This is a genomic window from Vibrio pectenicida (assembly GCA_024347015.1).
Lineage (GTDB): Bacteria > Pseudomonadota > Gammaproteobacteria > Enterobacterales > Vibrionaceae > Vibrio > Vibrio pectenicida.
Genome location: AP024889.1, coordinates 230,686 through 288,356, shown reverse-complemented (window position 1 = coordinate 288,356; position 57,671 = coordinate 230,686). Strand labels below are relative to the sequence as shown.

The 57,671-nt window shown below is 42.6% G+C and carries 55 protein-coding genes (2 of these 55 only partly in view); 21 read left to right on the top strand and 34 right to left on the bottom strand.

The genetic code is table 11. The features are described from left to right. Both OCV27_RS01350 and efp read right to left on the bottom strand, forming a co-directional pair. Window positions 1–351, bottom strand: the beginning of a protein-coding gene (locus tag OCV27_RS01350; protein WP_125319370.1) for a 1,4-dihydroxy-2-naphthoate polyprenyltransferase. Its footprint begins 567 nt before the window's first position; only the first 351 of its 918 coding nucleotides appear in the window; its start codon is at window positions 349–351; its stop codon lies beyond the left edge, outside the window. Window positions 352–471: 120 nt separating this feature from the next. Further along, a complete protein-coding gene (gene efp, locus OCV27_RS01345; protein ID WP_125319369.1) occupies window positions 472–1,038 on the bottom strand; it encodes an elongation factor P in 567 nt (188 codons plus the stop codon). 33 nt (window positions 1,039–1,071) lie between these two features. Between efp and epmB the strand changes: the two genes are divergently transcribed. Both epmB and OCV27_RS01335 read left to right on the top strand, forming a co-directional pair. After that, window positions 1,072–2,094 carry an EF-P beta-lysylation protein EpmB gene (epmB, locus tag OCV27_RS01340; protein WP_125319368.1) on the top strand — a complete coding sequence of 341 codons (1,023 nt, stop codon included), beginning with the start codon at window positions 1,072–1,074 and terminating at the stop codon, window positions 2,092–2,094. A 157-nt stretch (window positions 2,095–2,251) separates the two neighbouring features. Next, window positions 2,252–3,574, top strand: a complete 1,323-nt coding sequence (locus tag OCV27_RS01335; RefSeq protein ID WP_125319367.1) for an anaerobic C4-dicarboxylate transporter — start codon at window positions 2,252–2,254, stop codon at window positions 3,572–3,574. Window positions 3,575–3,630: 56 nt separating this feature from the next. Here the strand turns inward: OCV27_RS01335 and pfkA are convergent, their stop codons facing one another. From pfkA to OCV27_RS01320, 3 genes are all read right to left on the bottom strand, one after another. Continuing rightward, window positions 3,631–4,593, bottom strand: a complete 963-nt coding sequence (pfkA, locus tag OCV27_RS01330) for a 6-phosphofructokinase (protein ID WP_125319366.1) — start codon at window positions 4,591–4,593, stop codon at window positions 3,631–3,633. A gap of 259 nt (window positions 4,594–4,852) precedes the next feature. Next, window positions 4,853–5,761, bottom strand: coding sequence for a CDF family cation-efflux transporter FieF (gene fieF / locus OCV27_RS01325; protein ID WP_125319365.1), 909 nt, complete (start codon window positions 5,759–5,761; stop codon window positions 4,853–4,855). Between the two features lie 110 nt (window positions 5,762–5,871). Next, window positions 5,872–6,369, bottom strand: coding sequence for a CpxP family protein (locus OCV27_RS01320; RefSeq protein WP_125319364.1), 498 nt, complete (start codon window positions 6,367–6,369; stop codon window positions 5,872–5,874). Window positions 6,370–6,553: 184 nt separating this feature from the next. Between OCV27_RS01320 and OCV27_RS01315 the strand changes: the two genes are divergently transcribed. The 4 genes from OCV27_RS01315 (at window position 6,554) to trmL (ending at window position 9,895) form a co-directional block, all read left to right on the top strand. Then, window positions 6,554–7,240: a response regulator gene (locus OCV27_RS01315; protein ID WP_125319363.1), complete on the top strand. Its 687-nt coding sequence runs from the start codon at window positions 6,554–6,556 to the stop codon at window positions 7,238–7,240. Continuing rightward, the gene (gene cpxA / locus OCV27_RS01310) at window positions 7,240–8,619 is read left to right on the top strand and encodes an envelope stress sensor histidine kinase CpxA (protein WP_125319362.1); all 1,380 of its coding nucleotides are present in this window, start codon (window positions 7,240–7,242) and stop codon (window positions 8,617–8,619) included. The genes OCV27_RS01315 and cpxA overlap by 1 nt, the downstream gene beginning before the upstream one ends. 79 nt (window positions 8,620–8,698) lie before the next feature. Then, the gene (locus OCV27_RS01305; RefSeq protein WP_125319361.1) at window positions 8,699–9,316 is read left to right on the top strand and encodes a superoxide dismutase; all 618 of its coding nucleotides are present in this window, start codon (window positions 8,699–8,701) and stop codon (window positions 9,314–9,316) included. Between the two features lie 102 nt (window positions 9,317–9,418). After that, window positions 9,419–9,895, top strand: coding sequence for a tRNA (uridine(34)/cytosine(34)/5-carboxymethylaminomethyluridine(34)-2'-O)-methyltransferase TrmL (gene trmL, locus OCV27_RS01300; protein ID WP_125319360.1), 477 nt, complete (start codon window positions 9,419–9,421; stop codon window positions 9,893–9,895). A gap of 71 nt (window positions 9,896–9,966) precedes the next feature. On the opposite strand, the gene trpS is transcribed toward trmL, so the two are convergent. The 12 genes from trpS to pilM form a co-directional block, all read right to left on the bottom strand. Continuing rightward, window positions 9,967–10,983: a tryptophan--tRNA ligase gene (gene trpS / locus OCV27_RS01295; RefSeq protein ID WP_125319359.1), complete on the bottom strand. Its 1,017-nt coding sequence runs from the start codon at window positions 10,981–10,983 to the stop codon at window positions 9,967–9,969. 110 nt (window positions 10,984–11,093) lie between these two features. Further along, on the bottom strand, window positions 11,094–11,780 hold the full coding sequence (locus OCV27_RS01290; protein ID WP_125319358.1) for a phosphoglycolate phosphatase: 687 nt from the start codon (window positions 11,778–11,780) through the stop codon (window positions 11,094–11,096). Window positions 11,781–11,784: 4 nt separating this feature from the next. After that, window positions 11,785–12,456 carry a ribulose-phosphate 3-epimerase gene (gene rpe, locus OCV27_RS01285; protein ID WP_125319357.1) on the bottom strand — a complete coding sequence of 224 codons (672 nt, stop codon included), beginning with the start codon at window positions 12,454–12,456 and terminating at the stop codon, window positions 11,785–11,787. A 99-nt stretch (window positions 12,457–12,555) separates the two neighbouring features. Further along, the gene (locus OCV27_RS01280) at window positions 12,556–13,383 is read right to left on the bottom strand and encodes a Dam family site-specific DNA-(adenine-N6)-methyltransferase (RefSeq protein WP_125319356.1); all 828 of its coding nucleotides are present in this window, start codon (window positions 13,381–13,383) and stop codon (window positions 12,556–12,558) included. A 70-nt stretch (window positions 13,384–13,453) separates the two neighbouring features. Continuing rightward, window positions 13,454–14,941 carry an SPOR domain-containing protein gene (locus OCV27_RS01275; RefSeq protein WP_125319355.1) on the bottom strand — a complete coding sequence of 496 codons (1,488 nt, stop codon included), beginning with the start codon at window positions 14,939–14,941 and terminating at the stop codon, window positions 13,454–13,456. 42 nt (window positions 14,942–14,983) lie between these two features. Further along, on the bottom strand, window positions 14,984–16,072 hold the full coding sequence (gene aroB / locus OCV27_RS01270; protein WP_125319354.1) for a 3-dehydroquinate synthase: 1,089 nt from the start codon (window positions 16,070–16,072) through the stop codon (window positions 14,984–14,986). Window positions 16,073–16,103: 31 nt separating this feature from the next. After that, the gene (gene aroK, locus OCV27_RS01265; RefSeq protein ID WP_125319353.1) at window positions 16,104–16,622 is read right to left on the bottom strand and encodes a shikimate kinase AroK; all 519 of its coding nucleotides are present in this window, start codon (window positions 16,620–16,622) and stop codon (window positions 16,104–16,106) included. A gap of 233 nt (window positions 16,623–16,855) precedes the next feature. Next, a complete protein-coding gene (locus tag OCV27_RS01260; RefSeq protein WP_245986609.1) occupies window positions 16,856–18,208 on the bottom strand; it encodes a type IV pilus secretin PilQ in 1,353 nt (450 codons plus the stop codon). Between the two features lie 21 nt (window positions 18,209–18,229). Further along, window positions 18,230–18,703, bottom strand: a complete 474-nt coding sequence (locus OCV27_RS01255) for a pilus assembly protein PilP (protein WP_125319351.1) — start codon at window positions 18,701–18,703, stop codon at window positions 18,230–18,232. Then, a complete protein-coding gene (gene pilO, locus OCV27_RS01250; RefSeq protein ID WP_185759718.1) occupies window positions 18,693–19,280 on the bottom strand; it encodes a type 4a pilus biogenesis protein PilO in 588 nt (195 codons plus the stop codon). Before pilO ends, OCV27_RS01255 begins: the two co-directional genes overlap by 11 nt. Then, entirely contained in the window at window positions 19,273–19,830 is a 558-nt protein-coding gene (locus tag OCV27_RS01245) for a PilN domain-containing protein (protein WP_125319349.1), read from the bottom strand. The genes pilO and OCV27_RS01245 overlap by 8 nt, the downstream gene beginning before the upstream one ends. Beyond that, window positions 19,820–20,743 carry a pilus assembly protein PilM gene (gene pilM, locus OCV27_RS01240; protein WP_185759717.1) on the bottom strand — a complete coding sequence of 308 codons (924 nt, stop codon included), beginning with the start codon at window positions 20,741–20,743 and terminating at the stop codon, window positions 19,820–19,822. The genes OCV27_RS01245 and pilM overlap by 11 nt, the downstream gene beginning before the upstream one ends. A gap of 141 nt (window positions 20,744–20,884) precedes the next feature. Here pilM and OCV27_RS01235 point away from each other — a divergent pair, with 141 nt between their 5' ends. After that, window positions 20,885–23,410, top strand: coding sequence for a penicillin-binding protein 1A (locus tag OCV27_RS01235; protein ID WP_125319347.1), 2,526 nt, complete (start codon window positions 20,885–20,887; stop codon window positions 23,408–23,410). Window positions 23,411–23,499: 89 nt separating this feature from the next. Here OCV27_RS01235 and oxyR read toward each other — a convergent pair whose 3' ends face one another. Then, on the bottom strand, window positions 23,500–24,390 hold the full coding sequence (oxyR, locus tag OCV27_RS01230; RefSeq protein WP_125319346.1) for a DNA-binding transcriptional regulator OxyR: 891 nt from the start codon (window positions 24,388–24,390) through the stop codon (window positions 23,500–23,502). A gap of 153 nt (window positions 24,391–24,543) precedes the next feature. Here oxyR and OCV27_RS01225 point away from each other — a divergent pair, with 153 nt between their 5' ends. From OCV27_RS01225 to OCV27_RS01215, 3 genes are all read left to right on the top strand, one after another. Then, the gene (locus tag OCV27_RS01225) at window positions 24,544–25,272 is read left to right on the top strand and encodes a glutathione peroxidase (RefSeq protein ID WP_125319345.1); all 729 of its coding nucleotides are present in this window, start codon (window positions 24,544–24,546) and stop codon (window positions 25,270–25,272) included. Between the two features lie 71 nt (window positions 25,273–25,343). Beyond that, window positions 25,344–26,816, top strand: coding sequence for a dihydrolipoyl dehydrogenase (locus OCV27_RS01220; RefSeq protein WP_125319344.1), 1,473 nt, complete (start codon window positions 25,344–25,346; stop codon window positions 26,814–26,816). Between the two features lie 152 nt (window positions 26,817–26,968). Beyond that, complete coding sequence (locus tag OCV27_RS01215) at window positions 26,969–27,220, top strand: DUF3624 domain-containing protein (RefSeq protein WP_125319343.1); 252 nt, start codon at window positions 26,969–26,971, stop codon at window positions 27,218–27,220. A 180-nt stretch (window positions 27,221–27,400) separates the two neighbouring features. On the opposite strand, the gene argH is transcribed toward OCV27_RS01215, so the two are convergent. From argH to argC, 4 genes are all read right to left on the bottom strand, one after another. After that, window positions 27,401–29,275, bottom strand: a complete 1,875-nt coding sequence (argH, locus tag OCV27_RS01210) for an argininosuccinate lyase (RefSeq protein ID WP_125319342.1) — start codon at window positions 29,273–29,275, stop codon at window positions 27,401–27,403. Between the two features lie 235 nt (window positions 29,276–29,510). Then, a complete protein-coding gene (locus tag OCV27_RS01205) occupies window positions 29,511–30,725 on the bottom strand; it encodes an argininosuccinate synthase (RefSeq protein ID WP_125319341.1) in 1,215 nt (404 codons plus the stop codon). 59 nt (window positions 30,726–30,784) lie between these two features. Further along, entirely contained in the window at window positions 30,785–31,579 is a 795-nt protein-coding gene (gene argB / locus OCV27_RS01200; protein WP_125319340.1) for an acetylglutamate kinase, read from the bottom strand. Window positions 31,580–31,603: 24 nt separating this feature from the next. Continuing rightward, a complete protein-coding gene (gene argC / locus OCV27_RS01195; RefSeq protein ID WP_125319339.1) occupies window positions 31,604–32,608 on the bottom strand; it encodes an N-acetyl-gamma-glutamyl-phosphate reductase in 1,005 nt (334 codons plus the stop codon). 153 nt (window positions 32,609–32,761) lie between these two features. On the opposite strand from argC, the gene argE reads away from it, so the two are divergent. The 3 genes from argE (at window position 32,762) to OCV27_RS01180 (ending at window position 37,678) form a co-directional block, all read left to right on the top strand. After that, complete coding sequence (argE, locus tag OCV27_RS01190) at window positions 32,762–33,898, top strand: acetylornithine deacetylase (RefSeq protein WP_125319376.1); 1,137 nt, start codon at window positions 32,762–32,764, stop codon at window positions 33,896–33,898. A 208-nt stretch (window positions 33,899–34,106) separates the two neighbouring features. Further along, window positions 34,107–36,740 (top strand): phosphoenolpyruvate carboxylase, encoded by a 2,634-nt coding sequence (gene ppc / locus OCV27_RS01185; protein WP_125319338.1) that lies wholly within the window; start codon window positions 34,107–34,109, stop codon window positions 36,738–36,740. Window positions 36,741–37,138: 398 nt separating this feature from the next. Beyond that, window positions 37,139–37,678 carry a PadR family transcriptional regulator gene (locus OCV27_RS01180; RefSeq protein WP_125319337.1) on the top strand — a complete coding sequence of 180 codons (540 nt, stop codon included), beginning with the start codon at window positions 37,139–37,141 and terminating at the stop codon, window positions 37,676–37,678. A gap of 55 nt (window positions 37,679–37,733) precedes the next feature. Here the strand turns inward: OCV27_RS01180 and cysE are convergent, their stop codons facing one another. From cysE to epmA, 5 genes are all read right to left on the bottom strand, one after another. Next, window positions 37,734–38,555 carry a serine O-acetyltransferase gene (cysE, locus tag OCV27_RS01175; RefSeq protein ID WP_125319336.1) on the bottom strand — a complete coding sequence of 274 codons (822 nt, stop codon included), beginning with the start codon at window positions 38,553–38,555 and terminating at the stop codon, window positions 37,734–37,736. A 57-nt stretch (window positions 38,556–38,612) separates the two neighbouring features. Next, entirely contained in the window at window positions 38,613–39,647 is a 1,035-nt protein-coding gene (gpsA, locus tag OCV27_RS01170) for an NAD(P)H-dependent glycerol-3-phosphate dehydrogenase (RefSeq protein ID WP_125319335.1), read from the bottom strand. Window positions 39,648–39,866: 219 nt separating this feature from the next. Further along, window positions 39,867–40,334 (bottom strand): protein-export chaperone SecB, encoded by a 468-nt coding sequence (gene secB, locus OCV27_RS01165; RefSeq protein ID WP_125319334.1) that lies wholly within the window; start codon window positions 40,332–40,334, stop codon window positions 39,867–39,869. Window positions 40,335–40,469: 135 nt separating this feature from the next. Next, window positions 40,470–40,904, bottom strand: coding sequence for a rhodanese-like domain-containing protein (locus tag OCV27_RS01160; protein WP_125319333.1), 435 nt, complete (start codon window positions 40,902–40,904; stop codon window positions 40,470–40,472). 111 nt (window positions 40,905–41,015) lie between these two features. Beyond that, window positions 41,016–41,987, bottom strand: coding sequence for an elongation factor P--(R)-beta-lysine ligase (epmA, locus tag OCV27_RS01155; RefSeq protein WP_125319332.1), 972 nt, complete (start codon window positions 41,985–41,987; stop codon window positions 41,016–41,018). Between the two features lie 411 nt (window positions 41,988–42,398). On the opposite strand from epmA, the gene frdA reads away from it, so the two are divergent. From frdA to frdD, 4 genes are read left to right on the top strand one after another with little or no spacing between them, the layout of a single operon-like run. Further along, window positions 42,399–44,204 (top strand): fumarate reductase (quinol) flavoprotein subunit, encoded by a 1,806-nt coding sequence (gene frdA, locus OCV27_RS01150; RefSeq protein WP_125319331.1) that lies wholly within the window; start codon window positions 42,399–42,401, stop codon window positions 44,202–44,204. Further along, the gene (locus OCV27_RS01145; protein ID WP_125319330.1) at window positions 44,204–44,962 is read left to right on the top strand and encodes a succinate dehydrogenase/fumarate reductase iron-sulfur subunit; all 759 of its coding nucleotides are present in this window, start codon (window positions 44,204–44,206) and stop codon (window positions 44,960–44,962) included. Before frdA ends, OCV27_RS01145 begins: the two co-directional genes overlap by 1 nt. Window positions 44,963–44,964: 2 nt before the next feature. Further along, entirely contained in the window at window positions 44,965–45,348 is a 384-nt protein-coding gene (frdC, locus tag OCV27_RS01140) for a fumarate reductase subunit FrdC (protein ID WP_125319329.1), read from the top strand. A 12-nt stretch (window positions 45,349–45,360) separates the two neighbouring features. Further along, complete coding sequence (frdD, locus tag OCV27_RS01135) at window positions 45,361–45,738, top strand: fumarate reductase subunit FrdD (protein ID WP_125319328.1); 378 nt, start codon at window positions 45,361–45,363, stop codon at window positions 45,736–45,738. A 95-nt stretch (window positions 45,739–45,833) separates the two neighbouring features. Here frdD and OCV27_RS01130 read toward each other — a convergent pair whose 3' ends face one another. From OCV27_RS01130 to priA, 6 genes are all read right to left on the bottom strand, one after another. Then, window positions 45,834–46,517: a nitroreductase family protein gene (locus OCV27_RS01130; RefSeq protein ID WP_125319327.1), complete on the bottom strand. Its 684-nt coding sequence runs from the start codon at window positions 46,515–46,517 to the stop codon at window positions 45,834–45,836. 170 nt (window positions 46,518–46,687) lie between these two features. Beyond that, a complete protein-coding gene (hslU, locus tag OCV27_RS01125) occupies window positions 46,688–48,019 on the bottom strand; it encodes an HslU--HslV peptidase ATPase subunit (protein WP_125319326.1) in 1,332 nt (443 codons plus the stop codon). A gap of 38 nt (window positions 48,020–48,057) precedes the next feature. After that, window positions 48,058–48,600 carry an ATP-dependent protease subunit HslV gene (gene hslV / locus OCV27_RS01120; RefSeq protein ID WP_125319325.1) on the bottom strand — a complete coding sequence of 181 codons (543 nt, stop codon included), beginning with the start codon at window positions 48,598–48,600 and terminating at the stop codon, window positions 48,058–48,060. 154 nt (window positions 48,601–48,754) lie between these two features. After that, complete coding sequence (locus OCV27_RS01115) at window positions 48,755–49,297, bottom strand: SPOR domain-containing protein (RefSeq protein WP_125319324.1); 543 nt, start codon at window positions 49,295–49,297, stop codon at window positions 48,755–48,757. Between the two features lie 131 nt (window positions 49,298–49,428). After that, on the bottom strand, window positions 49,429–50,436 hold the full coding sequence (gene cytR, locus OCV27_RS01110) for a DNA-binding transcriptional regulator CytR (protein WP_125319323.1): 1,008 nt from the start codon (window positions 50,434–50,436) through the stop codon (window positions 49,429–49,431). Between the two features lie 248 nt (window positions 50,437–50,684). Continuing rightward, window positions 50,685–52,883 (bottom strand): primosomal protein N', encoded by a 2,199-nt coding sequence (gene priA, locus OCV27_RS01105; protein ID WP_125319322.1) that lies wholly within the window; start codon window positions 52,881–52,883, stop codon window positions 50,685–50,687. Between the two features lie 281 nt (window positions 52,884–53,164). On the opposite strand from priA, the gene rpmE reads away from it, so the two are divergent. Together rpmE and OCV27_RS01095 are read left to right on the top strand one after the other, a co-directional pair. Continuing rightward, window positions 53,165–53,380, top strand: a complete 216-nt coding sequence (rpmE, locus tag OCV27_RS01100; RefSeq protein ID WP_125319321.1) for a 50S ribosomal protein L31 — start codon at window positions 53,165–53,167, stop codon at window positions 53,378–53,380. Window positions 53,381–53,623: 243 nt separating this feature from the next. Continuing rightward, window positions 53,624–54,901, top strand: coding sequence for a malic enzyme-like NAD(P)-binding protein (locus OCV27_RS01095; protein ID WP_125319320.1), 1,278 nt, complete (start codon window positions 53,624–53,626; stop codon window positions 54,899–54,901). A gap of 170 nt (window positions 54,902–55,071) precedes the next feature. Here the strand turns inward: OCV27_RS01095 and metJ are convergent, their stop codons facing one another. Beyond that, window positions 55,072–55,392 carry a met regulon transcriptional regulator MetJ gene (gene metJ, locus OCV27_RS01090; RefSeq protein ID WP_125319319.1) on the bottom strand — a complete coding sequence of 107 codons (321 nt, stop codon included), beginning with the start codon at window positions 55,390–55,392 and terminating at the stop codon, window positions 55,072–55,074. A 219-nt stretch (window positions 55,393–55,611) separates the two neighbouring features. Here metJ and OCV27_RS01085 point away from each other — a divergent pair, with 219 nt between their 5' ends. Both OCV27_RS01085 and OCV27_RS01080 read left to right on the top strand, forming a co-directional pair. Further along, the gene (locus tag OCV27_RS01085) at window positions 55,612–56,781 is read left to right on the top strand and encodes an O-succinylhomoserine (thiol)-lyase (protein WP_125319318.1); all 1,170 of its coding nucleotides are present in this window, start codon (window positions 55,612–55,614) and stop codon (window positions 56,779–56,781) included. Beyond that, on the top strand, window positions 56,778–57,671 hold the 5' end (the start) of the coding sequence (locus OCV27_RS01080) for a bifunctional aspartate kinase/homoserine dehydrogenase II (RefSeq protein WP_125319317.1). It continues 1,518 nt past the right edge of the window; 894 of the gene's 2,412 nt are visible here — the first part of the coding sequence; the start codon lies at window positions 56,778–56,780; its stop codon lies beyond the right edge, outside the window. The genes OCV27_RS01085 and OCV27_RS01080 overlap by 4 nt, the downstream gene beginning before the upstream one ends.

Sequence of the window (57,671 nt, the reverse complement as noted above, 5' to 3'; positions counted from 1 at the left end):
TAAACTATCAAGAGCATAGAAAATTAAAGCTAATCCAGCGAATATAGTCAGCAAGATATTAATCATTATCGCCTGCTTCATACCAGCCCGTGTCATCGCTCCAGATTGAAGAGCACGCACAGGGCCAAGGCGCTTGTGATTATCAGTACCTTTAACCATATCACCATAATCATTAGCCAGATTCGATAACGTTTGTAATAATGTCGCAGTAAAAAAAGCGAGCAGTGCTATCACTAAAGAAGCTTGATGAGAGGAATAAGCAAGCACACTTCCTGTTAATATTGAGACGAAAGCGAGTGGTAGTGTTTTAGGACGAACGGCATCTAGCCATATACGTAACGATTTTTTCATGCTCAACAGTGTATCGTCATTGTGAATAACAACAATTGCGATACATCAAAAAAACAGAGCAAATACAACAAAAGCTACTATAAAGTAGCCTTTGCTGTTAAATGGATAAACCAAATGGTGTTATTTAACGCGACCTACGTATTCACCTGAACGAGTATCCACCTTAATCACTTCACCAATTGAAATAAATAGGGGTACACGAACCACGGCACCGGTCGACAAAGTTGCAGGCTTACCACCTGTACCTTGTGTATCACCTTTTAATCCAGGATCGGTTTCAGTCACTTCCAGCTCAACAAAGTTAGGTGGCGTAACAACTATAGGGTTACTGTTCCAAAGCGTTAGCATACAAGTATCATTTTCAACTAACCACTTCGCATTATCACCCAGAGCTTTTTTATCTGCTGCTAATTGCTCGAATGTTTCATTGTTCATGAAGTGGTAGAATTCACCATCGTTGTACAAGTAATCTAGGTCAATATCCATGACATCCGCAACTTCAACAGTGTCACCAGATTTGAATGTCTTCTCTAGTACTTTACCTGAAAGCAGCTTACGGATCTTAACGCGGTTAAATGCTTGGCCTTTGCCTGGTTTGACATACTCATTTTCGAGAATGACACAAGGCTCATTATCAAGCATAATTTTGAGACCGCCTTTGAATTCATTTGTGCTAACCGTAGCCATTTTTTCCTCTTACCATTCTTCGAGTTAAATTTAATGCAGCATATCATAACCCGAAAAGTTGATTCTGTTGAGCAAAACTGGGTCAAACAGCTAGCGAATGGGATCTCGGATCCTGAAAAACTTCTACAAATTCTTGAGATTGACCCCTCTCCATGGCAACGCGGATTTGCAGCCAGAAAGCTATTCTCTCAGCGTGTGCCACAGAGTTTTATTAATAGAATGGAAAAAGGAAACCCATTTGATCCTTTATTACGTCAAGTATTACCTTTAGAAGAGGAATTTGAAGTACACACAGGGTACTCAAATGATCCTCTTGAAGAGCAAGATAATTCTATCCCTGGGCTTTTACACAAGTATCGCAATCGTGCACTAATGATCGTTAAGGGAGGCTGCGCTATTAACTGTCGATATTGTTTTCGGCGCCACTTTCCATATGATGAAAACAAAGGCAGTAAATCTGTCTGGTCACAAAGCCTAACGTATATTACCCAACATCCAGAATTAAATGAGGTGATTCTGTCAGGTGGCGACCCACTTATGGCCAAAGACGCTGAATTACAGTGGCTTATTGAAGGTATTAGTGATATTCCACATATCAAACGATTACGAATTCACACACGCTTACCTATCGTTATTCCAGACCGAATCACTCTTACGCTAAGAGAGCTGCTTTCCAGTACTCGTCTGCAAGTTATTTTGGTCACTCATATTAATCATCCAAATGAAATCAATCAGGATTTAAAAAAAGCGTTAAATGGTTTACGAGATATTGGCGTCACTCTGCTCAATCAGGGTGTAATACTCCAAGGGGTCAATGACAATGTTGATACACAAGTGTCATTAAGTGAAGCTCTGTTTGATGCGGGGGTGCTTCCCTATTACATGCATGTCCTCGATAAAGTGCAAGGAGCAGCCCACTTTTATATCTCTGATGATAGGGCAAGGGCAATTATGTCTGGCGTGATTGAACAAACATCGGGTTACTTGGTACCTAAATTAACCAGAGAAATTGGTGGTCGAGCGAGTAAAGTTCCTCTAGACCTCCAACTTGAATAAACAATTTAAAGGTGAAAATTTAACCGCTATTTTGATTACAAACAAAGAAAGGGCTGATTAGCTCTGTCTAGTTCCGATAAAGGTATTAATTCACTTTTTTGGTTTAAGACTTTTGATTAGCATTGAAGTAAATCTCAACTAACAGTAAGGGATGATTATGTTTTATGTACACATGATCTTGCTTATAACGATTATCTTTATTGGCATTCGCCATGGAGGTATTGCCTTTGGTCTCTTAGGCGGGCTTGGCGTTTCAATACTCGCGTTTATATTCGGTGTCACTCCTGGTTCCCCACCAATTAGTGTGATGTTAATCATACTTGCGGTCGTCGCCGCATCAGCCACACTCGAAGCTACGGGGGGGTTACAGCTTTTAGTTCGATTTGCCGAACGTTTACTACGTAAACACCCGAACCAAATTGTCTTTTTAGGCCCCTTATGTACTTACTCGTTAACCGTCCTCGTAGGAACAGGGCATTCTGTTTACCCTCTACTTCCTGTTATCTATGATGTGGCTTACAAAAAAGGGATTCGCCCCGAACGTCCTATGGCAATGGCATCTGTCGCATCACAGATGGGCATCACAGCAAGTCCCATTGCAGCTGCCGCCGCTGTTGTGATGGCAACAGCGGCAGACAATCACCTAACGCTCAGTCTAGGTCATGTCCTTATAGTAACGATACCTGCAACCCTAATTGGCGTTTTAGTTGGCTGCACTTGGAGCCTCAAACGAGGCAAAGATCTTGACCAAGACAGTGAATTCGCCCAGCGCTGCTCTGATCCTGAGTTTAAAGCGCAACTTATCGATGCAGATCAAAATACCAGCCAAGGTAATATCGGAAATCAAGCTAAAAAAGGCCTGAGTATCTTCTTGGGTGGGATTGTGGTGGTTGTCTTCGTCGCTATGTTTGGCCATGACCTTTCACTATTACCTGAAGGTGTGAAAATGTCGGTTGCTATCCAGTTTCTAATGCTCTCCATCGGAGCCATTATTTTGCTGACAACCAAAGTCGATCCTAAGAAAATTGTCCACTGCAATGTCTTTATTGCTGGTATGACTGCTGTTGTCATCATTTTTGGTATCGCTTGGATGAGTGACACTATCATCAGCTTCCATAAACCTTATTTAATCAGTTTGGTAAGTGAAATAGTCGCAGCTCACCCTTGGACCTTTGCTATAGCCATGTTTGTGGTTTCGATATTTCTAAAAAGTCAGGCCGCTGTACTAACTATAATGCTACCTTTAGGCTTCTCGATGGGCATACCTACGCCAGTACTCATTGGGGTGCTACCAGCCTGTTACGCCTACTTTTTCTTTCCCTTTTACCCCAGTGATTTGGCAGCGATCACTTTTGACCGCTCAGGTACTACTCGGATTGGTAAATACGTTCTAAATCACAGCTTTTGGCTACCTGGTTTTATCGGTGTTAGCACGGCAACTACAGTTGCGTACATTCTCTCAACTATGGTCGTCAACTAAGCTAGATACAAAAAAGGCCTGTGGATTCCACTGGCCTTTGATTAAAATCAATAAACTTAAAACAGCTCTTCAGCAACCTGATAAAGATCTTCACGAACTGGGCGCTTCATATTTTCAATCGCATCAATGATGTCATGATGAACAAGCTGCTCTTTTTGAATACCTACACAACGACCACCTTGACCTTCCATTAAAAGGTGTACCGCATAGTTACCCATACGAGATGCCAAAACACGATCGAATGCAGTTGGGCGCCCGCCACGTTGAATGTGCCCAAGTACCGTTGCTCGAGTCTCCCGTCCCGTAGCCTGTTCAATCTCTTTGGCTAATTCATTAGCGTCCATCATTAACTCAGTCAAAGCAATGATCGCATGCTTTTTGCCTTTCTTGATACCATCTTGAATATTACTGATAAGCTTTTTTTTATCTAAACCAGTTTCTGGAGTAATAATATATTCGCAACCACCAGCAATCGCCGACATAAGAGTCAGGTCACCGCAATGGCGACCCATAATTTCAACAATAGAAATACGCTGATGTGATGACGAAGTATCGCGCAAACGGTCAATAGCATCGATAACAGTATTAAGTGCCGTTAGATAGCCGATGGTATAATCAGTGCCTGCAATATCATTATCGATCGTACCTGGCAAGCCAACGCACGGATACCCCATTTCTGTCAGCTTCTTAGCCCCCATATAGGAACCATCACCGCCGACAACAACTAAAGCTTCAATTCCATGTTTTTGCAGGTTCTCAATCGCTTTCTGTCTTACCGCAACATCTTTAAACTCTGGGAAACGCGCTGAACCAAGAAAGGTTCCGCCTTTATTGATCACATCAGAAACGCTTGAACGATTAAGTTTCTTGATCCTATTTTCATACAGGCCAAGGTAACCGTCTTGAACACCATAGACCTCTAAACCTTCCGATAGCGCCGTGCGCACCACACCACGAACTGCTGCATTCATGCCCGGGGCATCACCGCCGCTTGTCAAAACACCGATCTTTTTAATCATGCTCACCCTCAATTTTTTGGGAATCTTATTTCAACTTTTACGTCAGCAATTTTCATTCTTGTTACCGACAAGATCCTTTAATCTGCGCAATATGTTACCTTGAAGCCCAAGGAATACTACTTTTATTTGCGTCAAAATATGTAACTTTTCTACTTATGTAAGAGTATTACAGTTCAGCCCAAACAAAGATTTGATACATATCAGAATAGCTGCAAATTTTCGGGTCGAATTTTAGTTCAAATTACTTCCACTCAATCTATCACCAACCACGAACTTTTTGATCTTTTTCAGGGCCAAGTACCACTGAGTATGGGTCTTGATGAATCAAGACATCAGCATGTGGAAAGCGTTCTAAAAGCTTATGTTCAACCATATCTGAAATTCTGTGAGCCTCGATAAGTGGCATTTGATCTTCAAGCTCTAGATGAAGCTGAATAAAACGAGTTGGACCAGACATGCGAGTTCGTAGTTGATGTACCCCCAAAACTCCCTCAACAGAAAGACAATGTGTTTTTATTTCTTCTAGTTCATCATCAGGTAGCTTACGGTCTAACAAAGTTTGAGTCGCTTCACGCACCATTTGCACTGCGCTATATAAAATATACAGCCCAATACCAATAGCAAACACAGCATCAGCTTGAGTAACACCAAACCAATTTAAGGTTAAGGCCAACATAATAGCAGCATTCATATACAAGTCAGATTGGTAATGAAGAGAGTCTGCAGCAATGGCCTGGCTACCGGTTTTTTTCACCACATGTTTCTGAAATACGACTAGAGCGAACGTGACTAAGATAGCAAATAGGCTCACATAGATCCCATATTCCGGAGACTGAAGTTCATGAGGCCTAAAAAAGCGTTCAACACCATTTAGAATAAGAAATACTGCTGAGCCAGAAATAAACATTGATTGAGCAAGAGCTGCCAAAGACTCTGCCTTCCCATGTCCAAAAGTATGTTCTCTATCAGCAGGTTGAAGTGAATATCTCACTACCACCAAGTTAACTAAAGAAGCGGCTATATCAAGCATGGAGTCAATCAAAGAAGCTAATAAGCTTACCGATCCCGTGACCCACCATGCCGCCAACTTGACAATGAGGAGGATGGTCGCAACGATTGTTGCCGTCCAAGCAGCAAGAGTGACTAAACGAGCATATTCGTGTTTCATAAATTAAAGGCTTTCAAAACATTGCTTTAATTTAAGTATAACCTCCTCACGAGGTGAATAAAAATGAAACTAAAAAGACGGCCAAAGGCCGCCAAAAACATAGCTTCAAATTAACTTTTCGTTAAACGTTCGTGCCTTTTTTGAGCCCGTTGTGAATCACGTTCTTTCTGCATTTCAATATATTTAGTTTTTTGTTCTGGAGTCAAAATACTCAACAATTGATGCTGTTTTTCTAACAATTTAACTTTGTGTTCTGCCTGATTTTCAAGCATGGCTTTAGCGAGTTCATTCGCTGCTGCCTTATCAAATGAATCGGCCAGTACCAAGGCCTGCATTTTTTCTTTATGGGCCTGCATCTCCTCTTGATGCACTGCAAAGTTCTCTTGGTATTGCGCTTTTAAGTCTTTTTTCATCGCTTCACGCAAATCTTTCAGTTGTGCCTGCTGCTCTTGTGTTAAATCAAGCTCACGCATTAAACCACGATCAAGAATGAATTCTTTATGTCCTTGCTTGCCATGTTCCTTGCCATTATTGGCAAATACACCTGCAGAGGCAAGGGTCAATGGAAGTACAATCATAGCTAATACTAACTTTTTCGCTGTTTTCATATTCAAACCTTTCCTATCAAAGAAGTAAACGTTGCTGCTTGGCAGCTCTGACTCTAGCATAGGATTGATAATGTAAAGTGACGTCTAGAGAGAGTAAAAAATCGTAAAGAGGCAAGATTAAACTAAAGCTCAGACTAATTAATCAGTACTATTAAGTGAAAGGAAAAAATCGAGGTTACATTTCATGGCACATATTCTGTTGGTTGATGATGATACAGAACTCACTGGTTTACTGAACGAAGTGTTAACACTAGAAGGTTATAGCGTATCTGAAGCTAATGATGGTGAAGCCGGACTCGAGGCGATAAACAAAAATATTGATTTGGTACTTTTGGATGTCATGATGCCCAAGCTCAATGGCGTCGAAACACTAAAGCGTCTGCGTGAGCAATGGGAAACCCCGGTATTGATGCTGACTGCCAAAGGTGAAGAAATAGACAGAGTCATTGGTCTTGAACTTGGGGCAGATGACTATCTGCCCAAACCTTTTAGCGATCGAGAACTACTGGCTCGTATACGCGCGGTTTTGCGTCGAACTCAATCAAAATCCAATCCGAAAAGTATTGAATGTATTGAATATCAAGATATCAAAGTTTTCCCAGGTAAACAGGAAGCATACTGCCAAGAAGAATATCTTGAATTAACCACAACCGAATTCGCTCTACTTAGCCACTTCGTCCAACATCCCGGTGAAACGCTAACTAAAGAAACACTCAGCTTAGATGTACTTGGTAAACGTCTCGCAGCGTTTGATCGCGCTATCGACATGCATGTATCCAATTTACGTAAAAAACTCCCTGAGAGGCAAGATAGAAAACCACGCATTAAAACCTTACGCGGGCGTGGTTACTTATTAGTTGAGGAAACCTAATGCGCCTGCCTAAGATCACTAGCCTTTACGGGCGTATTTTCGCTATCTTCTGGTTCACTATGTTTTTAGTCTTAGTTGCGGTGCTGTCTTTACCTCATTTAGATCCCAGAAGATCAAGAGATATACCTGCAACCCATTATACGAAACTGCTCGAAGCCAAACAAAAAATTGAAAAGCGTTTTGCTCCTGAAAAAGATCTTAGGCGGATTATTTTTCAGCTAGAGGGCCCACGTCGATCACCAAGAGATCCTCGCCCGCGTTTTGTGCTTACAGATCTTGAGGGTAATATTTTAACAACCCAAGACCGCAAAGACTTTAAACTCAAAGCCGTACAAAACTTTATTACTAGCATAGAAGATCCAGAAAAACCTAAACAGCGACTTTATGGGCATTACATGGTTGCAGGGCCTTTGCCAATCACGCTAGCGCAAAATGAACTCTTACTCTACATAGGTGTAAAGTGGAATCAACCTCCGCCTTTTCTGCTGCGCCTATTCGATAAACCATTTCAATTATTATTCGCCGTCATGTTAGTTAGCACACCTCTTCTACTGTGGTTAGCATGGGCGCTGAGCCAACCAGCTCGCAAACTTGAGCGCGCTGCTAAACGGGTCGCAAAAGGCGAATTTTTTGTCGATCCCGAGTTAGAAAGAGGAACCTCGGAATTTAGACAGGCAGGTAAGAGTTTCAATCAAATGGTTGAAGCAGTAAACCAAATGATTTCAGGCCAGCAGAGGCTGTTGTCTGATATTTCACATGAACTACGCTCTCCTCTCACACGGTTAAGAATGGCAACCGCTCTGGTATCACGAAAACAAGGAGATAGTGCTGAACTTAATCGTATTAACACAGAAGCTCAGCGACTAGAGCAGATGATTAGCGAACTATTAGATCTATCACGCATGCAACTAGATAGCCATGTTTCAAGAGAACAGCAACCTCTTAGTAGCTTGTGGGAAGCTATTCTATCAGATGCTCAGTTTGAAGCTCAGCAGATGCAAAAGTCCCTTACCTATACAGATATCCCAGAACGAATTATTTCTGGCAATCCCAAACTTCTTATGAGCGCACTAGAGAACATTGTACGAAATGCTATCTACTACGGTAAAGACCTCATTCAAGTTTCTCTAATAGTCGAATATGACCGACTCACCATCACTGTAGATGACAATGGTGAAGGCGTTCCAGAACAGGAGTTAGACGCCATATTTCGCCCTTTCTATCGTGTATCTACCGCTCGCGATCGTCACAGTGGAGGTACTGGCCTTGGCCTAGCGATTACAGAAAATGCCATTCGTCAGCACAGTGGAGCAATAAGAGCTCAACGCAGTAAGCTTGGAGGCTTAAGTATGGAAATCACTCTCCCTCTGAGTGGGTAGAATAACCTTACAAACTTACAGTTGATAATGGATCTCATTATCATTTAATCTATATCCTCTAAATGAAGGAGGACTGACTATGACCCATACTTTTCCACAGTTGCCTTATACCTATGATTCTCTTGAGCCATACATCGACGCTAAGACCATGGAAGTGCATTACAGCAAACATCACCGAGCTTACTTTGATAAGTTCATGGCAGCTATCCAAAGCACTAAATTAGAATCTACTTCTCTGCGTGATATATTCGCCAACATGTCACAACACTCCCCTGCAATACGTAATAATGGTGGGGGGGTTTACAATCACATTCTGTACTGGAACTGCATGACACCAAATGGAGGCGGAGCACCAACAGGTAAGCTTAGTGAAGACATTATCTCGACGTTTGGTAGCTTTGAAACATTTCAGCAGCAGTTCGCTGAAGCCGCGATTAATACTTTTGGTTCAGGCTTTGCTTGGCTAATTGTCAAACATGGCCAGCTTAAGATTACCTCCACTAGCAATCAAGACAATCCTTTAATGGACGTTGTTACTGTGCAAGGTGAACCCATCTTGGCTCTCGATGTTTGGGAGCATGCTTATTACATCAGCTACCAAAACCGTCGGCCAGACTATATCGAAGCTTGGTGGAATGTGGTTAATTGGGATGTGATCAGCGAAAATTATGACAAAGCCATCAAGCCGAGTGAATAAGCTTCACGGTTAAACACAAAAACTCAACTTGTCAGACTTGGCGGCTACCACAAGCCGCCTTATAATTTCCAGCCTAATTCCAAATAGCACAAGACCAACACAATGTTTGATATCGCTTTGTACGAACCAGAAATTGCCCCGAATACTGGTAACATTATCCGCTTATGTGCCAACTGTGGTGCCAACCTTCACTTAATTGAACCACTTGGTTTTGATTTGGAAGAAAAGAAAGTTCGCAGGGCGGGATTGGACTACCATGATCTAGCTAGGGTTACTCGCCATCAAAACTACCAAGAATTTATCAAATACCTAGAAAAGCAACGTAGCGAGTTCCGTATTTTTGCCTGTACAACGAAAACAACAGGTCATCATGTTGATGCTCAATTTCAAAAAGGCGACGTGCTACTATTTGGCCCAGAAACACGTGGGTTACCCGCCGAACTGATTGAAAATATGCCAATGGATCAACGTATACGCATTCCAATGATGCCAGATGCTCGCAGCTTAAATTTGTCTAATGCAGTGGCCATCATCGCATTTGAAGCTTGGCGTCAAATGGATTTTGCCGGTGCCCAGTAAGCATTACTTAATCAGAAGATAAAAACGGACTCGCATGAGTCCGTTTTTTGAATGCTTTTAAGGTTTTAATACTATGGGCGAGAGACAAAACCTACCGCTTGATAAACCTTACTCAAAGTTTGCGCCGCACGAGCTGAAGCCTTTTCAGCTCCTTGCTTCATCACACTGTCCATATAAGCGCGGTCTTCACGAATACGTCTGTATTCAGCCTGAATAGGTTCAAGCATAGCCACAATCGCTTCACCGACATCTTTCTTGAATGGACCATACATTTCGACGCCTTTGTATTGTGCTGCGATGTCTTCAAAGCTCATTCCCGTTGCCGCTGAGTAAAGCCCCATCAAGTTAGATATACCTGCCTTATTGTCCCAGTCATGAACAATGCGTGGCGGTGTTTCAGTGTCGGTTTGAGCCTTATTTATCTTTTTGAGAATCGATTTCGGCTCTTCCAATAGAGTGATGACATTCTTACGGTTATCGTCTGATTTAGACATTTTCTTGGTGGCATCTTGCAAACTCATAACACGCGCATTCACTTTGGGAATATAGGGCTCAGGTACAGTAAAAATCGGCGTATCTGGCGCATAAATATTATTAAAACGAGTAGCGATATCACGTGACAACTCTAGGTGCTGCTTCTGATCGTTACCCACAGGAACCTGATTTGCACCATACAGTAAAATATCTGCAGCCATCAGAACGGGATAACCAAATAAGCCAGCATTAACATCATTGGCATATCGAGCTGACTTATCTTTAAACTGAGTCATTCGACTCAGCTCACCCATTTGGGTATAGCAGTTAAGAAGCCAACCTAACTGCGCATGTTCTGGAACATGAGACTGAACAAACAGCGTACTCTTTTGCGGATCAACACCAACAGCTAAACAAATAGCCAAGGCATCTAGAGTCGCTTCATGAAGAGCTTTAGGATCCTGACGAACCGTAATGGCATGCAGATCTACCACACAATATTGGCAATCATAATCGTCCTGCATCTGTTGCCATTGGCGTAGAGCACCCAAGTAGTTACCGATACTTAGTTCACCTGAAGGTTGAACACCACTCAATACAATGGGTTTGCTCATGGGGATTATCCTTGACTTCTTAATCTAAAAAATGAAAAAAACCGCATAGCTTAATGTGCAACGCGGCTTACTCAGTGTACTCATTAACGAGTATTTTGGAAGATCTTTTGTTACAACTGCGGACAAACTACAACAGCATCGACTAAATCAGCAATGTTATCAGAGACAAAGTCAGGAGCAGATGCCGAGATTGGCTCACCATGGTTGTAACCATAGGTCAACCCAAATGATAAACAGCCAGCATTTTTCGCAGCCAAAATATCATTCTTCGAATCTCCAACCATCAACATTTCTTGAGGTTGTAAGTGATACTTATTAAGTAACCAGTTAAGAGCTGTCGGATCAGGCTTTTTATCAGCAAAAGTATCGCCACCAATAACATCACTAAAAAAGCTATCGATATGATGTTTTTCCAGCACGTCAGGAACAAATTTAGACGGCTTGTTGGTAACTAATGCCATCGTGAAGCCAGCTTGATGTAGTTGAGCAAGCGTTTCCTTTACTTGAGAATATAGATGGCTAAGCTGATGTTCACCCTGTTCATAATAGTTATCAAACAATTCACGAGCTTTAACTTGCAGATCAAGGTCCAAGTCAGGACTGACAGTAATGCTACCACTTAATGCCCGGGTAATAAGCACATCAGCACCATTACCAACATAATCACGTACCTGTTCTTCAGAGACAGATGGGTAGCCTAGAGCTCGGACGGTTTTGTCTGCAGCTACGGCTAGATCGGGCACACTATCAAGTAGAGTGCCATCTAAATCAAAAGCGATTAATTTAATTTTGCTCATTGAATTACTTTACCTCTGATAACTCTGCACGCATTTGTTCAATGACTGCTTTATAGTCTGGCTGATTAAAAATAGCTGAGCCTGCGACAAACATATCCGCGCCAGCTTGGGCAATCTCTTTAATATTATCGACTTTAACGCCACCATCGATCTCAAGACGGATATTGCGCCCCGAATCATCAATCATCTTACGCACAGCTCTTAGTTTATCTAGAGTTTTAGGGATAAATGATTGGCCACCAAAGCCAGGATTAACTGACATAAGTAAAATCATATCAAGTTTATCCATAATATATTCAAGGTGAGAAAGTGGTGTGGCTGGGTTTAGCACTACCCCTGCTTTACATCCATGCTCTTTGATAAGTTGTAAGGTGCGGTCAACATGCTCAGAGGCTTCAACATGGAAAGTGATCATAGAGGCACCAGCTTTAGCAAAATCGGGGATAATGCGATCAACTGGTTTAACCATCAAATGCACATCAATTGGCGCAGTGATACCGTAATCACGCAGCGCTTGGCAGATTGGAGCACCAAAAGTTAAATTGGGTACATAATGGTTGTCCATCACATCAAAGTGAACCACATCTGCGCCAGCTGCAAGAACATTGTCAACGTCCTCACCTAGACGAGCCATGTCAGCAGATAAAATGGATGGAGCGATAAGGAAATCTTTCATACCGGACCTCTAATAAATGTAGGCAAACCCAAAAGACCAATTTAACCACATTCTACCGAAGCGAAAGCGCATAAGATAGCTTAGATAAGAGAAATATCGCTAACCCTGATCTCGTGGTCTAAACAAAGCTAATAGCTCATCAACTTTATTTCTTCCTGCTCCATTGCGACTAATGGTGCGCTTCACTTTAACAACATTTAGCTCTGCACCGTGATACAAACGACGTGTCAAAGTGGTGTCATGGTTAGAAATCAAAACTGGGATATGACGTTCTTTAGCTGCTTTTTCTGCCACATCAGCAAGTGCGGCCTGATCATCTAACGTAAATCCGTTACCTGAATAAGAAGTAAAGTTAGCCGTGGTTGATAAAGGCGCATAAGGCGGATCGCAATAGACCACACTCCCTTTTCGTGTACGCCTAAATGTGTCCGTGTAGCCTTCACATACGAAAGTGGCCTTGTTAGCCTTATCTGCAAAAAACTCTAATTCGGCTTCTGGGAAATATGGTTTTTTATACGAACCAAAAGGGACATTAAATCCCCCTTTTTTGTTATAACGACACAAACCATTAAAACCAAAGCGATTCATATATAGGAAAGCTAATGAACGGTACATAACATCATCAGTACCGTTGAACTCTGCCCGAACCGACAGATAAACCTCTTTACGATTATTTTGAGCAATAAACCAACGTTTAGATTCAGATATATACTTTTGAGGGTTTTCTTTTAGTAAGTTGTATAGGTTAATTAGATCTGGGTTGATATCTGCAAGAAGATAATGTTCATAGTCCGTGTTAAGAAAAACAGAGCCAGCTCCAACAAAAGGCTCAACTAGCTTTCGCCCTTCTGGTAAGTACCGTTGGATATCTTCTACAAGTCCATATTTTCCACCAGCCCATTTCAGAAAGGCACGCTGCTTTTTCATCTAATGCTCTAAATCAATCAACCAAAATTAAGGCTGCGGAATGTAACATATTTTTTATCTCGACTCAGCGTTATTTCACTCGTTCAATTTCTCGATGAACTTGACTGAGTGACTTAGCCCAAGGTTCTAATTGCTGTAAATCTGCTGGTAAAGACTCTACAGCATCTCTGGCAACCTGAATTGTTGGGTAATTTTGATAAGTGATGATAAACCATTCAGCTTTACTGCGCACGGTTGGGTAGATATAGACACTACCTGCTAGCTTGTGTTTATCCAGAAAAGTCTGCACTTCTTCTAAAGATTGAACAGCAGCCAATTGCAGTGTGTAACTCCGTGAAGAAAAACTCTTTAATTCACTTTTGGTAAATGAAAACGATATCACAGATTTGGTCTGCTTCTCGGGCTCAGGTACAACAGCTTCAGCCACTGAAGCCTTCTCTGTCTTTGCAGGCAAAATACGAATATTGGGATTAGTCACCACTTTCTCAGCCACCGATGTGTCGGCCTTTTCAGGTTTACCTTCTATTAACGCATCAACAACTTCAGAAGTAATAACAACACGCTGCTGACCATCTTGAGAATTACCTACACTAGAGGTTTGTTCAGTCACCTTGGGTGGCAAAGCTTCTGAATCATCTTCCATCGACATTGCCATTTTATCTGTGTCAGAGTCAGGCTTTTGTAGTGATATATCCGATTGGTTACCCTCAGATAATTCAGGTATTACTACCTCATCTGGCATATCTGCCATTTGTTGTGACTTATCCTCTGGTGAAGGCTGAGCCATCATCCACCAGTAACCTCCTCCAATCAGGAGAAGTAGAGTAATCACGAGTAAAGCAATATTGACTGGCGAGCCAATTATTGAACGAATAATGATCCTTTTTTCCACTTTATGGTCCCCTAAAGCCATAATGTCACCCGGCTGTAGGGCAACGGAACGATATGCATTACGCACGCGCTTTTCTTTCTCATCTTCGACAAAGCGAATCACTAGATGTTCAAAAAATCGATCAGCTTCATCTTGGCTCAATGGATCTATTTCTAAATCTATTGGCTTATGATCCTGTCCATAGCTCAAGCGTGTCAGTAAAACATCAAGCGAATTAGACTGAGCAAATAAAACCACATTGATTGTCCAAGCAGGGTTGTCCTGTGCTTCGAGAATCAACATCCACAGCTCTGAAACAAACGATTCCTTCAACTGTTGAGCATCATCAATAACAATAACCACATCACAACCTTCCTCACTGATTTGGCGAGAAAAGCTTTCAGTCAAAGGGTCAGTAGGGTCAAACATTGGTTCAGAAAAAAGCTGTGTCAGGATCATAGTACGGCGCTGTTGATCATCCTGATTGGGGTGGCACATCAGCAAGGATTGGTTTTTGTCGGTGGCCCAAGCTTCCAAATAGCGTTGGGCTAGCCAAGACTTACCAGCTCCTGAAGCACCACCAACCGTAACTAAGTTCGAGCCAAAATTAGTCAGCAATTGCATACGCTCAAGCAACTCTACTTGAGTATCTAACTCCAACACACGGGATTCATGCGTTAAGCTCATTCAAACCATCCTAATAACAGCCTACTGTCTAAAGCAAACAACTTAGATATTGCGACAAAAATCGATTGCTTGTCGAATAATCGATTCAGGCACACCTTTAACAACTTCGGCGCTACCAATTCCAGTAGGTAACACTAAACGCAGTTCACCAGAGAGTACTTTCTTATCACGCATCATATGTTTCATGAAATCGTCAAAGGTCATTGTATCTGGTGTATGCACAGGCAATTGCGCTTTCTTTAGTATAGAGAGAATTCGCTCTACTTGCTGCTCTGTAATAAGCCCTTGAAGTTGAGCGGTTTTAGCTGCCATCAGAGTGCCAGAAGATACTGCCTCACCATGCAACCACTTTCCGTAGCCTAGCTGTGCCTCAATTGCGTGGCCGAATGTGTGGCCTAGATTTAGTAAAGCCCTAATACCAGACTCTTTTTCATCTTTCGCCACCACTTCTGCTTTGATTTGGCAACAACGTGCAATAGCATAGGTCAAAGCTTGCTCATCTTGCATGTAAAGTTTGTCGAGGTTTTCTTCCAACCAAGCAAAAAATGCCTTGTCGTAAATAATCCCATACTTGATAACTTCAGCGATACCAGCAGCAAATTCCCTGCGCGGTAACGTGGTAAGGCAATCTGTATCAATAATTACCGATTTAGGCTGATAGAAAGCCCCTATCATGTTTTTGCCCAACTTATGGTTGACCGCAGTTTTCCCTCCAACAGACGAGTCGACTTGAGACAACAATGTTGTCGGGAGCTGTATAAAATCAACCCCACGTTGATAGCATGCTGCAGAAAAGCCTACTAAGTCACCAATAACACCGCCGCCGAGGGCGATAATGACGACATCACGAGAAAAGTTACCTTCAAGAAGGTAACTCATCACGATATCGAAAGTTTCCAGTGATTTATATTGCTCACCATCTGGCAGCTCAAGTACAGAGACATCACAACCAAAGTGACCAAGAAGGGTTAGCACTTTATCAGCGTACAAGGGCGCGACCGTGACATTGGTAATCACAACCACTTTTTGTTTTGCCGACAAAAATGAAAGGTGGGCCGGATCATTAAACAATCCGGCACCAATTGATATTGGATAGCTACGCTCACCTAAACTGACCGTAATCCTTTCCATGGGTATTCTCCAGTTGCTAATATTTAACGTATTAACGTTCTTCTAGCATTTTTACAATCTGGTTGGCTACCACTTTTGCACTTTGATCGTCAGTTCGCACTGTGTAGTCCGCAATTTCCTCATAAAGAGGGTTACGTTCACCAGCCAGCGACTCAAGCACATCACGTGGACTATCCGTCCGTAATAAAGGACGTTTTTTGTCACGATTTGTGCGTGCAAGTTGCTTTTCGATCGTTGTTTCTAGATAAACAACGATCCCGCGCGCGGAAAGACGATTGCGGTTTTCTTTACTATTGATAGAACCACCACCCGTCGCAAGAACAATTCCTTGCTCCTCCGTCAGATCGTTTATCACCCCCTCTTCACGTACACGGAAGCCGTCTTCGCCCTCGACATCAAATACCCAAGCGATATCTGCACCAGTGCGTTCTTCAATTACGGTATCCGAATCGACAAACTCCATGTGAAGTTGTTGAGCCAAGTGTCTACCAATTGTACTTTTGCCAGCACCCATAGGGCCGACAAGAAAAATATTGCGTTTTTCAGCCATGTTTAGCAGTAATTTACAACGTTAATTCAATGACATCGCTGCAAGATAACCAGATATCTCTGGTCTACGATATGCTTGCAGCACCAATTCCTCACAGATAATTCGTGATAAGACCCGAAATTATCTAGGTAAGGTGACACTATTGCAAATTTATTTTCATTTGTTTTTTGATTCGCTAGGGAATAGCCACCTTTTGTGGTTGATTTTAATGCAATATTAAAACATTTCATCCACTATATTGCCCTAGGGAAAATCACAGTTGGTGTAACAAAAATAAGCAATTCACTCTTGCCCATTTGCTGATAGCTCCGCCTAAATAGGCCCCCTATTATTGGAATATCTCCCAAAAGTGGCACTTTTTCAACAGCATCTGACACACTGTGTTGATAAATCCCTCCTAATACTATTGTTTCACCATCATTAATAAGCACCTGAGTACCTATCCGCTGGGTATCTATAGCCACCGCTTCACCTGTACCCGTTTTCACAACTTGGCCAGGCCTGTCCTGAGTAACCTTTAAATCTAAAATTAAGCGGTTATCAGCAGTAATTTGTGGCGTTACTTTAAGGCTTAAAACCGCCTTTTTAAAATTGACACTCGTCGCTCCACTTGATGCGGCTTCCAAATATGGAATTTCCGTACCTTGTTCAATATAGGCAGCTTGCTTATTGGTTGTAATCAAACGAGGACTAGATATTACCTCAGCACGAGCTTCTCTTTGCAACGCTGATAACTCAAGGTCAAGCAAGATCCCACTACTCAATTTAGCGACTTGAAAGGCAATTGTCGAGGCAGTACTAGAAGTCACAGCGAGATCCACATTAAGAAAATCATCAAGAGTCGCTTCACTTTCCGTATATAAACTAATATTGGAGAGGTTATTTTCTATTGACCCCCCAAGAGAATAACCACCTTTCATCGCGCTTAGCCCCCAGCGAACACCAAGTTCTTGTACATCTCCCTCGCTTAAACTAACTATACGCGCCTCAATCTGTACTTGCTTAACCGGTACATCTAACGCCGCTATGATAGGCTTCATCGCTCGAATATACGTCATGTGATCTCGAATCAATAGAGCATTGGTTCTTTCATCTACCGATATAGAACCAAATTCAGACAGCATGGAGGTTGTTGCTTCATTGCCAAGTATATCAGCGATATCCGTTGCATTAGCATAGCGCATGGCAATAATGACTGATTCAAGTGATTCCAATTTTGGAGAAAGCTTGTCATTAAGCATCCCTAATTCAGATTTTGGCAAGACTAACAAACTATCGCCAATTCGACGCTTTTCAAGTCCTTTAATCAATAAAATCATATCAAGTAAGTGCGACCAATAAACCTCTTTAAGCCTAAGAGTCACCTTTCCTGATACAGAATCCGATACAACTAAATTAAAATCACTGTATTCCGCAAGCTGTTGCAATACACTACGAACCGGAATATCTTGAAAATTGACAGATAATTTTCGACCAAGGCGTTCATCTTCTGATGTGTCAGATTGAAAGGAAACGATGGTTTCAGCACAAACATATGTAATTGAAAACAAATAAATACTTATCAGCATCAGGATTTTTTTAATCACACCATACTTCATAAGTTTGCCCTACTCTGAAATAGCAAGGCTGATACCATTCACCAATCGGCACTCTTCATATTGAGCCTCCCATTGACCTATCTCGAGTCTGTCAGAGGTAATATTTATGATGATTGCTTGATTAAGACCAATCTCTTGTCCAACTTCACCAGCTCTAAGAGTGCCATCAGGGAGTTCAATCATAGCGATATATTCGCTTTGTCGGTAAATAACACCTGCCAGTCGTAGTTTTTCTAATGGGAAAACAAGCGCAGTATGAACAGAAGTTTTAGCTTTTATTGAATAACAGGGTGATGATTGATGGTATGGCTCAGAAAATAGCAAAGGAACTGAAAACGGATCGCGTTTTAACTGTAGTTTTACATCATTATTACTGACCAAGTTTAAGCGAGAAGTCATATAATCTTTTTCTTCCAGAAGGTGTGGCTTGATCTCATAGCTCAACAGCAAGCTACTGAGAAACATCATAAGTTCAACTCGCATTCTTATTCTCCAAACTCTCAGCTAAAAAATATACCTTACCTCGCACATGTAACTCACTATCACGGCTATCAACACGGCTCCATTGAAGCTGATCGAAATAAATCAAATAAGGACTTTTAGCCGCCGAGCGGAAAAAAGCAGCCACCTGCGGATAGTGACCATAGAGTTCAATATGAAGTCCTAGGGTGGGGGCGATATCAGTACTATTGATGTCACCTTGAACCATGCTAGACAACTGTAAAGAATGTTGCTCTGCCATTTGACTTAAGCTCTTTACTATTTGGGGTAAGCTCGCTGAACGAGAGATTTGAGCACGCAAACGTTTTTGAGTTTTTTTTAAATGCTCGAACTCTCCTGCTAATTTATCTAGCCGCACCTTATTATCATTTAAATTTAGAACCTGCATCAATTGGTTCTCTTTTTCTCCAAGAGCTTCCAACATCGCTATTTGTGGATTCAGGTAAACAAATAAAGCAACTGCGAGGATCAAAATAAGGTAACCAGCAAAAAATAGACATTGGCCCGAGGCGTTCAACTCAGCGAGGGAAGCTAAGGAAAAATAACGTCTATCAATCATGGATACGATCAACCAATACAAACAAGATTGTAAAAAACAGATAATCATGCTGCGCATTTTGGTCATTACCAGCCAATTGCTGCATTGTTACTGTATGAACGTTAGGTAATTGACTCAGACGAATTAGCAACTCACTAAGATTTACCGATGTCGCTGTTATCCCTTTGAGTTGAACCTGATTGCCAGTTAAACTCATTTGGTTGAGATACACCATCTCTGGTATGATTTCAGCTAGCATACGCATTAAAGCCAAAGAACGGAAACGCTGAACATCGAACCGAATTAAAGTGCTAATATCAGATTTTACTTGCTCTATATTCTGTTGGGTCAACTTTCCTCGCTCTTTCTGCTCAACAAGCCGTTGACTTCGTTCGTTAAGTAAAACTATTCGCTCTTGTTGTTTCTCGACTTGCGAAGCTAGATATCTCGCTAAATAAACACTGGTGAGAGCACCCACTAGAGTGACTACACACAAACGAAATATAAAAATACGAATCTGATATCCACGACGTTTTTCTCGCCATGGGATAAGGTTGATGTTATGTCCCATAAGCTTGCTCCAACCACTTGGTACCACTTAATCCCAGTCCCAAAGCCCTAGAAAACTCACCCGACGGCTGACCTTGATTATTGAAGCTAAAGCTTACTAACTCGTGCAAATGCAAAAATACACAATCAAACTTCGCCTCTGGTATTGACTCACAGATCCGTTCTGGATTTAGCCTATGCTCACCTGTAAGCCATACTCCGCCGGGTTTTATATTAAGTAACTGAATATGGCGATAGAGGTTTCTTAGTCCATTTAAAAGCGTACTTTTTTCGTCACCAACCTCAAGGTCATGAAAAATACTCCCCTGTGTTTTGGATTCAAAATACATAGACAAGTGAGAACCATTTAACTCTATAAGTAACCAATTATTTTGTTGATAATAGTCAACAGCTCGACGCCAAAGTTGACTAAGGTTGTGGGAATAAGGATTGATGAGAAAGGGAGTTAATCTCGCTTGAGAGCAGGCAGCCATAAGAGCATCAATATCATGCTTTCGAGCAGCATAAACTTGATATATGTGCTTGTTATTTTCGTTATGGTTAGGTAAAAAAACAAAGTCAAAATAGAGATCGTTAACCTCAATTAAAGAATGCTGCGAAAAAGCTTGTTCGATAGCAAATTGAGATTCCTCTTCACTTAAGCCGCTACCTAACTGTAATTGCTTAGTTATTATCGTATTATCTGGAACGCATAGGCACACTTTACTACTAAATAAGGGTAAAGCCTTTCTTAGTTCTTTTAGTTTCTTTACAATTTCCTGATAATTTAACCTGCCGTTATCAGTAAGAATGTCGTCGTCAATAGCTACCTGGTGATAACAAACCAGTTTGCAAGTGTTTTTTCCAGGCTTTAACACCACAGCTCTAATATGCTGGGGGCTAATATCAACACCTGTAATGAATGATTGACCCATACTGCTCAGCTCCGTCAGGTTAACGTAGCCCACTAATTTAATTAATTTATTTAGTGGGCGCATAAACACATATGAGCTACGTTTTTAGCTTAAACTATACGAGTTTGCATAACGTAAGCGTAATTAATCAGGGATTCTCCGGTGAAGTTCATAAAGCGATTGTTTATTTTCGTATTGGTTTGCACACTGCTTGGGATTGGAACCATTTTTGGTTTCTATCTTTATGTCAAGCCTGAGTTGCCCGATGTAGCAACATTAAAAGATGTCAAACTGCAAACCCCTATGCAGATATTCAGTCAAGATGGCAAACTTATCTCACAGTTTGGTGAAAAACGTCGTATCCCAGTGACCTACGATGAAATCCCACCACACCTAATTGAAGCGCTAATTGCGACAGAAGACAGTCGATTCTATGAGCACCCAGGGATAGATCCTATCGGCATCACCCGAGCGGCACTTGTCGTTGCTATTTCAGGTTCAGCAAAACAAGGCGCGAGTACTATCACTCAACAGCTGGCTCGCAATTTCTTCCTTTCGAATGAAAAGAAGATCATGCGTAAAATAAAAGAAATTTTTATCGCCATTCATATTGAGCAGTTACTTAGTAAACAAGAAATAATGGAACTATATGCCAATAAGATCTTCTTAGGCTATCGCTCATATGGTTTTGGTGCTGCTGCGCAAACATACTTTGGTAAAGATCTTAAGGATCTTACACTTAGTGAAATGGCAACTTTAGCCGGAATGCCCAAAGCGCCATCGACAATGAACCCAATATACTCACTTCAGCGTGCAACAAATCGTAGAAATGTTGTACTACAGCGCATGTTAAATGAGCAATACATCACTCAAACTGAGTTTGAACAAGCACGTAATGAGGTGATAATGTCACGCTATCACGGCGCGGAGATTGAACTCAATGCTCCATATGCCGCAGAGCTTGCTCGATCTTGGATGGTTGCACGATACGGAGAAGAAGCATACACCTCAGGCATGAACGTTTATACGACGGTAGACTCTAAATTGCAGTCTGCTGCTAATAACGCAGCAATCAACAACCTACTTTCTTACGATGAGAGACACGGTTATCGAGGTGCAGAGAAAACCCTTTGGACACAAGGTCAAAAACTCTTCAATACAGAAAAACTCGATGATATTTTAGCCAAGGTGCCGACATACGGAGAGCTCACTCCAGCCATTGTTACAGATGTCACAGCACAGCAAGCCAAAATATGGGTAAAACATCATGGCTTCCAGACACTTGAGTGGGATGGCATCAAGTGGGCCCGCAAGTTCTTAACTGACGAGCGTCAAGGCCCAGCACCAAGCTCAGCAACCGAAGTTCTCGCTACTGGAGAACAAATTTGGGTACGTCAGTTAGAGACTCAACGAGAAAACCAAGAGCTTAATACGAGCTGGAAACTGAGCCAAGTCCCTAATGCTAACACTGCATTTGTGGCAATGAACCCAGAGAATGGCGCTGTACTTTCTCTCATTGGTGGCTTCAACTTTATACATAACAAGTTTAATCGAGCCACGCAGTCAGTAAGGCAAGTCGGCTCAAGTATTAAGCCGTTTATATACTCGGCAGCAATAGATAAAGGGCTAACGCTATCAACATTGGTCAACGATGCGCCTATCAACCAGTGGGATAAAAGCCAAGGAACAGCGTGGCGACCAAAAAACTCACCACCTACCTACACAGGCCCAACCCGTTTAAGAATTGGTCTTGCACAGTCAAAAAATGTTATGGCAGTACGAGTACTACGTGAAGTTGGCCTAAATGAAACACGCCAGTATTTGACTCGTTTTGGTTTTAACCTTGATCAACTACCACACTCGGAAACAATCGCATTGGGTGCGGGTAGCTTAACACCGATGAAAATGGCTCAAGGCTATTCTGTATTTGCCAATGGGGGTTACTACGTAGAACCCTATTACATAAGTAAAGTCGAAGGCCCTTTTGGTGATCTAGAATTTGAAGCTGAGCCCAAGCTCATCTGTCGTGAGTCCTGCTCACAAAGTGATTTAGATGACCTAAATAATGAATTCTTAGAACAAGATGTTGACCCTAATAGTGCTGATCAAACCGTTCAATACGCTCCACAAGTCATTTCTGAACAAACCGCATTTTTAGTGCGTGAAATGATGTATAGCAATGTATGGGGAGGAGGTAACTGGAGCGAAAAAACTGGCTGGAATGGAACCGGTTGGAGAGCACAAACACTCAAACGCCGTGATATCGGTGGAAAAACCGGCACAACCAATGACTCCAAGGATGCTTGGTACAATGGCTATGGCCCTGGAATGGTTGCCATCTCTTGGGTTGGCTTTGATGATCACACCCGCAAGCTAGGACGAACTATACCCAATAGCAACCTTGATAAAAATCAAATTTCTGGTGCAGAGGCTGGCGCCAAAACCGCTCAGCCTGCTTGGGTTGACTTTATGCAAGCGGCACTTGCTGGTGTACCCACACAAGAAAAAGAAATTCCTACCAATATTGTTCGAGTAAGGATAGATCGTAACTCTGGCCTACTGACCAACAAATTTGATTCAAGCTCAATGTTTGAATACTTTGTTGAAGGGACAGAACCAATCGACTACGTCAGCGATGAAGTGATGGATACCATTTATACCTCAGCAGAAAGCGAAGAACTGTTCTAGGTATTTATATCTCTGGATTAAACTCTCTGGGATACGACAACGACGACCAAAACCGCAAGCAATAGATTTGGATGTTAAAATATCCAAATCTATTGATTTTCTAACTGCTGCTTTATAGTCCCAGCTAACTGTTCAAAACGAGCTTTGAGCGGAGAGCCCGGACGATAAGCAACAACAATGCTCCGAGAAGGAACTGGATTGATCGCTTTCACATAACAAACACCGTCTTTATATTTTTCTTTAGGTATTGAAAGTTCAGGTAACAAAGTGATCCCTGCACCTGCAGCAACCATGTTGCGTAATGTTTCAAGACTCGTCGCTTTAAAACGTTCATCATCTTTTGCTCCAGCAGCAAAACAAAAGCCCAAGGCTTGATCCCTCAAACAATGTCCATCGCCCAAGGCAAGTACTGTTTTACCATTGAGTTCCAACATATCGACTTCATCTAGCTTTGACCATTCATGATCACATGGCACAGCAACACTGAGAGGCTCTTCATACACTTCAATCTCCTTGAAAGGTTCCGTCTCAGCAACAGAAGCAAGCACCAAGCAATCAAGCTTTCCATCCTCTAGTTGCCTGACCAGTTGATTAGTTTGTGCTTCATGCAAAAATAACTCTAGATCAGGGTATTTCTCCTTTAACACAGGAACAATTTTGGGCAACAAATAGGGACCAACCGTGGGAATAAAACCAATATGCATAGGGCCTGTCATCGCCTTACCTTGGCCACTCGCCATATCACGAAACGTTTTTACCTCTGACAAAATTCGTTTCGCCTGCCCTACTAACTGAAGGCCAGCATCCGTAAATAACACTCGGCGGCTGCTTCGCTCAAGCAAAGCTGTACCTAATTCATCTTCAAGCTTACGGATTTGACCACTTAAGGTTGGCTGACTAACAAAACACGCCTCTGCCGCTTTACGAAAGTGATTATGCTCTGCCAATGCAACCAGATACTCAAAATCGCGAATGTTCATTTTTCAGTCACCTAATTAAAATAGAAAAATCCTATCAATACCATAGCATTAAACGATTGGAGCTATCAAAGTAAATTTAAAATAATAGACCCATCAACTTCAAGCACTCCCACTGCTGATAGAAGTTATTTAATCTTTTCAAAGGAAACGACAATGCTTACATCGAAAGAAGGCCACAGTATACCGCAAGTCATCTTCCCAACTCGTCAAGGCGATGCTTGGGTAAACGTCACCAGTGACGAGGTTTTTAAAAACAAAACTGTGATTGTCTTTAGTTTACCAGGAGCCTTCACCCCAACTTGTTCATCTAGCCATCTACCACGCTACAACGAACTATTTCCTGTTTTTAAAGAGCATGGCGTAGATGAAATTTTATGTGTCTCTGTCAATGATACTTTTGTTATGAATGCTTGGAAAGCGGATCAAGAAGCCGAATTCATCACCTTCTTACCCGATGGTAATGGTGAATTCACTGGTGGTATGGGTATGTTGGTTGATAAAAATGATATTGGTTTTGGTAAGCGTTCTTGGCGCTACAGCATGTTAGTAAAAAATGGGGTTGTTGAGAAAATGTTTATTGAGCCTAATGAACCTGGCGACCCATTCAAAGTTTCTGACGCTGACACTATGCTCGCCTATATTGCCCCAGAGCACAAAGTGCAAGAGTCAATTACCGTATTCAGCAAACCTGGTTGCCCATTTTGCGTTAAAGCAAAACAGAGTTTGATAGACCACAACCTTCAGTATGAAGAAGTCATATTGGGTAAAGATGCTACCACCGTCAGCTTACGTGCAATTTCCGGACGTGCCACTGTGCCACAAGTTTTTATTGGTGGTAAACATATTGGTGGCAGCGAAGAACTGGATTCCTACCTAAACTAATTCAAGCTCCCCCTCAATATCACCATCGAAGTGATGTATCACTTCGATGGTTCTTAAGACAGGAATCTAAAATGAAACAGCTTAATGTCGATGTTGTAGTTATCGGTGGCGGTACAGCAGGTCTTGGAGCCTACCGTGCTGCTAAGGCTCACACATCAAGTGTAGTGATGATTGAAGGTGGTCCTTATGGCACTACCTGCGCTCGAGTAGGTTGTATGCCATCTAAATTGCTTATTGCAGCAGCCGAAAGCATCCACCAGATTGAAAAAGCTCCTCTATTTGGTATCCACCCACAAGGCGACATAATCATCAATGGTCGCGAAGTTATGGACCGAGTCAAACGAGAACGTGATCGTTTTGTCGGTTTTGTCCTCGAAAGTGTCGATGAAATACCAGCTCAAGACAAAATTAGTGGGTATGCTCAGTTTATTGATAACAACAAGTTACGTATCGATGATCATACAGAAGTCATCGCCAAGCGCACCATAATCGCTACAGGCTCTCGTCCTGCCTACCCTAGTGCTTGGGATGAACTGGGAGATCGCCTGATCATTAACGATGATGTCTTTGAATGGGATGACCTACCAAAGTCAGTTGCTGTATTTGGCCCTGGAGTGATTGGACTCGAGCTAGGTCAGGCATTGCATCGTCTTGGAGTAGAAGTCAAATTATTCGGTCTTGGAGGCCAAGTAGGGCCTCTCACTGACCCTGAAGTAATGAACTATGCCGATAAAACATTCAAACAAGAGTTTTATCTCGATGCGAACGTCAAAGTGGAACAAATGAAACGTATTTCAACCTCTGATGACTCCAGTGAAGATAAAGTTGAAATACAGTTCATCAACCATGATGGTGAGCTAGAGACCTTCAACGTTGATTACGTTTTTGCCGCAACAGGTCGCCGTCCTAATGTCGATAAACTAGGACTAGAGAATACCTCAATTCAACTAGATGAGCGTGAAGTGCCAACGGCAGATCACTACACATTACAAACATCCGTAGACAATATATTTATTGCTGGTGATGCCAGTAACAAAATTCCTTTGTTACATGAAGCAGCTGACCAGGGGCGTATCGCTGGTGATAACGCTGGGCGCTATCCTGATATCCGTGCTGGGCTTCGCCGCTCATCCATTTCTGCCGTATTCTCAGACCCACAAATCGCCATGGTAGGTGAAAGCTTCAAGCAGCTTGAAGTGCGGTTAGGAAATTGTGGCTGCTTTGCGACAGGTGAAGTCTCTTTTGAGAATCAAGGTCGCTCACGAGTCATACTACGTAACAAAGGCCTCTTACATGTTTACGGTGAACAAGGGACTGGGAGATTTCTCGGAGCTGAAATGATAGGGCCTAACGCAGAGCACTTAGCTCACTTACTTGCATGGGCACACCAAAGAAAGATGACCATATCAGAAATGTTAGACATGCCCTTCTATCATCCAGTGATAGAAGAGGGAGTCAGGACAGCGCTACGTGATCTAAATGCCAAATTGCATTTAGGCCCAGAGATGATCAGGCACTGTCTCGATTGCGGCCCTGGCTGCTAACCTGGATACTGCTGCTAACCTGGATACTTTCGGCACTAATAAAGGCGAGCTACAGGCTCGCTTTTATTTTTATGCAAAACAGCTACTTGTGCGAGGTACTTTCAGTTAATCTTGATGCATAATCTCAATTCAATTGACCAGAAATCATCAATATGACATGCAAATATTGTGATACAAATTGGTTTTGGAAAAAAATAGGCCGATGTCAACGCTGCATGATACAGCTCACCTGCCTGTCAATTATTAGTTGGGTAGTCTGGTGGTATGCAGGAAAAAGTAACCCTAAATCTATCGAATCTATTTCGTTACTAGTCGCAGGGTTTTCGTTTCATGGATTACTCTTTCTTCACCTTTGGATGCGATTCATCGTCCTGCCATGGCGACGTAAAAAACGAAAGAGTTAAACTAAACTCAACATATTCCTCAAAGTAGAAGCGAAAAAAAGCCCCAAAACCAATTTCGGTCTTGGGGCTCTCTTAGATAATTCTAAGAAAAAGCAGTGGTATATAAATAGACCCTGCTTTTTTCATAAGGTTCCACAAAAATGCGATCTTTTTGGATCCTTTTAAAAACGACTCGACTTATTACGCAACATTTGCTCGTGCTATCGACTTTTCAACCAAGTTAATCTCTAGTGCTACTTCATCGCAAGCATGTTGACGAGGGCACTGTTCACAGTCTTTCAATACCTTTTCAGGCAATAAAGATTTCGATGTAGGCAAAAATTGTAGCTTCATAAAAAACTCGGGGGTTCGAGTCAGAACAAACACCTTTTTAATTGCCATTTGGCGCGCTTTCTCAACCAAGTAATGCACAATAGCACTACCTTGCCCCTGGCCTTGCCAACCAGCCTCAACTCCTAAAGAACGAATTTCTGCCAGCCCAGAATCATACACAAAAAGGGAAGCACACCCAGTCACCTCACCATGATGTTCAGCAACGGCAAATGATCCTATGTCTCGCACCAACTCGCTACGAGAACGCGGGAGGTTTTCCCCCATACTCGCCCAGTAAGCTACCATACCTTCCAAGGATTCTATATCGGTTAAACGGGCCGGACGAACATTTACTGCGTAAACATCGCGTGCAATCAAACGGCCTTCTGCTTGCTCAACAGCATGAGTCACCTGTTTTGGCGATACACCGCCTAACGCGCTGCGTTTCTCCAAACACGAATCAATAGTTAAGATGTCATAAACATCCCTTTCGATACTGGATGAAAATTCTTTCAGCTCTTCAATGGATAACTCTTCGAGAGCACATCCCTTAGCAATAGCACCAACAACAGCGACACCAACAATATGGTGAGCTTCGCGAAATGGAATGCCTTTAGCCACAAGATAATCTGCTAGTTCAGTTGCATTTGCATAACCTTGCTTAGCTGCTTCTAGTGTCCGTTCGCTATTAACTTTAATACCATCAAAGCATAATGCCGCCATTTCTATACAATCGTTCCAAGTATCTAAAGCATCAAACAGACCTTCTTTGTCTTCTTGCATATCTTTGTTATACGCAAGTGGCAAAGCTTTCACCGTCATCATCATTCCGGCAAGTGAACCATAGACACGACCAGTTTTACCACGAATCAGCTCCAGTGCATCCGGATTCTTCTTTTGTGGCATCAGTGATGACCCAGAAGTCACAGTATCGGCAAGCTCAATAAAGTTAGACTCACCAGAGTTATAGAAAATCATATCTTCAGCCAAACGAGATAGATGCAACATAGAAATCGACGCTACTGACATCAGCTCCATAACATGGTCACGATCTGAAACCGAATCAAGTGAGTTTCGCGTTGCGCGTTGAAAACCAAGGTTGTGCGCAAGCTTTTCTCGATCAATTGGATAGGCAGTACCAGCCAAGGCTCCAGAACCAAGCGGGCAAGTATCTAGACGTTCCATTGCGTCTTGCAAACGAGAATAATCTCGCTCAAACATTTCTAGATAGGCTAAACACCAATGGGCAAAGGTCACAGGCTGAGCACGTTGTAGATGAGTATAACCAGGTAAGACGGTGTTCTGATGGGCTTTAGCTACGGCAACCATTTGAGACTGGAGGCGATCTAGAGCCATGAGCAGTTGCTGGCCCTGTTGGCGACACCACAGCTTGAGATCTGTCGCAACTTGGTCATTACGAGAACGACCTGTATGGAGCTTCTTCCCTAGATCCCCAACTTTACCTATCAATTGCTGTTCAACCCAAGAGTGGATATCTTCTGCATCAGAACTTAAGATCTGGTGTGGATCTTCCATAACCGCCAGTTTGAGTTCATTTAGTGCTAGTTCAAGTTTTTGTTGCTCTTGCTCATTGATAATATCAACAGACAGTAGTGCTTTGGACCAAGCAATCGATCCAACAATGTCTTGTTCTGCCAATCGGTAATCAAAACGCAATGAATCATTAAATTCTTTGAATCTTGTATCTGCTGCTTGGGTAAATCTTCCACCCCATAATGCCATTGCGTCTCTCCTGATTACCAGTGCTCATTCACTAAGTGAACAATTACGTTTCTATATCACTCTGGGTTCAACCCAGTTTTTATCTTTGACTCAAAGTTACGGTAAATCACACAAAAAATAAAGTTATAAATTCATTATTTATACATATTTATTCATGAAAGTTCGCGTTAATACTATTATAAACAAATAAAAAAGCCCAGTTGCAAAAGCAAATGGGCTCTTTCATTATTTACTATTAATTTTTTTGACTATTAAGTGCTCGAATACGACTAGAAAGCGAGTAAAGACGAATAAATCCTTCAGCATGACTCTGATCATAGACTTCATCCTCACCAAAAGTTGCAAACTTCTCACAGTATAAACTGTTTTCTGAATGCTTCTGGGTCACTGTTGCTTGTCCCTTGTAAAGCTTAACAACTACTTCTCCATTGACATCTTTAGCCAATTCCTCTGAGGCTGCCAAAATTGATTTACATAACGGTGTAAACCAACGGCCATCATAAACAAGGTGAGAAGCCTTGACGCCAAGTTCTTCACGAAACTCAAAAGCAGTTTTATCTAGTACCAGTTGCTCAACCGCACGCAAGGCTTCCATCATAATGGTCCCTCCAGGAGTCTCGTAGCAACCACGAGACTTCATCCCAACCAAACGATTTTCAACAATGTCGATACGACCAATACCATGTATAGCACCCTTCTGGTTTAAATATACTAGGGCGTTGTATGGTGTCATATTTTCACCGTCAACACCGACAACCTCACCCTTTTCCACTTTCAAAGTAACGTATTCGGCCTCGTTAGGCGCTTGCTCAGGATCGACAGTCCACACCCAGCAATCTTCGTTTGGCGCATTCCAAGTATCTTCAAGAACACCACCTTCTGTTGAAATATGCCAAGCATTTGCATCACGCGAATATATTTTCGTCAATGAAGCACTACATGGAATATTGCGCTCTTTTAAGTAATCAAGACACTCTTCACGGCTGACAAGGTCCCATTCTCGCCAAGGAGCAATAACCTTAAGATCTGGCGCTAATGCAGCGAATGCCCCCTCAAAACGTACCTGATCATTACCTTTTCCAGTGCATCCATGGCATAAAGCATCAGCTCCTACTTTTCGTGCCACTTCTACCTGAGCTTTTGCAATGATAGGCCTAGCCATTGACGTTCCAAGCAAATATTTACCTTCGTAATACGCACCAGTTTTCAACGTCGGATAAATATAATCTGCAACCATTATTTCTTTTAGATCAGCAACGTAGCACTCCGATGCACCCGACGCTTTCGCTTTTTCTTCAATACCTTGCAACTCTTCATCACCTTGGCCTACATCTGCGACAAAGGCAACTACCTCACAATCATAATTTTCTTTAAGCCACGGAATTATCACCGAGGTATCAAGACCGCCAGAGTATGCGACGACAACTTTATTTATTCTTACTTTGTTCATTTTTCTTTCTCTCCAAAATCCCAGCGATGCACATGGCGGTCAGTGCTGTCAATAAATATCTAATTGTTTGGTAAAAACTGAGTTCCAATACTTTCCCCAGCAAATAACTTGGCGAGTTTTTCTGGGTAACGCCAAGTAGCTATCTCTATTGAACGACCCAAAGTAGTGGCAGCTTCCAGCGCCGCCTTCACCTTGACAACCATGCCATCGGTAATAACATGACCATTAATAAGATTTTGCGCTTCTTGCTCATTTAGACTCTTGATAAGATGTCCCTTACCATCTAACACGCCACTCACATCTGATAACAGCACCAATTCAGCATCCATTGCACCGGCAACAGCAACCGCCGCCTGATCAGCATTGACATTCATCATCTGCCCCTTAACCGTCAAACCAATGGAACTGATAATAGGCAAAGCACCCGTTTCGAGAATCACTTGTAGTAGTGTTGAATCTCCGGGCGTAACCTTACCAACAGCCCCAAATTGTGGATCTAATTCATCTACTTGGCATAAACCACCATCGGCAAGGCATAAACCAATAGCATTCAAACCATCTTTAATTGCCTGGCCCTGAAGCATTTTGTTTGCAGTTCCTGCCAAGGCACCAGTAATCAAAGGAATTTGCTCATATGGTGTTACACGCAAGCCATCTTTTTTAATTGTTTTCAACTGCAAATTAGTCATAAGCTCATCAACTAGGTAACCACCTCCGTGGACGATCGCAATGGGCCGCTGAGCCAAGGTTTGATAGTCAGAAATTGCACAAAACACCTGACTTAAAGTCTCTGTGCACGACAAGGCAGCACCGCCAAGCTTAATCACTAATGGAGTTTGTTTGTTATATGTCATTATTTTTCCTTCTTACCCACCGATTTACACTAGGGCTGTCAGCTCTGGAAATCCATAGTGGATATTTAAGCATTGCATTGCTTGACTAGAAGCACCTTTGAGCAAATTATCAATCGCAGAGACTACAATGATGTGTTCGCCCTGAACCTTCCAGCCAATATCGCAAAACGGGGTGTTTTCTACATTCTGAATACTAGGTAATTCTGTTGTTAATAAGCGCACAGCAGGCTTGCCTTTGTAGGCCATATTAAATGACTGCTCGACTTGTTCCTCATTGGCACCTTCAGCTAACTTCATCGTTATCGTCGCAAGAATACCTCGCTTAAAATTACCAAGATGAGGCGTGAAGATAACCTCAGTATCAAGGTGGTTGGCGATCTCGGGCTGGTGTCTGTGATTAAAGACTCCGTAAGGTTTTAAACTGACTTCACAATAGCTATTAGTCATAGATGCCTTTCTACCGGCACCAGACACCCCACTGGTTGCATTAATGACTGGCCATTGTTGGCTATCCAAAAGTTCAGCGTCGATTAAAGGCTTAATTGCAAGCTGTGAAGCCGTGGGGTAACAGCCCGGCACTGCGATCAATTGAGCTTTAGTAATGCTGTCACTGTTCCACTCAGCCAAGCCGTAAGCGGCAGTATCAAGCCAATCCTGGTGCTGATGTTGAAAACCATAAAATTGTTCATAAAAGCCTTCTTGCCTGACTCTAAATGCACCTGATAAGTCAAACACTTGGCATCCCTTCTCAAGAAAAATAGGTACTAAGTCATGACTTACTTGATGGTCGGTAGCAAGAAACACCACATCACTTTGAGAAGCAACCAATTCTGGGTTTTTCAAAGGTTCAACCGATTGCCTCATCACCCCTAATAGCTTTCCATGTAACTGGGAAATGCACTTGCCTGCATCTACACTATTGGCTGACACATACAAACCAGATAATGTAAGTTGTGGGTGCTTATGAACCATAAGTGCAAGTTCAGCCCCGGTATAGCCGCTAGCGCCAATAATTGTGGTTTTGAGCATATCGAACATCCAATTAGACCTTTAAATATCACCATAACTCGTGATTATAAATTTAAAAAAAACTACATTTAACGGTTTTTTATTCACACAAAGTGATTTATTATGTTTTTACCTTCATTAACCATTTATGTCAACAGGCAAAGCGAACTTAATATGCAATTACCTAGCTTTATGGAGGTCTATAAAGGCCTGATATCAACGTCTTCAATCAGTTCAACAGACTCAAGTTGGGATGAAGGAAATGCTAATGTCATAGACAAACTAGCTTGCTGGATGCAAGCGATAGGTTTTGAAACTGACATAATCAAAGTCTCAGAGGGGAAATTTAATTTACTCGCCAAAAAAGGGACTGGTGAAGGCGGGTTACTATTCGCAGGCCACAGCGATACGGTCCCTTTTGATCAGGGCCGCTGGAATTTTGATCCTCACAAACTTACTGAAGCAGATAACCGCTTTTATGGTTTAGGGACAGCAGATATGAAGGGCTTTTTTGCCTTTATCTTTGAGGCCGTAAAAAAAGTCGACTGGAGTAAGCAAAATAAGCCACTGTATGTACTAGCAACCTGCGATGAAGAAACCACTATGCTTGGTGCGCGGCATTTTACTGATAACACCCCTATAAAACCTGACTACTGTATTATCGGTGAACCTACCAGCCTAGTACCAATACGCGGCCACAAAGGTCACATGGCTAATTCCATCCGAGTAACAGGAAAGTCGGGGCATTCATCCGATCCTGCCCTTGGCGTCAATGCCATTGAAATCATGCATGAGATCCTATTTGCCATGATGCAACTGCGCGATAAACTCATTAAGGAATATCACCATCCGGGGTTTGCGATCCCAAGTCCCACTCTAAATCTCGGCCATATACACGGAGGAGATAGTGCCAATCGAATCTGTGGCTGCTGTGAACTGCACTATGACGTACGCCCTCTACCGGGAATTGGCTTGGACAGTTTAGACAATATGTTACGCGGAGCTCTAAAAAAAATTGAAGCCAAGTGGCCCGGCAGAGTCGAAATTACCGCACTGCACGAGCCCATCCCTGGCTATGAGTGCCAAAACAATCAACCATTTATAGCTGGTGTAGAGGAGATATGTGGCACTGACAGCACAACCGTCAACTACTGCACCGAAGCTCCATTCCTTCAGCAGCTTTGTCCAACATTGGTCCTGGGCCCAGGTTCTATCAATCAAGCACACCAGCCCGATGAATACCTTGCATTTGAGTTTATTGAACCCACAATAAACGTGCTTTCTAAAGCAATGTACAAATATTGTTTCTAGATGATATCTGGCTGGTATCTTTGCCAGCCACCATTTTGTAATAAAGTTTCAATATGCACCCACAAAAATACACAACAAAATAAACCACATAACCTCGTTAATATTTGCAAACTTAGCTAACAGCATTTGACTCGCATTGATATTTTTAGCTAGATTGTCTATTCAGCAAGGAACAATGGATGTAATTTTTTTACAAGGTAGGATAATAATGAACGAAAAATACTCTGCTCTTCGAAGCAATGTTAGCATGCTAGGACACTTGCTTGGTAACACCATCAAGGACGCTCATGGTGATACCCTTCTTGAAAAAGTAGAAACAATTCGTAAGCTTTCCAAATCTGCTCTTGCCGGTAATCAATCAGATAGAGAAAACCTAATTGAGGAGATTAAAAACCTACCCGATGATCAACTCACACCCGTTGCTCATGCCTTTAACCAATTTCTCAACCTCACCAATATGGCGGAACAATACCATACGATTTCCCGCCATTATGATGCGCATGTTTGCGAGCCTGACACCATCAGCACATTATTCTCAAAACTCAATAAGAACGGAATTAGTAAACTCGATACTGCTCAGGCAGTTCGAGAGCTCAATATTGAATTAGTACTCACAGCGCATCCCACAGAAATCACGCGCCGCACTATGATCAATAAGTTAGTTAAAATAAATAAGTGCCTGTCAAAGTTAGAATTAAGTGAGATTTCGAGTAAAGAACGCCTTAAAACTGAACGGCGTCTTGAACAACTAATAGCCCAAGGCTGGCATTCTGATACAATCCGTCAGCAGCGTCCCACACCATTGGATGAAGCAAAATGGGGCTTCGCTGTTGTCGAGAATTCGCTGTGGGAAGCAGTTCCAGATTTTCTACGAGAACTCGATAGCCGAGTGCGTGAATACCTGCAAGAAGGCTTACCTATTGATGCCCGGCCGGTTCATTTTTCCTCATGGATGGGAGGAGATCGTGATGGTAACCCGTTTGTAACACACACCATTACCCGTGAAGTCATGCTATTGTCGCGATGGAAAGCCGCTGATCTCTACCTTGATGATATTAACGAACTAATCAGTGAACTATCAATGACACGCTGCAATGATGTGGTGCGAAAATTAGCAGGTGAAGACGCGCATGAGCCTTACCGAGCCATTCTTAAACAGTTGCGCGCTCTACTAACAGAAACCAAACATATCCTTGATAGAAAAATTAAAGGCCAAGATCTTACTGCTAAAGCACCGCTACAAAAAATAGATCAGTTATGGGAACCACTATACGCCTGTTATCAGTCTCTTCATCAATGTGGTATGGGTATTATCGCTGATGGTTCGCTCTTAGATACACTTCGCCGTATCAAGGCTTTTGGTGTCCATTTAGTCCGCTTAGATATTCGCCAAGAAAGCACTCGTCACTCTGATGCTTTATCTGAACTCACACGCTATCTGGGTATTGGTGATTATAACCATTGGAATGAACAAGATAAAATCGCCTTCCTAACCAATGAACTCGCCTCGAAAAGGCCATTGCTACCGAGAAATTGGCACCCATCAGAACCAGTACAAGAAGTGCTAGACACCTGCAAAATCATAGCAAACCAACCTCGCGAAGCATTTGGTGCGTATGTAATATCAATGGCACGTACAGCATCAGATGTCCTAGCAGTACACCTGCTACTTCAAGAAGCTGGCTGCTCATATCGAATGGATGTTTGCCCACTATTTGAAACTCTCGACGATTTGAACAATGCCGAATCAGTCATCAAACAATTGATGGGAATTGATTTATACCGTGGTTTTATTCAAAACCAGCAGATGGTAATGATAGGATATTCTGATTCAGCAAAAGATGCCGGAGTCATGTCTGCTGGATGGGCTCAATACCATGCGATGGAAGCACTGGTAAAAGTTGCAGATGAAGAAGGCGTTGAACTGACCTTATTCCATGGCCGTGGCGGAACAATAGGTCGTGGTGGTGCGCCTGCTCACGCAGCATTACTTTCCCAGCCTCCAAAAAGTTTAAAAGGAGGATTAAGAGTCACAGAACAAGGTGAGATGATTCGTTTTAAACTAGGCTTACCCGACGTTGCTGTCAATAGTTTTAACCTCTACGCCAGTGCTATTTTGCAAGCCAATCTGCTACCGCCACCAGAACCAAAGCAAGAGTGGCGTGATCAGATGAACCTTCTTTCCAAGGTCAGCTGCCAAGCCTATAGAAATGTGGTTAGAGGCCAAAAAGACTTTGTTCCATACTTTCGCCAAGCAACACCAGAACTTGAGCTAGGTAAATTACCTCTGGGCTCTCGCCCTGCAAAACGAAATCCAAACGGTGGTGTAGAAAGCCTGCGTGCGATTCCGTGGATCTTCTCATGGAGTCAGAACCGCTTAGTACTTCCCGCTTGGCTCGGAGCTGGCGCTGCAATTCAACATTCAATCGACAATGGACACCAAGTTTTACTTGAAGAAATGTGCCGTGAGTGGCCATTTTTCTCCACACGGTTAGGTATGCTAGAAATGGTTTACACTAAATGTAACCTAGAGATCTCTCGCTACTACGATGAGCGATTAGTCGAGCCTAAGCTGCTTTCTCTAGGAGATAATTTACGCGAGCAATTGAGTAAAGACATCAAAGCGGTATTAAATGTCGAAAATAATGAAAATCTCATGCAAAGCGATCCTTGGGGACAAGAATCAATCCGCTTACGTAATATCTACGTAGAACCACTCAACATGCTACAAGCCGAATTACTCTATCGAACCCGCCAAAACAATTCAGTATCTCCAGAACTTGAAGAGGCCTTGATGGTCACCATCGCTGGTATTGCCGCTGGTATGCGAAATACAGGCTAAAAACCCATAAAAAGGATAAATTGAGGCTGCCAACATAGGTATCCTCAATGCATCTGATGCTAAAAACACCAAAACAACAAGAATAATAAAACAAATACTAACAAAAAAAACAAGAAATTCAGAATAATAATCTGATATAATAATTTATTGAGCTAATTATCAGTTTTTTTGGCTCAATTGGTTTTTCTATTCCACTTTATGCTTATTATTTAGATATAATATTGCTCCTTTGCGATGAACAATAAAATTTATAAATCGCTCTAGGTGATAAAACGGCTTTTAAGGTGACATGGCCAACTTTGTTGGCGCTGCTAAAAATTTACTGATGAGAAGTGCCATAGAAGCACAACAGTAATTAAGCAGTTATTAGTATTTATTTGACCATTTGGATTAAAGACATGTCATTACCACACGTTATCCTAACAGTTCTCAGCACACGTAATGCAACTGGATATGATATCACCAAAGAATTCTCAGCCACTATTGGCTATTTTTGGAAAGCAAGCCATCAGCAGGTCTATCGCGAGCTCAACAAAATGGCTCAAAACCAGCTGGTTACTTGTGTTTTAGAGCCTCAGGAAGGCAAACCAGACCGCAAAGTTTACTCAATTACTGAAGCAGGACGCGTTGCTCTTGGTGATTGGTTCGATCAACCAACAGCCCATCCAACAGTTCGTGATGAGTTTTGTGCTAAGTTGATGGCTTGCGCTGTACAACCATCCGCACCTTATCGCAAGCAACTTGGGGAACTAGTCGAAGAATCACGTAGGCTTGTTGCGCATTACAAAGAAATCGAGAATGCTTATTACTCAGCACCTGCGACACTCGACAAACAACAGCGTCTTGAACGTTTGACACTGCGTCGCAATCTATTAGTACGCCAAGCATGGGTAGAATGGGCCGAAGAAACACTTTCAGAGCTCGATGCACTAGCCTAAAATGATTAAAGAAGTTAAAGGGTTGATCTATAGTCAACCCTTTATTTTAACGACCTTAGATACCATCACCACCGACAAAACTTTGAGAACGGCCATTAAATTGTTGGTCCATATCAAGAGAAGGCTTATCAGTCTTAGGACGCCCAACAATTTTAGCAGGGACACCAGCTACCGTAGTATGAGGTGGTACTGGTTGTAAAACCACAGAACAAGAACCAATTTTAGCACCTTCACCAACCTCGATATTACCAAGGACCTTGGCACCAGCACCTATCATCACACCCTCACGTATTTTCGGATGTCGATCACCACATGCCTTACCTGTACCACCTAAAGTAACATCCTGAAGGATCGATACATCATTTTCGACAATCGCCGTTTCACCAATGACTATTCCCGTCGCATGATCAAGCATAATACCTTGGCCTATACTTGCAGCAGGGTGGATATCCACCTGACAAGCAACGGAGATTTGATTTTGCAGATAGGTCGCAAGCGCTATTCGCCCTTGGTTCCATAACCAATTGGCCACACGATATCCCTGAAGAGCATGGTATCCTTTCAAGTACATCAAAGGCATAGAATACATAGAAACAGCAGGGTCACGATTCACTGTGGCACAAATATCACAAGCAGCAGCCTCAGTGATGGAGTTATCAGCATTAAAAGCTTCTTCAACCACTTCACGGACAGCCATCGCTGGCATTGATGCCGTGTTGAGTTTATTTGCTAAAATATAGCTTAAGGCAGCAGCTAGGCTATCATGCTTAATGATCGTGGCATGATAGAAACTTGCCAGCATAGGCTCTTGCTCAGATAAGTCACGAGCTTCTTCCACTATCGTCTGCCAAATTTTCTGTGTTTCACAATGTTTCATTTCTCAACCTTACATCCAAATACATCTAGATGCCTTTACCTTGAAAGTTGTCGACCTCTAAACTTCTGCTTTTTTATCACGGGCGAGTAAATCCCTTGCAGCAAGGTGCGCATCTTTACCTTGATACAATACTTGATATATTTGGTCAACAATTGGTAATTCAACACCCACTCTTTTTGACAGCAGCCACACTTCTTTCGTGTTGCGATACCCTTCAACAACCTGACCTATTTCATCCTGAGCGTCTTGTACTCCTTTACCCTCTCCCAATGCTAAGCCAAAACGGCGGTTACGGGACTGATTATCTGTACAAGTCAATACAAGATCACCAAGCCCAGCCATTCCCATAAAGGTTTCAGGTTGAGCTCCAAGTGCGACGCCAAGTCGAGTCATTTCTGCAAGCCCACGAGTAATAAGCGCAGTTCGAGCGTTAGCACCAAAACCAATACCATCAGACATACCTGCACCAATGGCAATGACATTTTTAACCGCCCCTCCAAGCTGCATACCAGTAAAGTCACTATTGGCATACACTCGAAAGGTTTTACTGCAATGTATTTTATCCTGAAGATCAGCAACAAAACCCTCATCTGGTGAAGCAACTGATATCGCAGTAGGCATACCCATAGCCAGTTCTTTTGCAAATGTTGGTCCTGAAAGCACAGCCAAAGGATAGCTATCACCAAGAGTTTCTTTGGCAACATCTTGAAGCAAACGACCTGTTTCTGGTTCTAGACCTTTTGTCGCCCAACAAAGCCTAGAGTCTTTGCGCAAATGAGGTTTAATCTTAGTCAATACTTCAGCAAAAACATGGCTTGGAACAACAATAAGCAAGTCTCGACTCTCTTGAACTGCCTTTGCCAAATCAGGCTCCACAATCAGCGATGGCGGAAATTCAACTCCAGGCAAAAATGCATGGTTAGCGCGCTCTAACTGTAGACGTGCCATATGTTCAGAATTGTGCCCCCAGAGGATTACATTTTCACCATTTCTAGCCAATGATATTGCGAGAGACGTACCATAGGAGCCTGCGCCAAGTATCGTCATTGCTATATTTTTACTGTCGCTGCTCATGGTGTATGTATCTGTCATGATTTTACCTGATAAGTATTGAAGGCCAACGAATCATGTGCGTTGATCCTAAATTAAACATTCCGTCTGATAGTAAACGAATCATCAGAAGAGTGAGTGCCGCTACACAACATTGTACGTCCAAAATGACAATAGTACGTCGAAAATGAAAAATGCACATTGCATCACTCATGTGAACGCCCTGTGCATTTCATTGAACTTCAGTAATAGCCTTGAAAGTTAGGCTTCTACCTTACCTTCTTCCTGAGCTTGTTGCTGCAAGTAATTCATGAACAATGAATCAAAGTTCACTGGCGCAAGGTTAAGTTGCGGGAAAGTTCCTTTTACTACCAAGCTTGAGATGGTCTCACGAGCATAAGGGAAAAGAATATTTGGGCAGAATGCACCTAAACAATGAGCAAGCTGACCTGACTCCATTTTCTCAGCGGTAAAAATGCCACCTTGTTGAACTTCACATAAAAACGCTGTTTCTTCTTCATTTTTCACTGTCACGGTTAAACGTAGTACAACTTCATACACGCCTTCACCAAGTTCACGGCTCTGAGTATCTAAATCAAGTTTGACATCTGGATTCCACTCTTTTTGAAACATGCTTGGTGAGTTAGGTGCTTCAAAAGAAACATCTTTAAGAAAAATACGTTGAATTGCGAAGTTCTGAGCTTCTTGTTGTGGTGCTGCTTCAGCCATTTTAAAATCCTTTACTAATCGAGTTGCCTGCGTAGAGGCCTAGCGAGAGTTTTATTCATAGGTGCCATTATCAAAAATGCCACCCCTCTCATACAAACACCGCTTTCTCAAGCGACGCTCAAAAACCATTGAGAATTACTTTTTGCCTTTCACTAATGGGAGATTTGCTTCATTCCAAGCAATCAGACCATTTTTAAGCAAGCTGACATTTTCAAATCCAGCATTTGCCAGAAGGTTAGCACTCTCTTGCGCTGTCTGACCTGTCTTGCATACAACGATAATTGGGTTTGATTTATAATTTTCAAGTTTACCTAAGTTACCTGCTTTAATATCAGAAGGTAAAATGTGAACTGCGTCCGTAATATGCCCTGTGCGAAAGTCATCTTTACTACGGATATCAATCACAACGCCTTTCTCACGGTTCATTAGGTATGTGGTTTGTGATGCTGTGATTTCTTTATAAGCCGCTGTACTTGTTTTCACTATATTCATGATAAGGGCAACCAATATGCCTACCCAAACCAAAGAAAGGATCAAATTTTCTTGAAAAAATGCGATGTACTCTTGCATATCCTGCGCTCTTCGATACTAGAGCCGCTTATTGGTAGCGGCCCTGAAATGTAAATTTAGACCGCCATTATAACGAGGATAGCCTCTCTTAGCGAGATATAACCTATAGATTCACGCCCTGTTAAAAGGAAAGGCCATTACCTGTTCAATGTGCTCTTCTTGAGCAGCTAGCATCATAAGTCGGTCTATCCCCAAAGCAACACCCGCACATTTAGGTAAACCGGCCTCAAGAGCTTGAATCAGCTGATAGTCAATCGGCTGGGTCGACAAACCTAAGTGCTCACGCTTATGGTTATCTTCTTCAAAACGTTGCAGTTGCTCATCTGCACTATCAAGTTCATGAAAGCCATTAGCAAGTTCAACACCTTTAAAATACACTTCAAACCGCTCTGCGACTCTAGGGTCCTTGAGACTAATTTTAGACAGAGCTGCTTGAGATGCAGGAAAATCATAAACAAACGCTGGTTGCTGCTGACCAATTTTAGTTTCAATGCCAACACTAAATAACAGCTGTAGCACAGTATCTCGGTCTTTCTCATCCTGAGCTATATCACCAAGTCCCAAATTATTTGCAACCTCTCTTAAGTCAGACATTGGAGCTTCTAATGGACATACACCCAACACGTCAAGAAATGCCTGTTGATAGGTCATACGGCTAGCTGGCTTTACTTTAAGAATCAGCTGCATAAGTTGATCCATTTCATCCATTAACTGGTGGTGGTTAAAGCCTACCCTATACCACTCCAACATAGTAAATTCAGGGTTATGATAGCGCCCACTTTCTTCATTCCTAAAAGATTTACAAATCTGATAAATACAGCCACTTCCTGCGGCCAAAAGACGTTTCATGTGAAACTCAGGGCTAGTCATTAAGTACAAGGCTTGGCCTTTAGCAAAATTTGGCCCAACAAAATTTGTCTCAAAGGCATGTAAGTGTATGTCTGTCACCGCTGCATGACTAAGCGCAGGCGTATCAACTTCTAATACACTTCTATCACTAAAAAATTGACGGATTTTCTGTAGTAATGTCGCTCGGTCTTTGATCTGGTCCAACGACGCCACTGGCTGCCAAGTTTTATGCATATCTGACTACTCATGAATATCTTTTCTGAGTGAGAAATTATCACCTTTGACTGCATTTGCAAGCCTTGCAACCACTTAGTTTCAATACAGACAGAGACTGGAGTTAATAGAACTATGAAATACTGCGAAACAACCCATTATAGAAATCAGACAAGGCAAAGTAATAACAGATTTTTACACTAATGTTTTTATTCAGCACATTATTAAATGGAAGTGTTGAGTAAAAACATGTCGTGATAGCACTCACATTACGGATATTTTTTATACTTATATGTGCATTACCGAAGCAAAAACCTAATTACATCAATTTTTATCGCTCACCTCTCTCTTACACTAACCTCAACTTTTATAGGGGCTTGCCCTTAACAATAACAAGCGGATAACTCCGCAATTTCATACTGGAGGATAACTGTGAAAACCATCACCACAGATATCGCAGTCATCGGTGCTGGCGGAGCTGGTCTTCGCACCGCTATTGCAGCAGCTGAGGCGAACCCTAATTTAGACATTGCACTTATTTCTAAGGTCTACCCAATGCGATCTCATACTGTCGCAGCAGAAGGTGGCTCAGCAGCAGTTATCAAGGATGAAGACAGTTTAGACAATCACTTCAACGATACTGTTGGAGGTGGCGATTGGCTATGCGAGCAGGACGTTGTTGAATATTTCGTAAAAAATGCAACCCAAGAAATGGTCCAAATGGAACAATGGGGTTGCCCATGGAGCAGAAAACCCAACGGTGAGGTCAATGTGCGTCGCTTTGGAGGTATGAAAGTTGAGCGCACTTGGTTTGCAGCCGACAAAACTGGCTTTCATATGCTGCATACTTTGTTTCAAACCTCAATTAAATACCCAAACATCAAACGATTTGATGAATACTTTGTCGTTGACTTACTCGTTGACGACGGGGATATCCAGGGGCTCGTCGCTATTCATATGTCAGAAGGTGAACTGATAGCAATTAAAGCCAAATCTGTTGTTCTGGCAACAGGAGGCGCAGGTCGTGTCTATCACTGCAATACAAATGGAGGTATTGTTACCGGAGATGGCATGGCAATGGCTTATCGTCATGGCATTCCATTAAGAGACATGGAATTTGTTCAATACCATCCAACAGGGTTACCAGGCACAGGCATTTTAATGACGGAAGGTTGCCGTGGTGAAGGTGGGATTATCGTTAACAAAAATGGCTATCGATACCTACAAGATTATGGCATGGGACCAGAGACACCGGTTGGCCAACCTAAGAATAAACACATGGAACTCGGCCCTCGTGACAAGGTTTCGCAAGCGTTTTGGCACGAACAACAAAAAGGCAACACCATCAAACATCCACTTGGTGATGTTGTCCATTTAGACTTACGCCACTTAGGCGAAGACTACCTTCAGGAACGCTTACCCTTTATCTGTGAATTGGCCAAAGCTTATGCCAATGTTGATCCAGCAAAAAAACCGATTCCTATCCGCCCCACCGTCCATTACACCATGGGTGGCATCGAAACAAACCAAAAATGTGAAACTCGGATTAAAGGTCTATTTTCTGTCGGGGAATGTGCATCTGTCGGGCTTCATGGCGCAAATCGTTTAGGCTCCAACTCACTGGCTGAATTTGTTGTATTTGGACGTGTTGCTGGCGAACAAGCGGTCAAACACGCTGCCGAGTTCAAGGGCTGGAATCAAGCATCTATATCAGAACAAATTCAATTGGTTGAGCGAAGAATAAAAGCCTTAATGAATCAGGATGGTAATGAAAACTGGGCAGATATACGTAATGAAATGGGACACGCTATGGAAGCAGGCTGTGGCATATACCGTCAGCACGATTTGATGCAAATAACTATAGATAAGATTGCCGAGCTAAAAGAGCGTTTAAAGCGCGTGAGCATAAAAGACAAAGGTAAGGTCTTTAATACCGACCTACTCTACGCCATCGAGGTAGGTTATGGATTAGAGGTCGCAGAAGCCATGGTGCATTCAGCGATGTTACGCAAAGAATCACGAGGTGCCCACCAACGCCTCGACGATGGATGTACTGAGCGAGATGATACTCATTTTCTCAAACATTCCTTGGCTTTCTATAATAAGGATGCTGCGCCAAATATCGAATACAGCGACGTCACTATTACCAAGTCACAGCCTAAAGCTCGCCTATATGGCGAAGCGGCAGAAAAAGCCGCCACACAAGAAAATAAGAGTTCATTACAGGAGAACATGTAATGTCTGATAGTCGAATCCAAAAAGTCGAGATTTTACGCTACGATCCTGAACAAGACACGAAGCCACATTGGCAAACATTTAACATTCCCTTTGATGACACTATGTCTACTTTAGATGCATTAGGCTATATCAAAGATAATTTGGATAAAAACTTATCCTATCGCTGGTCTTGCCGAATGGCGATTTGTGGTTCATGCGGGATCATGGTTAATGGCATCCCTAAATTGGCTTGCAAAAGCTTTTTACGTGACTACTCTGACGGCATAAAAATTGAGCCCCTAGCTAACTTCGCAATCGAAAAAGACTTAATCGTCGACATGACGCCTTTTATCGAGCGACTAGAAGCGATCAAACCTTACATTATCGGCAATGATCGTACCCCCAAAGACGGCACCAATATACAAACTCCAGAACAAATGGCCAGATATAAACAATTTGCTGGCTGTATTAACTGCGGATTATGTTATGCCGCTTGTCCTCAGTTTGGGCTAAACCCTGAATTTATCGGGCCTGCCGCGCTAACTCTTGCCCATCGTTATAACTTAGATAGCCGTGATAAAGGTAAAGCACAGCGTATGGCAATGATTAATGGTGTCAATGGCGCTTGGGGCTGTACTTTTGTGGGGTACTGCTCTGAAGTTTGCCCGAAAAATGTTGACCCAGCTGCCGCAGTCAATCAAGGCAAAGTCGAATCCTCAATGGACTTTGTCATTGCAATGCTAAAGCCTGATGGCAAGCCAATAGCACAGGAGGCTTGAGGATGAGTAATCGCAAACCCTACGTCCGTAAAATAACTCGGACTTGGTGGAAAGATCACCCTTTTTACCGCTTCTATATGCTTCGAGAGGCGACAGTTTTGCCCTTAGTTTTATTCACCTTGTTCCTCACATTCGGTTTAGGATCTCTGGTAAAAGGAGCAGATGCTTGGCACACTTGGCTTGAGTTCATGGCCAGCCCCATAGTTATTACAATTAATCTTCTTGCGCTGGCGGGGAGCCTGCTTCATGCACAAACGTTCTTTAGTATGATGCCTCAAGTTATGCCAATTCGCATAAAAGGCAAACTCTTAGATAAGAAGATGATTGTTTTTGCTCAATGGGCAGCCGTCGCATTCATTTCGCTAATTGTACTTATTATGGTGTAAGGAGCTATGACTATGAAACCTAACTTTTCTGTAGACACAGCCCCAAAACGTTCCGACGAGCCAATCTGGTGGAGTTTATTTGGTGCCGGTGGGACTTGGTTCGCCATGATAACTCCAATCACAATTCTAGTGCTGGGGGTATTAGTGCCTATGGGCATTATCGAACCCGAGGCTCTAAGCTATGAACGAACTAAAGCCTTTGCTAGTAGTCTCATTGGTGGGCTATTTATCATCGCGACTCTTGCATTGCCAATGTGGCATGCTACGCACCGTATCCATCATGGCATGCACGATCTAAAAATACATGTAGGTCTAATAGGTAAGATTGCTTGTTATGCATTTTCAGCAATAATCTCAACCTTAGCTGTGGTTTTTATCGTCATGCTATAGCGAGATAACAATATGGGCCTGAAGCTCTGTCAAGATGAACTTGTCTAGAAACTGTAGGCCCAAGTATTTTCACACCCATCTATTGCTTGATACTTTCATTCAATAAAAGTCGCGATATCATCTAATGCTTTCTTGTTTAATGCGTGTTCAGGTATGGTAGCCACTTCATCTGGATAGCCTGTCACGATTAACATGTAAGGCCTATCAATGTCTGGATCACGGCGACATATTCCAGTCAAAAAACTCATTGGTTTTGGCGTGTGAGTTAACGTTGCCAACCCAGCATTATGCAAAGCCTGAAGCAAAAACCCCGTAGCAATACCCACTGATTCATGCACATAGTAGTTCGCCTGCTCTCTATCATTATTGATACCACCTTTTTTCTTAGAAAATACCGCAATTAACCAAGGTGCTTTCTCCAAATATGGCTTATCAGCATCAGTTCCCAAAGGTTTTAATGCATCGAGCCACTCTTGGCCAGCCCGCCCTTGGTAAAAGGTTCGCTCAAGTTCCTCTGCAGCCTGCCTTATTTGCCCTTTAACTTGGCTATTATGAATTGCTACAAAGTGCCATGGCTGATGATTTGCTCCACTAGGGGCTGTCCCTGCTGCGCGTATACAATTCTCTATAATATCTTTTGCTACGCAACGCTCTGAAAAGTGGCGAATGGAATGGCGGCGCTTAAGTTGCTGATAGTTTCGCTTTGCACGTTCAGACATCTCCTCTACTGGTAATTCAATAAAATCGCTCAATGGATAATGAGATTCGGCGTTTGACATAAAGCTTCCTTACACTGTGAATATCATTCCAATATAGTGATCAATAATTATGTCGTGAGAGTAAAAATGTAAGGGGAATAAACACTGAGAGTCAGTGCAAGTTTTCTGGGCAAGAAAAAGCCGATCGTGTGATCGGCATTACTCAGGTCGTATCGGCCTTTCTAGAGGACTTAGAGAATAAAGCGACTTAGATCTTCATCTTCAACAGTGTCACCCAGTTTTCCTCTTACGTATTCAGCATCAATAGTTAGTTTAGAACCAGCTTTTTCTGTTGCTTCGAAAGAAATTTCATCCATCAAACGTTCCATGACAGTGTGTAAGCGGCGGGCTCCGATATTCTCAGTGTTCTCGTTAACCGTCCAAGCAGCATCAGCAATTTGAGCAATACCATCTTGGGTAAAATCAATATCAACATCTTCTGTTTTCATCAGCGCAACATACTGCTCTGACAAAGAAGCTTTAGGCTCAGTTAAGATACGTTTGAAATCGTCACTTGAAAGCGCCTCTAACTCAACGCGGATAGGCAAGCGCCCCTGTAATTCAGGGATTAAATCTGAAGGCTTGGCAACTTGAAACGCACCTGAAGCAACGAACAAGATATGGTCTGTTTTTACCATGCCGTGTTTAGTTGACACCGTACTACCCTCAATAAGTGGCAGTAAATCTCTCTGGACACCCTCACGAGATACATCCGGGCCAGAGCTTTCACCACGCTTACAAATCTTGTCGATTTCATCAATGAATACAATACCATTGTTCTCAACATTGAAAATCGCCTGCTCTTTAAGCTCTTCTTGATTAACCAATTTAGCGGCTTCTTCTTCAGTTAAAGCTTTAAAAGCATCTTTAATCTTAAGCTTGCGTTTTTTCTTAGTTTCACCTGCCAAGTTTTGGAACATGCCTTGTAGTTGATTGGTCATTTCTTCCATGCCTGGAGGAGCCATGATTTCCACACCCATTTGAGGTGCAGAGACATCAACTTCAATTTCTTTATCGTCTAATTTACCTTCTCGCAGCTTTTTGCGAAAAGCCTGACGAGTAGTGGAACTCTCCTCAGCTTGTTCACTTTGCCCCCAAGCATCACGTGCTGGTGGTAAAAGCGCATCCAGAATACGCTCTTCGGCCTGCTCTTCTGCTCGAAACTGGACTTTTTCCATGGCTTGCTGGTGAGTCAATTTAATCGCCACATCAGTCAGGTCACGAATAATCGTTTCCACTTCTTTACCAACATAGCCAACTTCTGTGAACTTTGTCGCTTCCACCTTAATGAAAGGCGCATTTGCAAGCTTAGCAAGGCGACGAGCAATTTCAGTTTTACCAACACCCGTTGGACCAATCATTAAAATATTCTTAGGAGTAACTTCAACACGCAGACTTTCTTCCAACTGCATTCGGCGCCAGCGATTACGCAAAGCAATAGCAACAGAGCGTTTCGCATTATCTTGGCCGATAATATGACGATTTAGTTCATGAACAATTTCGCGAGGAGTCATTTCAGACATAATCAAATTCCTTTAATTCTTATAACCACTATCTTTGCTTATTCAGTCTTATCTACTGGAGTTTCTAGTTCTTCGATAGTGTGATATTGATTAGTAAACACACAGATATCGCCTGCGATTTTTAGCGATTTCTGCGCGATCTCACCTGCATCCAACTCAGTATTTTCAAGTAATGCCGTCGCTGCTGCTTGGGCAAAACTCCCCCCAGAACCTATAGCAATCAGATCGTTTTCTGGCTGAACAACATCACCGTTCCCCGTAATAATCAAGGACGCAGTCTCGTCGGCCACAGCCAGCAAGGCTTCCAACTTTCTCAACGCACGATCACTGCGCCAATCTTTTGCTAGCTCGACGGCTGCCTTAGTCAGATGACCCTGATGCATTTGCAGCTTACTTTCAAAACGCTCAAAGAGAGTAAATGCGTCGGCTGTACCACCAGCAAAACCAGCCAACACTTTATTGTTGTATAGGCGACGAACTTTACGTGCGTTCCCTTTCATTACAGTGTTACCTAGTGATACCTGTCCATCACCTGCGATGACGACTTTATTATTTCGGCGTACAGATACAATAGTAGTCACGAGTGGAGCCTCATAAGTATTTTAATTTCAATGTTAGACAATATATGAGGTTAATAATTGACAAATTCAAGGGAAGAAAGTATTTCAATCAAGAATACCAAATCACGTAACGGCTCTTTAGCATTCCATGCCAACAATCAAAAAATCCATTTGATTACTGCGTATCTTTCCAAATGGCGCAAGGCTCTATCTTCACACGTTGCAGCTTGTGCTTATCTCTTTCAGCATCACGTTTATATTTGTAAGGACCAAGAACAACTCGATACCATTTACTGCCTTCTTTTTTGCGTATTTTGCTATTTATACCTTGAAAAGCGATATCAAGCTTACGAGCTTCAGCCTGATCTGCATTGGTATAAGCTCCACACTGCATAATGTATGGAATCTCGGATACCACTTGCTCTTTAGCTATCACTTCAATTTCGCGGCTTGGTAAAGATTCGACATAGTCCCACTTCTCTTGAGGAGGAGGCGGAAGAACTTTTTTTGGTTTTGACTTAGATTGCTTCTGCTGCACAACAGGTTGAGGCGGTTCTGGATCATTACTCAAAATATAAAGCCCATAACCAAACCCTCCAGCCAATCCCAAAGCCAACAAACCGCTTCGCCAAGGTTTTCTGCGGGATGACGGTTTCTTACGCGAGGTTTTTCTCCCACTATTACCGCGACCGCGTTTTACATAATCTCTATTTGCCACTGCTGTATATCTATGTCTGCAACCTCTGTTGCTATGGTAATGCAGATTGCGTCCCGATAACAGTGGGGAAATGGAAGCGACACATCAAAATGTATCGCTTTTGAACCTAGCTTAAAAATCAGCTCTAACAATTAACAATTTCTGGGAGGAGCTGCGCTATCTCGAATAATCAATTGAGTTTCGAGTAAACGAGACCCAGCTCTAACATCATGTCCCCTCAATAGATCTAGCATCATCAACATAGCTTGACGGCCTATTTCATAGCGAGGCTGTGAAATTGTCGTTAATGGCGGATCGCAATATTGCGCAAAGTGAATATCATCAAAGCCTACTACAGACAAGTCTGTAGGTACGCGCAAGCCTAATTTTTTCGCTTCTTGAATGGCTCCAATCGCCATAGCGTCGTTATGACAAAAAATAGCAGTAGGCGGCTCAGGCAACGCTAATAGCTGCCTAATCCCTTTGGCACCATCTTCAAATGTAAAGCGCCCCTGAATACAGTAATTGGGATTCATGGTAATACCCGCTCGACGGAGCGCTTGCTGATACCCTTGGTGACGAAACTGGCACAAAACTGCGGACTCTGGTCCAGATAGTTGAGCTATGCGCTTGTGCCCCATTTGAGTCAAATAATTTACGACTTCAAATGCTGAAGTTAGGTTATCAATATGTACCGTAGGTAGCTCAAGTTCTGGCGCAAATTCACATGCCATTACCATTGGCGGTAAATTTTTCTGTTCTGGCTTGCTGACATCAAATGGTAAATCAGTTCCAAGCAGCAACATACCATCTGCCTGTTTGGTAAAAACCAAATTAACGAAAGAGCTCTCTCGTTTTTTCTGTTGCCCACTATCACCAAGTAACACTATGTATCCATGCTCCACAGCTGCATCTTCAATCCCACGAATAATTTCGGTGTAGTAGGGATCGCAGATATCTGGAATGATAGCTATTATAGTTTTAGACTCATTCCTACGTAGGTTACGTGCCAGTGAATTAGGTGAGTACCCTGCCTCTAACACCGCATCCTCGACTCGCTTCCTTGTGGCTGAAGATACTTTTTCCGGATTCATAAGCGCCCGCGATACCGTCGCAGTTGAAACGCCAGCCAGCTGAGCAACATCCTTCATTGTCGCCATAGATTTATTACCCTCTTTATTTTCTAAACTATGGTAGCGCCTTATGCTACCTGAATCGATAGTGATAGGCTGCCCCCCTACCAAAACGATTATCTTCCCGATAAATCGTTTATCTATCGCGTATCATTAAAATAAATCATTCAAATCAATTCATAGTTTATTCATTTCAGCGCAGAATATTACGGGGTGATTAACAAAAATCAGACTAGCTGCGAGATATGAATCACAATTAAATGAAAAAGCTGAAATCAGCTTAAATCCTGCGGCTCAATATCTAATGACCAGCGCACTTTTTTCGAATTTGGCAACATCTGGATCGCTGGTTTAGCACTAATAAGCAACTTTTGCATTATTGAGCGACTCTTAGTCTGGAGTATCAATTGCCAACGGTGCCTACCCGCTCTTTTTGCGAGAGGCGCAGGTGTAGGTCCAAGGATTTGGCAATCCTGTTTAAATAGAGGGTGCACTTCAAGTGTATAACGCACTTGACGTAAAAAGTTCTCAACATCCTGAGATTGATTGGCTTCTGCACGAAACAAAGTTAAAAACGAATAGGGAGGCAAGTTGGCAATCTGCCGCTCTTGTAACGCAGACTCAGCAAAATGCCGATATCCATTGGTGATCAAGGTTTGGAGTAAGCTATGTTCAGGATGGTGAGTTTGAAGTATCACCTCTCCAGGTTTACTGGCGCGTCCAGCTCGACCAGCAACTTGAATAAATAATTGCGCTAACCTCTCAGGCGCTCTAAAGTCACTGCTGTACAAGGAGCCATCAACATCAAGTAAAGCCACAAGCGTCACATCAGGAAAGTGGTGCCCTTTTGCTAACATCTGAGTGCCAATTAAAATCTGATATTCCTTATTGCGAATGGCACCAAGAGCCGACTCTAAACTACCTTTACGTCTAGTGCTATCACGATCAATACGAATAGTTTTGTAATCTGGAAAAAGTATCGATAGTTGCTCCTGCAACTGCTCGGTGCCGACACCTACAGTAACCAGTTGAGAAGAACCACAGCCATGACACTGTCGTATCGTAGCTTGCTGGGAGCCACAATGATGACAACGTATTTCATTACTAGATTGATGATACGTATAATAAGCATCACATCTTTTACATTCAGCAATCCAACCACAATCATGACACATCAAAGCGGGAGAAAATCCACGGCGATTGAGAAACAGCATAACCTGATTACCTGCTTCAAGGTGCCTTCGCATCTCAGCAATTAAAACTGCTGAAAGGCCGCTTTCTAAATACTGCCCCTTAACGTCAATTACTCTGTTCGCGGGAGGCACAGCGTTACCAGCTCGCAGCGACAGGGTCAAATGGTGATATTTTCTAGATAATGCATTATGCAAAGTTTCGAGAGCTGGAGTAGCAGAACCAAGCACTATTGGTATATTCTCTTTACTCGCTCGCATGATAGCGACATCACGCGCATGATAGCGAAGACTGTCTTGCTGTTTATAAGAAGCATCATGCTCTTCATCAACAATAATAATGCCAAGGTCAGCAAAAGGCGTCATCAGCGCAGAGCGAGTACCAATGACAATACCCGCAGCTTTATCTCTCGCACTTAACCATGCATTTAACCTTTCACTGTCATTTAAGCCAGAGTGGATTACTGCAACAGGTAGGTTAAAACGTTTCCTAAATCGATTGATTGTTTGTGGTGTTAAGCCTATTTCTGGCACCAAAACCAAAGCTTGCTTGGCTTGCTCTAATACCGGCTTTATAAGGTTAAGATAAACTTCCGTTTTGCCTGAACCTGTAACTCCTTCAAGTAAAAAACAACCAAACCCCTGGAAGTTATTCACAGTTGCAATGGCGATGGCTTGCTCTTCATTTAATACAGGCCTGTCGACTTCGGCTTCAACACTATCTGGCCATTGAGGCTTTGGATTACTCTCAATCGATTCTATCCAGCCCTTTTGTGCTAATTTCTTTAATACGCTTGGAGCAACTTGTTGATCTATTATGTATTGATGTGAAGTAGGACCATTTTCTAGTATCCGCATCACTTGCGCATGCCTTACTGCACGACCAAAGCCTTGCATCAGCTGATCACGTCCAACTGACGTGATTCGCCATTCAATCAATGGGGCAAAAGTAGCGGGCTTTCCTTTGCGCAATAATGCTGGTAGAGCATTGGCTAATGTCTCACCCAATGGGTATTGGTAAAATTTGCCACACCACTGAAGAAGTTCGTATAAACCATTACTCCATATAGGCTCTCGGTCCAGTACCTGCTTAAGTGGCTTAAGTTTGTCCAAATCAAATTCAGAATCATTAGCCAGAGCAATAACAATCCCCACCATGCTTTTGGGCCCAAATGGCACCAGAACTCTACCACCGACAACAGCAGTCAAATGAGAAGGGATCTGATAATCGAACTGTTTATCAAGAGGAACCGGCAAAGCTACTCTGGCTATAGTTGGTCGCATATAGGAATAACACTGAAGAGAAGAAACGTTATCAGTCTAAGGGAAAAGTGACCTACGGGAAAGTAACGGGATTATGTTGGTCATCCGCTCTGCCTAACGGCTAAAAAAGTAGCAAATTAATGAGTAAATTGGTTGATCCTGAGCACTCTATTCATTAGAATGTCGCGCCTGAGTGATATGGCTTGCCAAAGTGCAGCGGTATCCAAAATGAAATTTTTTAACTTACGTGTGGTGTCCGGCTTAGAATCGGATAGCGACACGGCCTATATAGAGGTTTTCCCATGAAAGTTGGTATCCACCCAGAATACAAAGCAGTTAAAGCAACTTGCTCTTGCGGTAACTCTTTTGAGTTCAACTCAACTCTGACCAAAGAGTCAATCCACCTAGATGTATGTGATAAATGTCACCCATTCTACACTGGTAAGCAACGTATCGTTGATACTGGCGGCCGTGTTGATCGCTTCAACAAGCGCTTTGGTGCTCTTGCTTCTAAGTAAGAAATTACTTCTTAGAAGATGAAAAGGACGCGATCGCGTCCTTTTTTGTTTGCTGCCATATATCTTGCTTGATAGTTGTTACATACAGCCATTCAGTTGAGCTATCTCTCACTATCTGGTCTTATCTCCTATCAATTAGCTTATTTTGTCACTTTGGCTCGTACTCTCACCTTTGCAGCTTGATTGACTTAATCTAGAATGAACTTTCCCTATCCAAATCATTATTAACGAGTATCTACACCCATGTCCGATGACCATAGCCAAGCACTTTCTCCTGAAGAGCAATTCCGTCAGCAAGCTTTGGATTACCACGCACATCCAATAGCAGGTAAAATTTCCGTAGAGCTATCCAAACCAGCAGAAACAGCCGGTGACCTTGCACTTGCATACAGCCCTGGCGTTGCGGAACCTGTTCGTGAAATTGCGCAAAATGCAGACAATGTCTACAAGTACACCGCAAAAGGCAATATGGTCGCTGTCATCTCGAACGGTACAGCAATCTTAGGCCTTGGTAACTTAGGTCCTCTAGCATCAAAACCTGTCATGGAAGGGAAAGCACTATTATTTAAACGCTTTGCAGGTTTAGATTCTATCGACATTGAAGTTAAGCATCGTACACTTGAAGAGTTCATCGATACGGTCGCCAACATTGCAGATACCTTTGGTGGAATTAACTTAGAAGATATCAAAGCACCGGACTGCTTTGAAATCGAGAAGCAGCTTATCGAGCGCTGTGATGTGCCTGTCTTCCATGATGACCAACATGGCACGGCAATCGTTACAGCAGCAGGAATGCTCAACGCTATCGAACTACAAGGGAAAAAGCTCGAAGAAGCCACAATTGTGTGTTTAGGTGCAGGAGCTGCAGCCGTTGCATGTATGGAGCTTTTAATAAAGTGCGGCGCAATGCGTGAAAAAATCTATATGCTCGACCGCAAAGGTGTAATTCATACCCGCCGAGACGATCTCAATCAGTACAAACAGCTATTTGCGAACAATACAGATAAACGAACTCTAGAGGACGTAATAGAAGGTGCTGACCTATTTCTGGGTGTCTCAGGACCAAATTTGCTTGAACCTGAAGCGCTTAAATTAATGGCTGATAAGCCAATAGTGTTTGCTTGTTCTAATCCAGATCCTGAAATCAAACCAGAACTCGCCCATCAAGTTCGCGATGACCTCATCATGGGCACAGGACGCAGTGATTATCCAAACCAAGTAAACAATGTGCTATGTTTTCCATTTATTTTCCGCGGTGCTTTAGATGTGCGCGCCAGCGAAATTAATGACGCCATGAAGCTTGCTGCTGTCGACGCTATTAGAGAACTGGCTAAAGAAGACGTGCCTGCTGGTGTTCTAAAGGCCGCAGGAGTCGATAAGCTTGAGTTTGGAACAGATTATATTATTCCTAAACCTATGGACCCACGCCTATTACCACGTGTGGCCAAAGCTGTTGCGAATGCCGCAGTAGAATCAGGTGTTGCTCGTATCGAAATGCCTGATAATTATATGCAGTCATAACAGTATTTTTGTTACAAATAAAAAACCGCTGACTAAAAAGCCAGCGGTTTTGAATACTAGTCCGTCTTAAGTATTATTGCGTCTGAGTACAACAAAGACAAAACCACGCCAATCGTTAGTAATTACGCAAACCAGTGCCGATATTAATTAGAATAACTCTGGCTAAAGATTTACTCTTCGTCATAGGATTCAAAAGCAATTCCCATCTCAGTCATGAGCTTTTTCACCTCTGCCGGAATATCATCAGGGCGATCTTTTCTTAAATCTTCATCCGTCGGTAATGGCTGGCCTGTATAGGCGTGAAGGAATGCCTCACAAAGCAACTCACTATTGGTCGCATGGCGTAGATTATTAATCTGACGACGAGTACGCTCATCAGTTAAAACCTTTAATACTTTCAATGGGATAGATACTGTTATCTTTTTGACTTGCTCACTTTTCTTCCCATGTTCAGCATACGGGCTAATATACTCACCGTTCCAATCTGCCATTGCGCACCTTTAATGATTGATTATGTATAAAATTATAAGAGGTAATTTTAGCGGGATTTATGTCCATAAGCAAAGATATATAGACGTCTAGATGTATTGACGCCTAAAAAAACTCAAGGTAAAGTAAAAAGAGTTGATTGGAATAACATATCTCTAACATTAATGAAAAGGTATAGTGTTATTTCCAAATAAGTTACTACTGTTCGAAAGGAAACATTTATGAGCCCCCGAAAAGCAGCCACAATAGCAGTTCGTACTGGTATCGAATCGGACACCCAATATCATGCTGTTGTGCCACCAATATACCTCTCAACAAACTTTGGCTTTCCAGCTTTTGGCGAAGTACCGAAATATGACTATACCCGTTCAGGCAATCCAAATCGCGGACTATTAGAACAAACTCTTTCTGAGTTAGAGTCAGGAGAAGGGGCTGTGGTAACTAATTGTGGCACATCAGCACTTAACTTGTGGATCTCAGCTTTTCTTGGGCCAGATGACCTAATCATTGCTCCACATGACTGTTATGGTGGAACATATCGATTATTTAACACCCGCGCTCAAAAAGGTGATTTTAATGTTCTTTTTGTTGATCAGTCGGATGCACAGGCTCTCGATGCTGCCCTTGGACAAAAACCGAAACTTATCTTGCTAGAAACCCCTTCAAACCCACTGGTTCGCGTAGTAGATATCGCCAATGTGTGTGACAAAGCCAGTAAGGTAGGAGCCAAAGTTGGCGTTGATAACACCTTTTTAACGCCTGTATTCCAAAAACCATTAGAGCTAGGGGCTGATTTTGTTATTCACTCCACCACTAAATATATCAATGGTCATTCTGACGTCATTGGCGGGGTAATCATCGCCAAAAACAAGCAGCACTGTGACGACTTAGCATGGTGGGGAAACTGCATAGGGGCAACCGGGACCCCTTTCGATAGTTATATGACATTGCGCGGTATTCGCACTCTTAGCGCAAGAATGAAAGTACACGAAGAAAGTGCAAACCAAATTTTAGACTATCTCAAATCACAATCTTTTGTCGGGCAAATTTATCACCCTAGTCTACCTGAACACCCTGGCCATGAAATCGCCAAAAAACAGCAATCAGGATTTGGTTCCATGCTGAGTTTCGAGTTTTCAGGCAACTTTGATCAACTAAAATACTTCGTAGGCGAGCTGAAGCTGTTTTCGCTCGCAGAATCACTTGGAGGCGTTGAAAGTCTGATTTGCCACCCAGCCTCCATGACACATAGAGCCATGGGAGAAGCGGCTCTTGAAAAGGCAGGAGTCTCTCAACAGCTTTTACGTTTATCTGTTGGTCTGGAAGACGCTGAAGACCTGATTAACGATTTAGAACAAGCATTTAGTAAAACCAAGGAGTCGCTCCTATGAGCCAACAGCGGCAGTTACATAAATTTGGCGGAAGTAGTCTAGCAAATCCAGAATGTTATCGCCGAGTAGCCAACATACTGAAAGAGTATTCTACCCCTAATGATCTGATTGTGGTCTCAGCCGCAGGGAAAACAACTAACCACCTAATCGAATTTTTGGATGCCTTAAATAAAGATGGCCGCCTCGCTCACGAAGTTCTTCAATCCCTGCGCCAATTCCAAATACAGCTCGTCAATGAACTCTTTCAAGACGGGTTACAAGTCAATCTTATTGCAGCTCTCGACGATGAGTTTAGTACTTTAGGTGAGCTCACCGCCCCATTAAACACTGCTCAAAAAGCTTCAGTACTTGGTCATGGTGAAATATGGTCGGCACGTTTGCTCGCCAGCGTACTAAACCAAAATAGTATACAGGCCGTCGCACAGGACTCTCGTGCTTTTCTACGTGCCGAAGCTGCAACACAGCCAGAAGTTAACCGAGGTACTTCCTACCCTTTAATCAAAGAAGTTCTGGCTCAGCACGCTAATCATCGTATCGTGATTACCGGATTTATGGCACAGGATGAACAAGGTCATACTATCTTACTTGGACGTAATGGTTCGGATTATTCAGCAACCGTTATCGGTGGTCTGGCGGAGGTTTCACGAGTTACAATTTGGAGTGATGTTGCTGGTGTATACAGCGCAGATCCTCGCCTTGTTTCCGATGCCTGCCTATTACCCTTGCTACGCCTAGATGAAGCCAATGAACTCGCTCGTTTAGCAGCCCCTGTTCTACATAGCCGCACTCTACAGCCCGTCGCACAAAGTTCAATGGACCTCCACTTACGCTGCAGTTATGACCCAGAAGCTGGTTCGACACGTATTGAGCGAGTGCTTGCTTCAGGGCGA

What these genes read in the sequence shown, in the direction of transcription:
- cysE (WP_125319336.1), bottom strand. Translation starts at nt 38,555, where the DNA reads ATGAAACATTGTGAAACACAGAAAATTTGGCAGACGATAGTGGAAGAA.
- OCV27_RS01290 (WP_125319358.1), bottom strand. Translation starts at nt 11,780, where the DNA reads ATGAGCAAAATTAAATTAATCGCTTTTGATTTAGATGGCACTCTACTT.
- fieF (WP_125319365.1), bottom strand. Translation starts at nt 5,761, where the DNA reads ATGAAACACGAATATGCTCGTTTAGTCACTCTTGCTGCTTGGACGGCA.
- argC (WP_125319339.1), bottom strand. Translation starts at nt 32,608, where the DNA reads ATGCTCAAAACCACAATTATTGGCGCTAGCGGCTATACCGGGGCTGAA.
- OCV27_RS01275 (WP_125319355.1), bottom strand. Translation starts at nt 14,941, where the DNA reads ATGAGCTTAACGCATGAATCCCGTGTGTTGGAGTTAGATACTCAAGTA.
- rpe (WP_125319357.1), bottom strand. Translation starts at nt 12,456, where the DNA reads ATGAAAGATTTCCTTATCGCTCCATCCATTTTATCTGCTGACATGGCT.
- secB (WP_125319334.1), bottom strand. Translation starts at nt 40,334, where the DNA reads ATGGCTGAAGCAGCACCACAACAAGAAGCTCAGAACTTCGCAATTCAA.
- argB (WP_125319340.1), bottom strand. Translation starts at nt 31,579, where the DNA reads ATGACATATAACAAACAAACTCCATTAGTGATTAAGCTTGGCGGTGCT.
- cytR (WP_125319323.1), bottom strand. Translation starts at nt 50,436, where the DNA reads ATGGCGACAATGAAGGATGTTGCTCAGCTGGCTGGCGTTTCAACTGCG.
- OCV27_RS01305 (WP_125319361.1), top strand. Translation starts at nt 8,699, where the DNA reads ATGACCCATACTTTTCCACAGTTGCCTTATACCTATGATTCTCTTGAG.
- pilO (WP_185759718.1), bottom strand. Translation starts at nt 19,280, where the DNA reads ATGATTGATAGACGTTATTTTTCCTTAGCTTCCCTCGCTGAGTTGAAC.
- frdD (WP_125319328.1), top strand. Translation starts at nt 45,361, where the DNA reads ATGAAACCTAACTTTTCTGTAGACACAGCCCCAAAACGTTCCGACGAG.
- trpS (WP_125319359.1), bottom strand. Translation starts at nt 10,983, where the DNA reads ATGAGCAAACCCATTGTATTGAGTGGTGTTCAACCTTCAGGTGAACTA.
- OCV27_RS01160 (WP_125319333.1), bottom strand. Translation starts at nt 40,904, where the DNA reads ATGCAAGAGTACATCGCATTTTTTCAAGAAAATTTGATCCTTTCTTTG.
- OCV27_RS01205 (WP_125319341.1), bottom strand. Translation starts at nt 30,725, where the DNA reads ATGAACAAAGTAAGAATAAATAAAGTTGTCGTCGCATACTCTGGCGGT.
- OCV27_RS01095 (WP_125319320.1), top strand. Translation starts at nt 53,624, where the DNA reads ATGTCCGATGACCATAGCCAAGCACTTTCTCCTGAAGAGCAATTCCGT.
- ppc (WP_125319338.1), top strand. Translation starts at nt 34,107, where the DNA reads ATGAACGAAAAATACTCTGCTCTTCGAAGCAATGTTAGCATGCTAGGA.
- hslU (WP_125319326.1), bottom strand. Translation starts at nt 48,019, where the DNA reads ATGTCTGAAATGACTCCTCGCGAAATTGTTCATGAACTAAATCGTCAT.
- pfkA (WP_125319366.1), bottom strand. Translation starts at nt 4,593, where the DNA reads ATGATTAAAAAGATCGGTGTTTTGACAAGCGGCGGTGATGCCCCGGGC.
- OCV27_RS01215 (WP_125319343.1), top strand. Translation starts at nt 26,969, where the DNA reads ATGACATGCAAATATTGTGATACAAATTGGTTTTGGAAAAAAATAGGC.
- efp (WP_125319369.1), bottom strand. Translation starts at nt 1,038, where the DNA reads ATGGCTACGGTTAGCACAAATGAATTCAAAGGCGGTCTCAAAATTATG.
- OCV27_RS01255 (WP_125319351.1), bottom strand. Translation starts at nt 18,703, where the DNA reads ATGCGAGTTGAACTTATGATGTTTCTCAGTAGCTTGCTGTTGAGCTAT.
- gpsA (WP_125319335.1), bottom strand. Translation starts at nt 39,647, where the DNA reads ATGACAGATACATACACCATGAGCAGCGACAGTAAAAATATAGCAATG.
- pilM (WP_185759717.1), bottom strand. Translation starts at nt 20,743, where the DNA reads ATGGGTCAATCATTCATTACAGGTGTTGATATTAGCCCCCAGCATATT.
- OCV27_RS01320 (WP_125319364.1), bottom strand. Translation starts at nt 6,369, where the DNA reads ATGAAAACAGCGAAAAAGTTAGTATTAGCTATGATTGTACTTCCATTG.
- cpxA (WP_125319362.1), top strand. Translation starts at nt 7,240, where the DNA reads ATGCGCCTGCCTAAGATCACTAGCCTTTACGGGCGTATTTTCGCTATC.
- epmB (WP_125319368.1), top strand. Translation starts at nt 1,072, where the DNA reads ATGCAGCATATCATAACCCGAAAAGTTGATTCTGTTGAGCAAAACTGG.
- OCV27_RS01315 (WP_125319363.1), top strand. Translation starts at nt 6,554, where the DNA reads ATGGCACATATTCTGTTGGTTGATGATGATACAGAACTCACTGGTTTA.
- OCV27_RS01145 (WP_125319330.1), top strand. Translation starts at nt 44,204, where the DNA reads ATGTCTGATAGTCGAATCCAAAAAGTCGAGATTTTACGCTACGATCCT.
- priA (WP_125319322.1), bottom strand. Translation starts at nt 52,883, where the DNA reads ATGCGACCAACTATAGCCAGAGTAGCTTTGCCGGTTCCTCTTGATAAA.
- OCV27_RS01335 (WP_125319367.1), top strand. Translation starts at nt 2,252, where the DNA reads ATGTTTTATGTACACATGATCTTGCTTATAACGATTATCTTTATTGGC.
- aroB (WP_125319354.1), bottom strand. Translation starts at nt 16,072, where the DNA reads ATGGAAAGGATTACGGTCAGTTTAGGTGAGCGTAGCTATCCAATATCA.
- metJ (WP_125319319.1), bottom strand. Translation starts at nt 55,392, where the DNA reads ATGGCAGATTGGAACGGTGAGTATATTAGCCCGTATGCTGAACATGGG.
- OCV27_RS01130 (WP_125319327.1), bottom strand. Translation starts at nt 46,517, where the DNA reads ATGTCAAACGCCGAATCTCATTATCCATTGAGCGATTTTATTGAATTA.
- epmA (WP_125319332.1), bottom strand. Translation starts at nt 41,987, where the DNA reads ATGCATAAAACTTGGCAGCCAGTGGCGTCGTTGGACCAGATCAAAGAC.
- OCV27_RS01180 (WP_125319337.1), top strand. Translation starts at nt 37,139, where the DNA reads ATGTCATTACCACACGTTATCCTAACAGTTCTCAGCACACGTAATGCA.
- frdC (WP_125319329.1), top strand. Translation starts at nt 44,965, where the DNA reads ATGAGTAATCGCAAACCCTACGTCCGTAAAATAACTCGGACTTGGTGG.
- OCV27_RS01225 (WP_125319345.1), top strand. Translation starts at nt 24,544, where the DNA reads ATGCTTACATCGAAAGAAGGCCACAGTATACCGCAAGTCATCTTCCCA.
- OCV27_RS01085 (WP_125319318.1), top strand. Translation starts at nt 55,612, where the DNA reads ATGAGCCCCCGAAAAGCAGCCACAATAGCAGTTCGTACTGGTATCGAA.
- oxyR (WP_125319346.1), bottom strand. Translation starts at nt 24,390, where the DNA reads ATGAACATTCGCGATTTTGAGTATCTGGTTGCATTGGCAGAGCATAAT.
- trmL (WP_125319360.1), top strand. Translation starts at nt 9,419, where the DNA reads ATGTTTGATATCGCTTTGTACGAACCAGAAATTGCCCCGAATACTGGT.
- argH (WP_125319342.1), bottom strand. Translation starts at nt 29,275, where the DNA reads ATGGCATTATGGGGTGGAAGATTTACCCAAGCAGCAGATACAAGATTC.
- argE (WP_125319376.1), top strand. Translation starts at nt 32,762, where the DNA reads ATGCAATTACCTAGCTTTATGGAGGTCTATAAAGGCCTGATATCAACG.
- aroK (WP_125319353.1), bottom strand. Translation starts at nt 16,622, where the DNA reads ATGGCTGAAAAACGCAATATTTTTCTTGTCGGCCCTATGGGTGCTGGC.
- rpmE (WP_125319321.1), top strand. Translation starts at nt 53,165, where the DNA reads ATGAAAGTTGGTATCCACCCAGAATACAAAGCAGTTAAAGCAACTTGC.
- OCV27_RS01280 (WP_125319356.1), bottom strand. Translation starts at nt 13,383, where the DNA reads ATGAAAAAGCAGCGTGCCTTTCTGAAATGGGCTGGTGGAAAATATGGA.
- OCV27_RS01220 (WP_125319344.1), top strand. Translation starts at nt 25,344, where the DNA reads ATGAAACAGCTTAATGTCGATGTTGTAGTTATCGGTGGCGGTACAGCA.
- OCV27_RS01245 (WP_125319349.1), bottom strand. Translation starts at nt 19,830, where the DNA reads ATGGGACATAACATCAACCTTATCCCATGGCGAGAAAAACGTCGTGGA.